This window comes from Nocardioides sp. NPDC127514, from assembly GCF_040302125.1.
Classification (GTDB): Bacteria; Actinomycetota; Actinomycetes; order Propionibacteriales; family Nocardioidaceae; genus Nocardioides.
The window spans coordinates 225,866-282,896 of record NZ_JBEORF010000001.1; the positions used below are offsets into that span (position 1 = coordinate 225,866).

At 69.6% G+C, this 57,031-nt stretch carries 51 protein-coding genes (2 of these 51 cut by a window edge); 11 read left to right on the forward strand and 40 right to left on the reverse strand.

The window, feature by feature from the left end; all coding sequences use genetic code 11:
• The 6 genes in view from ABTX24_RS01120 to ABTX24_RS01145 are tightly spaced (at most 39 nt apart) and all read right to left on the reverse strand, a layout consistent with a single transcriptional unit that may run on beyond the window.
• Positions 1-1,564: the 5' portion of a peptidoglycan DD-metalloendopeptidase family protein gene (locus ABTX24_RS01120; protein WP_350836816.1), read on the reverse strand. The gene continues 380 nt to the left of window position 1, outside the view; 1,564 of the gene's 1,944 nt are visible here — the first part of the coding sequence; it begins with the start codon at positions 1,562-1,564; its stop codon lies beyond the left edge, outside the window.
• A gap of 5 nt (positions 1,565-1,569) precedes the next feature.
• A complete protein-coding gene (locus ABTX24_RS01125; RefSeq protein ID WP_350836818.1) occupies positions 1,570-2,100 on the reverse strand; it encodes a hypothetical protein in 531 nt (176 codons plus the stop codon).
• Positions 2,100-4,232 (reverse strand): hypothetical protein, encoded by a 2,133-nt coding sequence (locus ABTX24_RS01130; RefSeq protein ID WP_350836820.1) that lies wholly within the window; start codon positions 4,230-4,232, stop codon positions 2,100-2,102. Before ABTX24_RS01130 ends, ABTX24_RS01125 begins: the two co-directional genes overlap by 1 nt.
• Positions 4,232-6,955 (reverse strand): ATP-binding protein, encoded by a 2,724-nt coding sequence (locus ABTX24_RS01135; RefSeq protein WP_350836822.1) that lies wholly within the window; start codon positions 6,953-6,955, stop codon positions 4,232-4,234. The genes ABTX24_RS01130 and ABTX24_RS01135 overlap by 1 nt, the downstream gene beginning before the upstream one ends.
• Entirely contained in the window at positions 6,952-8,199 is a 1,248-nt protein-coding gene (locus tag ABTX24_RS01140) for a hypothetical protein (protein WP_350836824.1), read from the reverse strand. Before ABTX24_RS01140 ends, ABTX24_RS01135 begins: the two co-directional genes overlap by 4 nt.
• A 39-nt stretch (positions 8,200-8,238) precedes the next feature.
• The gene (locus ABTX24_RS01145) at positions 8,239-8,499 is read right to left on the reverse strand and encodes a hypothetical protein (RefSeq protein WP_350713473.1); all 261 of its coding nucleotides are present in this window, start codon (positions 8,497-8,499) and stop codon (positions 8,239-8,241) included.
• A 468-nt stretch (positions 8,500-8,967) separates the two neighbouring features.
• Between ABTX24_RS01145 and ABTX24_RS01150 the strand changes: the two genes are divergently transcribed.
• From ABTX24_RS01150 to ABTX24_RS01160, 3 genes are all read left to right on the forward strand, one after another.
• Positions 8,968-9,141, forward strand: coding sequence for a hypothetical protein (locus ABTX24_RS01150; RefSeq protein ID WP_160025706.1), 174 nt, complete (start codon positions 8,968-8,970; stop codon positions 9,139-9,141).
• Positions 9,142-9,302: 161 nt separating this feature from the next.
• The gene (locus tag ABTX24_RS01155) at positions 9,303-10,568 is read left to right on the forward strand and encodes an MFS transporter (RefSeq protein ID WP_350836826.1); all 1,266 of its coding nucleotides are present in this window, start codon (positions 9,303-9,305) and stop codon (positions 10,566-10,568) included.
• A gap of 216 nt (positions 10,569-10,784) precedes the next feature.
• The gene (locus ABTX24_RS01160; protein WP_350836828.1) at positions 10,785-11,795 is read left to right on the forward strand and encodes a type IV toxin-antitoxin system AbiEi family antitoxin domain-containing protein; all 1,011 of its coding nucleotides are present in this window, start codon (positions 10,785-10,787) and stop codon (positions 11,793-11,795) included.
• A 99-nt stretch (positions 11,796-11,894) separates the two neighbouring features.
• Here ABTX24_RS01160 and ABTX24_RS01165 read toward each other — a convergent pair whose 3' ends face one another.
• The 12 genes from ABTX24_RS01165 to hemL form a co-directional block, all read right to left on the reverse strand.
• Positions 11,895-12,770, reverse strand: coding sequence for a 1,4-dihydroxy-2-naphthoate polyprenyltransferase (locus ABTX24_RS01165; protein ID WP_350713475.1), 876 nt, complete (start codon positions 12,768-12,770; stop codon positions 11,895-11,897).
• 127 nt (positions 12,771-12,897) lie between these two features.
• The gene (gene mmsB, locus ABTX24_RS01170) at positions 12,898-14,184 is read right to left on the reverse strand and encodes a multiple monosaccharide ABC transporter permease (RefSeq protein WP_160025709.1); all 1,287 of its coding nucleotides are present in this window, start codon (positions 14,182-14,184) and stop codon (positions 12,898-12,900) included.
• A 6-nt stretch (positions 14,185-14,190) separates the two neighbouring features.
• Positions 14,191-15,723: a multiple monosaccharide ABC transporter ATP-binding protein gene (gene mmsA / locus ABTX24_RS01175; protein ID WP_160025710.1), complete on the reverse strand. Its 1,533-nt coding sequence runs from the start codon at positions 15,721-15,723 to the stop codon at positions 14,191-14,193.
• An 80-nt stretch (positions 15,724-15,803) separates the two neighbouring features.
• Positions 15,804-16,871, reverse strand: a complete 1,068-nt coding sequence (chvE, locus tag ABTX24_RS01180; protein ID WP_350836830.1) for a multiple monosaccharide ABC transporter substrate-binding protein — start codon at positions 16,869-16,871, stop codon at positions 15,804-15,806.
• Positions 16,872-17,129: 258 nt separating this feature from the next.
• Positions 17,130-17,750, reverse strand: a complete 621-nt coding sequence (locus ABTX24_RS01185; RefSeq protein ID WP_160025712.1) for a maltokinase N-terminal cap-like domain-containing protein — start codon at positions 17,748-17,750, stop codon at positions 17,130-17,132.
• A gap of 17 nt (positions 17,751-17,767) precedes the next feature.
• Positions 17,768-18,076 carry a DUF4229 domain-containing protein gene (locus ABTX24_RS01190; RefSeq protein WP_160025713.1) on the reverse strand — a complete coding sequence of 103 codons (309 nt, stop codon included), beginning with the start codon at positions 18,074-18,076 and terminating at the stop codon, positions 17,768-17,770.
• On the reverse strand, positions 18,073-19,074 hold the full coding sequence (gene ccsB / locus ABTX24_RS01195; protein WP_160025714.1) for a c-type cytochrome biogenesis protein CcsB: 1,002 nt from the start codon (positions 19,072-19,074) through the stop codon (positions 18,073-18,075). The genes ABTX24_RS01190 and ccsB overlap by 4 nt, the downstream gene beginning before the upstream one ends.
• Positions 19,071-20,675 (reverse strand): cytochrome c biogenesis protein ResB, encoded by a 1,605-nt coding sequence (gene resB, locus ABTX24_RS01200; protein WP_350836832.1) that lies wholly within the window; start codon positions 20,673-20,675, stop codon positions 19,071-19,073. Before resB ends, ccsB begins: the two co-directional genes overlap by 4 nt.
• Positions 20,672-21,430 (reverse strand): cytochrome c biogenesis CcdA family protein, encoded by a 759-nt coding sequence (locus tag ABTX24_RS01205; protein ID WP_160025716.1) that lies wholly within the window; start codon positions 21,428-21,430, stop codon positions 20,672-20,674. The genes resB and ABTX24_RS01205 overlap by 4 nt, the downstream gene beginning before the upstream one ends.
• Positions 21,427-21,990: a TlpA family protein disulfide reductase gene (locus tag ABTX24_RS01210; RefSeq protein WP_350836834.1), complete on the reverse strand. Its 564-nt coding sequence runs from the start codon at positions 21,988-21,990 to the stop codon at positions 21,427-21,429. Before ABTX24_RS01210 ends, ABTX24_RS01205 begins: the two co-directional genes overlap by 4 nt.
• Positions 21,991-22,024: 34 nt before the next feature.
• Positions 22,025-22,702, reverse strand: coding sequence for a histidine phosphatase family protein (locus tag ABTX24_RS01215; RefSeq protein WP_350836836.1), 678 nt, complete (start codon positions 22,700-22,702; stop codon positions 22,025-22,027).
• Positions 22,699-24,024, reverse strand: coding sequence for a glutamate-1-semialdehyde 2,1-aminomutase (hemL, locus tag ABTX24_RS01220; RefSeq protein ID WP_160025719.1), 1,326 nt, complete (start codon positions 24,022-24,024; stop codon positions 22,699-22,701). Before hemL ends, ABTX24_RS01215 begins: the two co-directional genes overlap by 4 nt.
• 167 nt (positions 24,025-24,191) lie before the next feature.
• On the opposite strand from hemL, the gene ABTX24_RS01225 reads away from it, so the two are divergent.
• Positions 24,192-24,788 (forward strand): TetR/AcrR family transcriptional regulator, encoded by a 597-nt coding sequence (locus ABTX24_RS01225; RefSeq protein ID WP_160025720.1) that lies wholly within the window; start codon positions 24,192-24,194, stop codon positions 24,786-24,788.
• Between the two features lie 78 nt (positions 24,789-24,866).
• Positions 24,867-26,903, forward strand: coding sequence for a discoidin domain-containing protein (locus ABTX24_RS01230; RefSeq protein WP_350836838.1), 2,037 nt, complete (start codon positions 24,867-24,869; stop codon positions 26,901-26,903).
• Here ABTX24_RS01230 and ABTX24_RS01235 read toward each other — a convergent pair.
• The 3 genes from ABTX24_RS01235 to ABTX24_RS01245 are packed head-to-tail and all read right to left on the reverse strand — an operon-like array spanning position 26,891 to position 30,909.
• Positions 26,891-28,288: a GH1 family beta-glucosidase gene (locus ABTX24_RS01235; protein WP_160025722.1), complete on the reverse strand. Its 1,398-nt coding sequence runs from the start codon at positions 28,286-28,288 to the stop codon at positions 26,891-26,893. The two genes, ABTX24_RS01230 and ABTX24_RS01235, sit on opposite strands and share 13 nt — an antisense overlap.
• 10 nt (positions 28,289-28,298) lie before the next feature.
• Positions 28,299-29,546, reverse strand: coding sequence for an MFS transporter (locus ABTX24_RS01240; RefSeq protein WP_350836840.1), 1,248 nt, complete (start codon positions 29,544-29,546; stop codon positions 28,299-28,301).
• Complete coding sequence (locus tag ABTX24_RS01245) at positions 29,533-30,909, reverse strand: GH1 family beta-glucosidase (protein WP_350836842.1); 1,377 nt, start codon at positions 30,907-30,909, stop codon at positions 29,533-29,535. The genes ABTX24_RS01240 and ABTX24_RS01245 overlap by 14 nt, the downstream gene beginning before the upstream one ends.
• A 69-nt stretch (positions 30,910-30,978) precedes the next feature.
• On the opposite strand from ABTX24_RS01245, the gene ABTX24_RS01250 reads away from it, so the two are divergent.
• Positions 30,979-31,602 (forward strand): TetR/AcrR family transcriptional regulator, encoded by a 624-nt coding sequence (locus ABTX24_RS01250; protein WP_350836844.1) that lies wholly within the window; start codon positions 30,979-30,981, stop codon positions 31,600-31,602.
• Here the strand turns inward: ABTX24_RS01250 and ABTX24_RS01255 are convergent.
• The gene (locus tag ABTX24_RS01255) at positions 31,582-32,781 is read right to left on the reverse strand and encodes an MFS transporter (protein ID WP_350836846.1); all 1,200 of its coding nucleotides are present in this window, start codon (positions 32,779-32,781) and stop codon (positions 31,582-31,584) included. The two genes, ABTX24_RS01250 and ABTX24_RS01255, sit on opposite strands and share 21 nt — an antisense overlap.
• Positions 32,778-33,986 carry an amino acid deaminase/aldolase gene (locus ABTX24_RS01260; protein WP_350836848.1) on the reverse strand — a complete coding sequence of 403 codons (1,209 nt, stop codon included), beginning with the start codon at positions 33,984-33,986 and terminating at the stop codon, positions 32,778-32,780. The genes ABTX24_RS01255 and ABTX24_RS01260 overlap by 4 nt, the downstream gene beginning before the upstream one ends.
• A 109-nt stretch (positions 33,987-34,095) precedes the next feature.
• On the opposite strand from ABTX24_RS01260, the gene ABTX24_RS01265 reads away from it, so the two are divergent.
• A complete protein-coding gene (locus ABTX24_RS01265; RefSeq protein WP_350836850.1) occupies positions 34,096-35,430 on the forward strand; it encodes a D-arabinono-1,4-lactone oxidase in 1,335 nt (444 codons plus the stop codon).
• Between the two features lie 18 nt (positions 35,431-35,448).
• Here the strand turns inward: ABTX24_RS01265 and ABTX24_RS01270 are convergent, their stop codons facing one another.
• The 7 genes from ABTX24_RS01270 to ABTX24_RS01300 are packed head-to-tail and all read right to left on the reverse strand — an operon-like array spanning position 35,449 to position 42,992.
• Positions 35,449-35,928 (reverse strand): SRPBCC family protein, encoded by a 480-nt coding sequence (locus tag ABTX24_RS01270; protein WP_350836852.1) that lies wholly within the window; start codon positions 35,926-35,928, stop codon positions 35,449-35,451.
• Entirely contained in the window at positions 35,925-37,316 is a 1,392-nt protein-coding gene (locus ABTX24_RS01275; protein ID WP_350836854.1) for a flavin monoamine oxidase family protein, read from the reverse strand. The genes ABTX24_RS01270 and ABTX24_RS01275 overlap by 4 nt, the downstream gene beginning before the upstream one ends.
• A 3-nt stretch (positions 37,317-37,319) precedes the next feature.
• The gene (locus ABTX24_RS01280; RefSeq protein WP_350836856.1) at positions 37,320-38,264 is read right to left on the reverse strand and encodes a carbohydrate kinase family protein; all 945 of its coding nucleotides are present in this window, start codon (positions 38,262-38,264) and stop codon (positions 37,320-37,322) included.
• Complete coding sequence (locus ABTX24_RS01285; RefSeq protein WP_350836858.1) at positions 38,261-38,917, reverse strand: class II aldolase/adducin family protein; 657 nt, start codon at positions 38,915-38,917, stop codon at positions 38,261-38,263. The genes ABTX24_RS01280 and ABTX24_RS01285 overlap by 4 nt, the downstream gene beginning before the upstream one ends.
• Entirely contained in the window at positions 38,914-39,966 is a 1,053-nt protein-coding gene (locus ABTX24_RS01290; RefSeq protein ID WP_350836860.1) for an SGNH/GDSL hydrolase family protein, read from the reverse strand. Before ABTX24_RS01290 ends, ABTX24_RS01285 begins: the two co-directional genes overlap by 4 nt.
• A 9-nt stretch (positions 39,967-39,975) precedes the next feature.
• Positions 39,976-40,917: a sphingomyelin phosphodiesterase gene (sph, locus tag ABTX24_RS01295; RefSeq protein ID WP_350836862.1), complete on the reverse strand. Its 942-nt coding sequence runs from the start codon at positions 40,915-40,917 to the stop codon at positions 39,976-39,978.
• Positions 40,914-42,992, reverse strand: a complete 2,079-nt coding sequence (locus ABTX24_RS01300) for a neutral/alkaline ceramidase (protein WP_350836864.1) — start codon at positions 42,990-42,992, stop codon at positions 40,914-40,916. Before ABTX24_RS01300 ends, sph begins: the two co-directional genes overlap by 4 nt.
• A 316-nt stretch (positions 42,993-43,308) precedes the next feature.
• Here ABTX24_RS01300 and ABTX24_RS01305 point away from each other — a divergent pair, with 316 nt between their 5' ends.
• A complete protein-coding gene (locus ABTX24_RS01305; protein ID WP_350836866.1) occupies positions 43,309-44,577 on the forward strand; it encodes a lytic transglycosylase domain-containing protein in 1,269 nt (422 codons plus the stop codon).
• Positions 44,578-44,633: 56 nt separating this feature from the next.
• Here the strand turns inward: ABTX24_RS01305 and ABTX24_RS01310 are convergent, their stop codons facing one another.
• The 7 genes from ABTX24_RS01310 to ABTX24_RS01340 all read right to left on the reverse strand — a co-directional run bounded on the left by ABTX24_RS01310 (position 44,634) and on the right by ABTX24_RS01340 (position 51,620).
• A complete protein-coding gene (locus ABTX24_RS01310) occupies positions 44,634-45,353 on the reverse strand; it encodes a TetR/AcrR family transcriptional regulator (protein ID WP_160025736.1) in 720 nt (239 codons plus the stop codon).
• A gap of 66 nt (positions 45,354-45,419) precedes the next feature.
• Entirely contained in the window at positions 45,420-46,403 is a 984-nt protein-coding gene (gene hemB / locus ABTX24_RS01315) for a porphobilinogen synthase (RefSeq protein WP_160025737.1), read from the reverse strand.
• A gap of 89 nt (positions 46,404-46,492) precedes the next feature.
• A complete protein-coding gene (locus tag ABTX24_RS01320) occupies positions 46,493-48,178 on the reverse strand; it encodes a bifunctional uroporphyrinogen-III C-methyltransferase/uroporphyrinogen-III synthase (RefSeq protein WP_350713503.1) in 1,686 nt (561 codons plus the stop codon).
• Positions 48,175-49,188: a hydroxymethylbilane synthase gene (gene hemC / locus ABTX24_RS01325; RefSeq protein WP_350836868.1), complete on the reverse strand. Its 1,014-nt coding sequence runs from the start codon at positions 49,186-49,188 to the stop codon at positions 48,175-48,177. The genes ABTX24_RS01320 and hemC overlap by 4 nt, the downstream gene beginning before the upstream one ends.
• A complete protein-coding gene (locus ABTX24_RS01330) occupies positions 49,185-50,480 on the reverse strand; it encodes a glutamyl-tRNA reductase (protein WP_350836870.1) in 1,296 nt (431 codons plus the stop codon). Before ABTX24_RS01330 ends, hemC begins: the two co-directional genes overlap by 4 nt.
• Positions 50,477-51,202: a redox-sensing transcriptional repressor Rex gene (locus ABTX24_RS01335; protein WP_160025741.1), complete on the reverse strand. Its 726-nt coding sequence runs from the start codon at positions 51,200-51,202 to the stop codon at positions 50,477-50,479. The genes ABTX24_RS01330 and ABTX24_RS01335 overlap by 4 nt, the downstream gene beginning before the upstream one ends.
• Before the next feature lie 178 nt (positions 51,203-51,380).
• Complete coding sequence (locus ABTX24_RS01340) at positions 51,381-51,620, reverse strand: glutaredoxin family protein (protein WP_160025742.1); 240 nt, start codon at positions 51,618-51,620, stop codon at positions 51,381-51,383.
• A gap of 57 nt (positions 51,621-51,677) precedes the next feature.
• Between ABTX24_RS01340 and ABTX24_RS01345 the strand changes: the two genes are divergently transcribed.
• From ABTX24_RS01345 to ABTX24_RS01355, 3 genes are all read left to right on the forward strand, one after another.
• Complete coding sequence (locus tag ABTX24_RS01345) at positions 51,678-52,577, forward strand: HAD family hydrolase (RefSeq protein WP_160025743.1); 900 nt, start codon at positions 51,678-51,680, stop codon at positions 52,575-52,577.
• A 158-nt stretch (positions 52,578-52,735) separates the two neighbouring features.
• Positions 52,736-53,518, forward strand: a complete 783-nt coding sequence (locus ABTX24_RS01350) for a sigma-70 family RNA polymerase sigma factor (protein WP_350665890.1) — start codon at positions 52,736-52,738, stop codon at positions 53,516-53,518.
• Between the two features lie 142 nt (positions 53,519-53,660).
• Positions 53,661-54,851, forward strand: a complete 1,191-nt coding sequence (locus ABTX24_RS01355; protein WP_160025745.1) for a DUF5667 domain-containing protein — start codon at positions 53,661-53,663, stop codon at positions 54,849-54,851.
• A gap of 99 nt (positions 54,852-54,950) precedes the next feature.
• Here the strand turns inward: ABTX24_RS01355 and ABTX24_RS01360 are convergent, their stop codons facing one another.
• The 3 genes in view from ABTX24_RS01360 to ABTX24_RS01370 are tightly spaced (at most 14 nt apart) and all read right to left on the reverse strand, a layout consistent with a single transcriptional unit that may run on beyond the window.
• Entirely contained in the window at positions 54,951-55,907 is a 957-nt protein-coding gene (locus ABTX24_RS01360; protein ID WP_160025746.1) for a lysophospholipid acyltransferase family protein, read from the reverse strand.
• The gene (locus ABTX24_RS01365) at positions 55,900-56,919 is read right to left on the reverse strand and encodes an NAD-dependent epimerase/dehydratase family protein (protein WP_350836873.1); all 1,020 of its coding nucleotides are present in this window, start codon (positions 56,917-56,919) and stop codon (positions 55,900-55,902) included. The genes ABTX24_RS01360 and ABTX24_RS01365 overlap by 8 nt, the downstream gene beginning before the upstream one ends.
• 14 nt (positions 56,920-56,933) lie before the next feature.
• A protein-coding gene (locus tag ABTX24_RS01370; RefSeq protein ID WP_008356322.1) for a 30S ribosomal protein bS22 crosses the window boundary here: on the reverse strand, positions 56,934-57,031 show its 3' portion. Its footprint extends 4 nt past the window's final position; the window shows 98 of its 102 coding nt (coding positions 5-102); its start codon lies off the right edge, out of view; it ends in the stop codon at positions 56,934-56,936.

Sequence of the window (57,031 nt, forward strand, 5' to 3'; positions counted from 1 at the left end):
TGTGGGTCGAGATCACCGAGATGCGCCCGGAGCCGTCGCTGCTGGCGAGGACCACCCAGGTGGCGTACCTGTTGTCGTTCTTGACGCCGGTGACCGGCTTGGTGAGCTGGACGGTGCCCTTGTCGACCGCGACCCAGCGGTCGGTACGCCACATGACGACCGGACTGAGAGCCTGGCTCCGGGTGCCGTACTCGTCCGCCGAGGCGCGATAGGTGCCGTAGCCGCGCACCGAGAGGTCGGAGACCGACCGTGACTGGGCCTCGTTCAGGGAGACGAAGTCGGGTCCGTGCTTCATGACCTCGGCCAGGTCGGAGCGGTACCTCGAGCTGGACATCGAGACCTTGATGTTGGCCTGCGCCAGGCGCACCTGCGGGCCGGAGACGGCGGCCGGGGAGGCGCCGACCTGCCCCGCACCGGGCAGCCCGGCGACCTGCTTGGTCGTCTCGAGGGTCTTGCCGATGTTCTTGTCCAGCCAGGCCGCCGGGTCCACCTGGTCCTGCAGGTAGCCGCCGCCGTGCGGGTGCACCTCGAAGTGGAGGTGGCAGCCGGTCGAGTTGCCCTCGCTGCCGACCTGCCCGATGACCTGGCCGGCCTTCACCGTCTGCCCCGCGGCCACCGAGAGCGACTGCATGTGGCCGTACCACGTGGTCAGGTTGCCGGGCGCCGTCTGCACCTTCACCAGCCAGCGTCCCGACCAGCCCCAGCTGCCGCCCGACTCGATCACGATGGTGCCGCCGTGGGCCGCCTGCACGGGCGTGCCGCACGGCGAGGAGTAGTCGTTGCCGGTGTGCATGTTGGCCCAGTTGGAGCCGGAGTTGCCGTAGTTGTCGTTGTCTACCGCGAGGCCGGCCTGGATGGGACGTACGACGCTGGTGCTGATCCCGGCCATGCCGATCGTGCAGGCCACGTCGGTCGCGGTGGCCGTCAGGTCGGCGGCCGAGACCCCGTCGGCGAGCGCGGCGACGAGGGCTCGCGCCTCGTCCTCGTGCTGGGCGTACGCCAGCGGGAACGCCGAGCGCTGCACCGCCTGCGCCGCCGCGGTGACCTGCATCTTGCGCCAGCCCGGGATGTCCAGGAGCCCGGTGTTGCCGGTGTGGGTGGCCACGCCGTAGAACGCCTGGGCGGACTTGACCGGGTTCGTGATGTCCGCGACCGACCCCCAACCGGAGACCGGGCGCTGCTGGAAGAGACCCTGCGAGTCGCGGTCGCCGTAGTTCAGGTTGCGCAGGGTGCTCTCCTGCATCGCGGTCGCGAGCGCGATCACCCATCCGTAGGCGGGCACACCGGACTGCTTGCCGACCGCCACGATGGTCCGGGCGTTCTGGATCTGCTCGGTGTTGAACCCGGCGATGCTGCCCTCCGGGATCTCACCGTCCGGCCCGAGGTTGCCGGCCTGGATCGCGTTGGTCCCGCCGATACAGCCCGACTCGGCCTGGTCCTGGGTGCTCTGCTCGGTGCTCGCCAGGCCACCGATGAGGATCACCAAGGCACCCGTGACCACCAGGACGAGCGTGGCCGCCCCGGCCACGATCCCCCAGATCAGACGCGCCTTGAAGATCCACATCGGTCTCATCCCCCCGGAAGAATGTTCGCGACGTACCAGACGTTGTCGACCAGCGTCAGGTAGACGATGACCTTGGGGCCATCCGTGGTGACCTCGACGCGTGCCTCACCGTCGGTCTGCTCGAGCACCTTCGCGGGGCCGACCACCTTGGTCGCCGGCACGGTCGCCGGGTCGGTGGTGCCCAGGGCCTGGGCCAGCGACTCGTCGGGGCGGGCGGCGTTGATCCCGGCCCACCATTCGTCGGTGGTCAGGTCGGGACGGGCCCAGGCGGCGACGAACTTGGTCGCCAAAGGTGTCGGGTCCGGGACGGGGGCCGGCGAGCCGGTCGCGGAGGCGCTCTGCTGCGCCGACGCGGAACCCCGCTCGGGCTGGGCGGCCGGCTCGGCGTCGGGAGCGTCGCTCCACTGGGCGATGAGCCAGATGACGAAGACGATGCCGACAACCACCGAGAAGAACCGGAACGGCGACCTCATGGGCCACCTCAGCACCGGCGCGATGACCTCCCACAGCACACCACGCGTCGTTGTCGACCGCACTACCGGGCTCCTCCTTCAGACCAGCTCGGACCGTTGTCGACGGGCACCGAGCGGTTCCCGTTCGGTGAGTAGATGACGAAGACCGCGTTGCCGTCGGCGTCGTAGTCCACGTTGGCCTCCGCCACCGGCGACTGTCGCGGTGGCTCCGGCTCGCGGTCGGCGTAGGCGCCTGCGGTGTAGTCCACCGGGCTCGGCGCCTCGGGACGGTCGTTGTTGTAGACCTGCCCGGCGGCGAACCCAGGGCGGGACTCGTCGCGGAAGGACGGCTCGTCGCGCTCGACGGAGCGCGAGTCGAACCACTGGCCGGCCACCCGCTCGCCTTCCTCGCCGCTCATCGAGGACCCCAGGGCGTACGTCGGTGTGGCGCTCGCGCTCGCCGCGGCGCCCAGCGCTCCGGCGGCCGACACCGGAGCCTGGTTGGGCACCTGCTCGGCGACCAACGTCGGTCGCCTGCCGGTCAGCTCGTGTCCGGGCATGTAGACACCGCCGGGGCTCGAGACCGATCCGGTGCCTGCCGGGCCACCGCCGGGGACGGGCGGACGGTCGGCGTTCGCGTCGCTGACACCGGCCTCGGCGCCCGCCCGGGTGCCGACGTACGAGGAGAGCATCGAGGTGAGCCGGCCCATGCCCGGCAGTGGGATCCCGTAGGCGGCCGGTCGGGTCAGGCGCCAGGCCAGCACGGTCAGCACCGCGATCAGCCCCAGCTTCAGCACGAACCACATCGTCGAGGTCAAGATCGCCGAGTCCAGCCGCAGCAGCAACAACGCGACCAGGAAGTAGATCGGGCCCATCACCAACGGACCCACCACCCGCTTCAGCATCGCCACCGCCGCGTCCCGGGTGTGGTCCAACATGAACAACACCCCCGCCGCCGGCGCGAACGGCACGATCAACCGGATCAACGCGAACGACAACAAGATCGCCAGCCCGGCCACCAGCAGGAACCCACACACCACCACGACCACGGCCAGGTTCACCAACGCCGTGGTCGCCCGCTGCGACCAGTGCTCACCCTTGAAGTACTCATACGCCACCGGATCGGACTTCTTGACCGCCTCGGCGTGCTCCTTGAAGGCGTCCTGCTTGGCCTCCAAGACCTTCTTGCCCTCGCCGTTGGGATCCTTGCGATAGGTGTCGTACTCCTGCCAGGAGAAGTGCGTGGACCGGAACACCCGCGGCCCGTACGTCTTCGCGGTAGCCGAGTCCGGGTCGCCGAAGGCGCCGGCCAGCCAGGTGCGGTACTGCGTCGACCGCACCACCTCGTCCATCTGGCCGTCCACGGCCTCGACCGCATCGGTCTCACCGAACTTGTCGTCGTTGACCCCGGGCACCGTACGACCGTCGTTGAACCCGGTCGCGATCATCCCCGTCGCCGACCGGACCCCGTCATCGACCAGCTTGGTCGACTCCACCGGATACTGGATCAGCCACGAGGTCACCACCAGCACGCCCAGCGCCCAACCCGCCGCCGTGACCGCCCGCGCGAACCGGCCATCACGCGCCCGGATCATCACCGTCGCCGCCACCAGCAACAACACCACGCTCACCCACGGCGCCCACACCCCGTTGGTGACCGCCTCCGAGGCCGCCACGATCGGGTCGTCCAACGCCTTGAGGAAGGAGTTCTCACCGATCACCGCGTTCAACAACGCATGCGACCAGTTCGGCAGGATCCCCGAGATCTCCAACATGATGTTGCCGATCGAGGTCCCCGCCCCCGCCACGAACTGCCCCGTGCACCCGTTGTCGTAGGTCCACCACTGCGGCGTGGTCCCGTAGGCCGACTCCAGCGAGACCTCGTCCTTGTTGCGGAACGGATCCAGCTCGTCGTTGATCTCCTTCGGATCGTTCAGCTGCGTCCCCGCCTTCGACGCCGCCCCCAACGCCGTCATCCGCACGATGAAGCTGCCATCCCCGTAAGGAGAGGCCGGCATCGGCGCGTCCAGGTTGTTGCACGCGTCGCTCACACCCGAGAGGCCACCCGTCGGATCGAACGGGATCGGGATGTCGATCCCCTTCGGCCCCGCTGCCGCCGCCGGCCCGGCGACGGACAGCAGAGCAACCACGAGTACGACGAGGGCAGCCGCCCTACGGCGCAGGGGTGTCCTGTGGTGAGCGGAGCGCGGCTGCATCAGCCGATCCCATCCCCGGAAAGCTCAGACGTGGCGAGATCGACCGGCTCGCCGCCGATGGCTCGACTGACGCGGCGGGTGGGGTCGGCGGTGGTGTTGAGCGCCTCCTGCAGACCCGGGTGATGGTTGAGGGTGACCTTGATGATCTCCATACCGCCGTGACCGGTGTCGCCACCGAGGCCGTCGCGGTAGATGAACTCGCGGTAGCCGAGCTGCTCGTCGCCGCGCCTGGTGCGCGGCGAGAGCCGCGCCAGGATCGCCTCGTAGCCGAGCCCCTCGGGCTTGCCGAGCAGCTTGAGCGCGTCACGCTGGGCGCTCTCGTCCTGCGTACGTCCCACGAAGGCCGCCCCGACGAAGTTGTTGATGTCGGAGCCCAGGATCGCGGAGGCGTTCTGGGTCGAGACCAGCGCGGCACAGTTGTTCTTGCGGGAGTCGCTGGAGAGCTTGTGGACGAGGGCACGACCGGTGCCGCCGGAGGCCTGGGTGACCTCGTGGGCCTCGTCGAGCGCGAACAGCTTCCGCTCGTTGGGGTCGCTGCGGTAGATCAGGTGCAGCGCGGACCAGGCGGCGAGCGTCATGATCGGGCGCGCCATCTGCTCCTCGGCGCTCCACTCCTCGCGCGGCACGTGCTCCGGCGGGGTGTTGAGTCCCTTGAGGTTGTAGAAGGTGAACGGCGTGCCCTTCAGCTCCTCGTCGGACTGGAGGAAGTCGTTGCCGAAGAAGAGGCGGCCGAGCTCACGCTCGCGGGCGGCGGCGAGCTCGCGGCCGATCTCGTGGTCGCCACCGTCGCCCTCGAAGAGCATCTTCACGATCGTCGAGGTGTCGGCGCCGCGGTCGGCCTGCGCCTCCATGACACGGGCGCGGATGCGCTTGAGCACCTCTTCGTTGTTGGCCAGTCCGACCGGGAGGCAGGAGCGGAGCACCGAGACGGTCAGGTCGCGGCGCTGCTGCACGGCGGCCGACCGCTCCCGGTGGAGCCGCTCGGCGAACTCGTGGTCCGACATCGCCTCGGCCCGGATCAGCTCCGGGTTGGGGTCGGGGACGACGGCGTACGGCGACAGGCTTCCCGGGCGGCCGCCGAGGACGTCCACGCTGCGGGCGCGTGCTGGCACCTGCTGGCCGTTGAAGATGCCGCCGCCGATCTCGGGCAGCGTCATCAGCCGCTGCAGTCGGCCGGCCGGGTCCATGGCGACGCCGTGGATGCCGGACAGGATCGACATGTAGATGACGACGCCCATCAGGGTCGACTTTCCGGAACCGGGCGTGCCGACCAGCGGGATCAGGCCGGCCTGCTCCATGACCTCGGTGAGGTACCACGGGTCCATCAGCACGGCCCGGGACGCCATCGCTGAGGTCTCGCCGAGGTAGAACCCTCGCTTGTCACCGACCTCGGCGGTGACCGCCGGCAGCCCGGCGGCGACCTTGAGCACCGGGAACTTCCGGGCATGCGCGGTCGAGGCGAGCGGCTCGCCCGGGACGAACTCGCGAGCCAGGTGATACTGCCCCAGCTGGCGGGTGATCTTGATCTGGGGCCGATAGAGGTCGACCACCTTCTGCGCCTTGTCGAGCGCCTCCGCCTCGCTGCGGCCGGTGACGGCGATCCGGTACCAGCCCCTGGTCCGGGTGGACAGGCCCGTGAACTCCGAGCGCATCTCGTCCTCGACGTCGGCGGCCCGGCCGGCCTGACGGGAGAGCTGCTTGGGAGGCCGCTTGCCGTGGTCCTCGGACCAGTGGCTGACCTGGCCGTCGATGCGGCGGGTCAGCGACGCCATCTCGCGGGAGACGTCCTCCGGCGAGCGGGGCTCGACCCGGAACGACCACTCCACCGGGAAGCCGAGGGCGTCCGTCTTCGCCATCCACGGCGCGTGGGTCTCCGGGACCTCGATGTCACCGATCCGGGAGACCGTCAGCACGCACACGTGGCTGGTCTCCTGGCGGCCACCGATGCTGCTGGTGACCTGCACGGTCGGTGCCAGCGGCTCTGCCGACCAGGCGACCGACTCGAACCACTCGGCCATGTCGTCGGTGTCGAGGAAGTTCTGCTGGGCCTCGCCCGGCTCGGGCACCGGGATCTTGGCGCCCAGGGAGAGCGAACGGGCGATCATCCACTCCATGTCGTGACCGACCGCCGGCCGCGCCGAGAAGCCCGGGCGCGACATCACGCGGTTGACCGTGTCGAGGCGCTCGCTGATCGCAGCCATCTCGCGCTCGGCGGCGCCGGCGGAGAACTTCGCCAGCGTCCGCACCGTCGCGTCGCGACGGCCGAGGTCGACGCCGTAGTAGACGAGCTTGTCGGCCTGGCTGTGGGCGGCCATGTGGGCCTGGTTGCGCGCCATCATCTCCTCGAACCCGGGCTGCGGGTCGGGAGCGTTGGCGAACGCGGCGTGCGCCCAGTGACGTACGGGATAGGGGCGGGTGGTGACCCGGCCGTGGACCGTGTTGCCGACCAGGTCGGCCAGCTGGCTCGCCTGGTCGGTGATCAGGGCCTCGAGGTCGGAGTGGGCGCGGAACGACCAGGTCTGAGGCTCGGCGAGGTACCAGGCGATGATGCGGTCGCTGGTGAAGGTCAGGTGACCACGCACCTCCTCCAGCGCCCACTTGTCGCCTCTGGGCTCACGGACGCCCTTCGAGTCGTCGCCGCCCCGGCCGAAGACGCTCTTGCGTCCCGGCTTGGGCTTCTCGAAGCCAGGCCCGTAGGCCCGCTCCGTTCGCGGCCGCCTCATGCGGTTCCTCCGTCGTTGGGTGCGTCGTCGCCGTCGAGGCGCTTGCGGTAGTCGTCCACACTCTGCGGGCGCCCGTCAGGCACCACCCGCTCGTCCTGATTGTCCCTGGGACGGGTACCTCCCGAGGGCGCATCGTCGAAGTCGTCCCATTGGTCGGCGTCGTCCCACTCGTCGACGTCGTCGAACAGTGGCTCCGGTGCGATCACCACTGCCGGCCTGACCGCGTGCGAGAGCGGCAGCCGAGCGGCCTTGGGTGCCGGCTCAGGCGCAGGCTCCGGTTCGGACTTCGGTTCGGTCGTCGGGGCAGGCTGTTGGGCCGCCGGGGCCGTCGCAGGCGGTGGCGGAGGAGGTGGTGGGGGTGGCGCAGTGCGCGGTGCAGACTGCGCCGGGGGCGGAGGCGGCGGTGCAGCGGAGGTCTCAGCAGCCGGAGCCGGGGGCGCGGGCGGAGCGGGCGGAGCGGCCTGAGTCTTCGGCTCGGTCGGCTCGGGGGACGGCTGCGGGCGCGACACGGGCTGCTCCGGCTCCTGCCGGGCCTGCCATGGCGCACCGCCCTTCCACGGAACGTCGCGGGGCTCACGCGGCGAGGAGGACGGCCGGCTCGACCAGCCACCCTTCGCCGGACGTACGCCGGTGGCGTGCTGCTGCCTCGCAGGCTGAGCCTCGGGCTGGACCGAGAGGTGTGCCGGGAGCGGCTCCTCGACGACCTTCGCCTCGATCACCGGCCGCACGGGCGCGGCCTTGCCGCGCACCGGTTGGGTCTGGACGCGGGTCTGGACGCTCGGGGTCGAGGCGACGACCGTCGCCTCCAGCAACCTCGGCGAGGGTGTGGCGCCCGGCTGCTGCGCGAACCGCCGGCCGGGCCGTCGCATGGCCTTCGCCCAGCCGCCACGAGGGCTCGTGGCGTGCCGGAAGGCGACCGCCGCGCCGCCTGCGTACTGGGCGCTGGTCTCCACGCGCGGCGTGGTCAGCTCGTGCCAGAAGGTCATCAGCCAGGCGCCGGCCGAGCTCTCCGAGCTGATGTAGTCGGAGGCCTTCATCGAGAGGTAGGAGGCGCCGATCAGCCACAGCCCCATGCTGAGCAGCGTCACCGGCATGCCGAGCTTGCGCAGCAGCACAAGCGTCAATGGTGCGATCACCAGAAAGAGGAAGATGGTGCGATAACGCATCTCCCCGATGTAGCGACGAGGGGGACCGAGATAGGTCTGGTCGACCTCGTACAGCTCGTCGTCGTCAGGCAGCCTCATCCCCGAGATCCCTCCCTGGGTTAGCTAACGGGACCGGGTTCACCCCTTGAAGAGACCAGCCATCCACTGACCGAGGTCCGTGGCGTTGTTGCCCACGGCCAGGCCGAGGACGCCGAGACCGATGATCAGGCCACCGACGATCGTGACGGCCTTCGAGATGTTGCCGCTGCGGGCAGCCCACAGGACCGTGACGCCCAAGATGAGGACGACCAGCGTGATGATGTTGTCGGTGATCCACTCTGCCAAGCCGCCGGTGCCATACTCGGCGGCTTGTGTCTGAATCAACTGGTGCGGTGCCATTGTTCTGCTCCCTTTCCCGAGGTGAGGTGTGGTTGCCGGATCCGTCCGGAAGTATTCGGTTGTCCCGGCCGGCGCAGCCCCATGCGGCACCGGTGGGTGGGGGCGCCTTGCCCCTCCCGCGGGCTGACGCAAACTCCCGGGCATCGGCATTCTGGACAAACGCCACCGCCATGTGAGACGAGCGTAGTCGCCAGACCGCCGTAGCGCACCTCGTTCCACCTGACGACACGTGCACACCGCGCGCGTACCAGCACTCGATGGACCGCGTCACCCGGACGTCATGCCGCCCACCGGACCGCTGCGCACGACACTGTCCCGCTCAGCGGTCTCCTTCGCCGTATTCTTGCGAGGGGAGGCTAACTTCGGGGAATCTATATCCCGGAGCAACCTCGCGAGTTTCGCGCGCTTGCGTCCGGATTCGCGAATTCACTCCACATTCAATCGGATTTCTCGGGAGGACGAGCTCACATGGACAAGAAGAAGATCTTCATCGTCATCGGCGCCCTGTTCGTCGGGTTCTGGCTGTTCACCGATCCGCAAGGGCTGACCAGCACGATCTCCGCAATCGCCGGCGGCATCTGGGGCGTCACCACCGACGTCTTCGGCGGCGTGATCGGCACGATCGAGGGCTCCACCCGCTGACCTCGGCCGCAACCTACGCCGACGCACGGGCGTCGGCGCGATGGACTCCTTTTTCCTCGCTGCCCGGTTTGGGGACCGTTCAGCACAGAAAACTGTTTGACGTCGAACCAGGCGATGACAAGACTGCGCTTGTCTCGATGTCAAGATAGTTTGGAGTCGTCTTGTCCCCTCACTTCATCCGGTTGAGGGACAAGGTCCTCTCAGACGACCCGCTCATCCGGGCGATGTCGTACCAGTCGGTGCTCTCTGCGTTCGCCGAAGGCACCTTTCTCACCGGTTCGGCGGTCTTCTTCACCCAGATCGTCGGCCTCTCCGCCGCACAGGTCGGCCTCGGTCTCACGATCGCGGGCGCTGCAACCTTCTTGTTCGCCGTCCCCCTGGGCCGACTCGCGGATCGTCTCGGCACCCGGTTCAGCTGGATCGCCGGTGCCGTCCTCCAGGCGCTGCTGTTCGGCGCCTGGGTGCTGGTCGGCAACTTCGCCGCGTACGTCGCCGTCGAGGTGCTCCTCGCGCTCGCGTCCTCCTGGCAGAAGTCGGGCCGTGACGCCTACCGGATCTCGGTCTTCCCCGCAGCGACCCGGGTCCGCTCGTTCGCCTACATGCGTGCTGCCCGCAACGTCGGCTACACGCTCGGCGCGCTGGCCAGCGGTCTCGCCCTGGCCGCCGACTCGAACACCCTGATCAAGGCCATCCCGGTGCTGACCGCCGTGGTGCTGCTGGTCAACGCCTACTGGATCTCGCGCCTCCCCCGCCTCGCCGCCGCTGCCTCGCCCGGTGACCTGAAGCCGGACGTACGCGACCGCCTCGGCGCCCTGCGCAACCGCGCGTTCCTCGCGACGACCTTCTTCGACGGCGTGCTGGGCACCCATCAGGTCCTGCTCAATGTCGTCATCCCGCTGTGGCTGGTCCAGGAGACCGACGCCCCACGCGTACTGCTGGCGTGGCTGTTCGGCACCAACACCGTCATGGCCGTCGGGCTGCAGGTCATCGCCGCCCGTGGCGTCACCGACGTGACGACCTCCCTCAAGGCCCAGCGCCGCGGCGCACTCTGCTTCCTGGCCTCCTGCGCGATCATCGCGGTCACCCACGACACCGTCGGCCTGATCACGATCGCCCTCGTCTGGATCGGCCACGTGACCGTCACCGGCGCCGAGCTCTTCCAGTCCGCCGGCGAGTGGGGCCTCATCGCCGACCTCTCCGACCCGGAGCACCGTGGCGACTACCAGGGTGCCGCCCAGGTCGGCTACACCCTCGGCACCGTCTGGGCCCCTGCGGCGTACACCTTCCTGGCCATGGAGCTCGGCCACCTCGGCTGGGCCATCATCGCCGGGATCATCGTCATCGCCGCGATCGGCGTCCACCCCTCCGCCCGCGCCGCCGAGCGCTACCTCGCCCGACAGACCCAGCCCGTCCCCGCGCCGGCGTAGCGCCTTCGCGGTCGGGGCAGTTCCGGTGTAACACGTCGTTCGTAGTACTGCTCGCCCTATCAGAACGACCGGATAGTGCTACGAACAGCGTGTTACACCCGCGCCCGAGCCGCCACGGGGCCACCAACCATCCACAGGCCCAGGCCGTGCCGGAGTTATCCACAGCGCAGCTCTGAGGGGTCGGTAGGTGTCGGCGCGAGACCACAGGCTAGGCCTATGAACCCGCGCATCCAGGCGATCATGGCGGCCAATCATGGCCTCATCACCCGCGACCAGGCGCTCACCGCCGGCCTCGATCTCAACGCGATCCATCGATACCTCGAGAGCGACACGTGGACCGTGGTCCGCCGCGGGGTCTATGCCGAACGGACGTACGTCGAGAGCATCACCCTGCCCACAGAAAAGCGACGCCTTCGCGACCGGGCCGCCTGCGCGGCGATCACGGTTCCGTTCGTACGTAGCCATGAAACGGCGGCCCTCGAGCTCGAGATGGGCATCCTGCTACCCACGAAGCCTCAGACGCACGTCACTCGCCAACCTGTGGTCGGCACCCACAACAAGTGGGGCGTGAAGCATCACCTGGCGCCCTACTCGGACGATCAGGTGACTCGAGCGAACGGGTTCGACGTGCTCGGTCCTGCCCGGACGGCGATCGACATCGCTCGGGAGCACGGCCGGCCGTACGGGGTTGTGGCCGTCGACTCCGCCAGGCGGATGGGGGCGTCCGTCGACGAGCTCTGGGAGGTTCTCGACCACATGAGGCATTGGCCCAACCGCCGTCTGGCGCGGGAGGCCATCGAGCTCTCGTATGCGGGGGCTGAGTCGGTCGGCGAGTCCCTTACCCGCGACGTACTCGAAGAGATCGGGCTGACCGGGATCGAGACCCAGTTCGAGATCACGGACGGCGTACGCACCGCCAGGTTCGACCTCCGGGTGGGCCGTCACCTCTTCGAGTTCGACGGCCGGAGCAAGTACATACCCGCCGCAGCTGGCGGTCTGGCACTCCGATCGGTCGACGACATCCTGGCCGACGAGAAGACCAGGCAGGACTGGGCCCACGGCTTCCATCTCGGCATGTCACGAGTGGAGTGGGACGATCTCTTCGGCCGCAACCGCACCTATCTGAAGGATCGCCTGCGCCGGGAGTACCTGACCACATGCCGAGCCTTCGGCACCGATATCTCCGACCTGGAGCGATTCCGAGTACGTCGCTCGAAGGCGGCGTGAGGCCGGCCACCACTCGTGTAACACGTCGTTCGTAGTACTACTCGCCCTATCAGAACGACCGGATAGTGCTACGAACAGCGTGTTACACACGCCCGGCGCTCAGACGAAAAGCAGAGGTACGCCGACGAGCAGGCCCCACACCAGCGTGGCCAGCCCGGTCTGCTGGAGGACGGGGATGAGGCGCGGGCCGAGGTTGGCGCGGTCGAGGACGGTGCGTACGCCCTGGGCGGCGACGGCGACGAACCCGAGACCGAGCAGCGCCCACCAAGACGTCGTCAGGGCCACGAGCACGACCGAGACTGCGGCGACGGCCACGAGGGCGACGTAGAGCCAGCGGGTGCGCGCGTCGCCGAGGCGTACGGCGAGGGTGATCTTCCCCGACTCGGTGTCGCCGGGGATGTCGCGGAGGTTGTTGGCGACGAGGAGGGCGGAGGTGATCGCGCCGATCCCCACGCCGGCCCACCACGCGCCCCACTCCCAGGTCTGCGTCTGGACGAAGGTGGTGCCGATGACCGCGACGAGTCCGAAGAAGACGAAGACCATGACCTCGCCGAGGCCGGCGTAGCCGTACGGGTGGGAGCCGCCGGTGTAGTACCAGGCAGCGATCATGCAGACCAGGCCCACAACCACCAGCCACCAAGCGGACGTCACCGCCAGCACCAGGCCGGCGACCGCGGCGATCCCGAACGCGATGAACGCGGCCCGCTTGACCGCGGCCGGTGTCGCGAGGCCGGAGCCGGTCAGCCGCAGCGGGCCCACGCGCTCGTCGTCGGTCCCTCGGATCCCGTCGGAGTAGTCGTTGGCGTAGTTGACCGCGACCTGCAGCGCCAGCGCGACCACGAGAGCGAGCAGCGCCTTCCACCAGACCAACCCACCGGCGTACGCAGCCACTCCGGTGCCGGCGATGACCGGCGCGAGCGCCGCGGGGAGGGTGCGAGGACGGGCTCCCTGGAGCCACTGAGCGGTGTTTGCCACCCTGCTATTCAACACCGGTGGCTCGTTGCAGGTGTCGCGGGGAGGTGACCCCACGCCGCCCACGAAAACCCAGCGACCCCTGCCCGGGGGGAGGCAGGGGTCGCGGGGTGGGGGTGTGGGGGATGGATCAGGTCTTCGGAGGGTCGTTGGAGTCGACGCTCAGCTCGGCCTCCATGGCCTCGATCTCCTCGGCCAGCTTGTCGGGCGGCGGAGCGCTGGGCTCGGCAGCCTCGGCACCGGCACCGCCGGAGCCGGCCGTACGGCGCTTGTTCCACACGTCGAAGGCGACGGCGAGCAGGAGCACGAGGCCCTTGATGGCCTGCTGCCAGTCGATGGAGACACCGAGCAGCGACATGCCGTTGTTGAGGACACCCATCACGAGACCACCGATGATCGCGCCGACGACGGTGCCGACACCACCGGTGACGGCCGCGCCACCGATGAAGGCGGCGGCGATCGCGTCGAGCTCGAAGTTGACGCCGGCCTTCGGGTTGGCCGCGGTCAGGCGGGCGGTCGTGACCAGGCCCGCGAGACCCGACAGCAGCCCCATGTTCATCATGACCAGGAAGTCGACACGCTTGGTGTTGACACCGGACATCGTGGCCGCGTCGACGTTGCCGCCGATCGCGTAGACGTGCCGGCCGAAGACGGTCTTGTTCATGATGAACGTGTAGACCACGATCAGCCCGGCCAGGATCAGCCCGACGATCGGCAGCCCGCGCGCGTCGGCGAGCAGGTAGGCGAAGTACATGATCACGATCGTCAGCAGCGCCAGCTTCACCACGAAGAGCGGGAAGGGCAGGACGTCGAAGTTGTACGCCATCTGGGCGTTGCGTCGACGCACCTCGAGGAAGATCAGGACACCGACGGCGGCCACCGCGATGAGGAGCGTCAGGTTGTGGAACCCGGTGTCCGGCCCGATCTCGGGCAGGAAGCCGTTGCCGATGGCCTTGAACTGCTCGGGCAGACCGCCGACGGTCGCGCCCTTGAGCACGACCAGCGTCAGACCGCGGAAGAGCAGCATCGAGGCCAGCGTGACGATGAACGCCGGGATCCCGACGTACGCCACCCAGAACCCGTGCCAGGCACCGATGGCAGTGCCGATCAGCAGGCCGAGGAAGACGGCGACCCACCACGGGAAGTCGTACTGGGTCATCATGATCGCCGCGGCGGCGCCCACGAAGGCGGCCACGGAGCCGACCGAGAGGTCGATGTGACGCGCCACGATCACGATCACCATGCCGATGGCGAGGATCAGGATCTGGGCGTTCTGGACCACCAGGTTGGAGACGTTGAGCGGCTTGAGCAGCACGCCCTCGGTCGAGATCTGGAAGAGGATGACGATCGCCGCCAGAGCGATGATCATCCCGTACTGGCGGACGTTCCCGCGCAGCGTGTTGAGCAGGGCATTCATCGGGGGTTACTTCCTCGCGTCCGCGGTCATGTAGCGCATCAGGGACTCCTGGGTGGCCTCTGAGCGGTCGAACTCATGGGTGATCACGCCCTCGGCGAGCGTGTAGATGCGATCACACAGTCCGAGCAGCTCGGGCAGCTCGGAGGAGATCACCAGTACGCCGCGACCGCTGCGGGCGAGCTCCTGGATGATCCCGTAGATCTCGTACTTGGCGCCGACGTCGATGCCTCGGGTCGGCTCGTCGAGGATCAGCAGCTTCGGGTCGGTGTACATCCACTTGGACAGCACCACCTTCTGCTGGTTGCCGCCGGAGAGCTTGCCGACCCCGGCGGTGATCGAGGGCGCCTTGATGTTGAGGTTCTTGCGGTAGCCCTCGGCGACCACGACCTCCTTGTGCTCGTCGACGACGAGCCCGGAGCGCAGCTTCTTCAGCGCCGCCGCGGTGACCGAGGTCTTGATGTCGTCGATGAGGTTGAGCCCCAGGCCCTTGCGGTCCTCACTGACGTACGCGATGCCGGCATCGATCGCCTGGGTGACCGTGTTGAGCTGCAGCTCCTCGCCGTCCAGCACCAGCGAGCCGGAGGTCCGGGAGCCGTAGGAGCGTCCGAAGATCGACCGCGCGAGCTCCGTACGTCCCGCGCCCATCATCCCCGCGATCCCGACGATCTCGCCGGCCCGCACGGACAGGTTGGCCTGGCGGATGACCTCACGGTGGCTGTCCTGCGGATGCATGACGGTCCAGTCGCGCACCTCGAAGAGGACGTCCCCGATGGAGGGGGTGTGATCGGGGAAGCGGTTCTCGAGGTCGCGGCCGACCATCCCGCGGATGATCCGGTCCTCGTCGACGCCACCGCTGGCGACGGACAGGGTCTCGATGCTCTGGCCGTCACGGATGATGGTTATCTCGTCGGCGATCTGCTCGATCTCGTTCAGCTTGTGGCTGATCATGATCGAGGTGATCCCCTTCTCCTTCAGCCCCTCCAGGAGCGCGAGGAGGTGCTGGGAGTCGTCGTCGTTGAGGGCGGCCGTCGGCTCGTCGAGGATGAGCAGCTTGACCTCCTTCGAGAGCGCCTTGGCGATCTCGACCAGCTGCTGCTTGCCGATGCCGAGGTTCTTCACCGGCGTCAGCGGGTTCTCCCGCAGGCCGACCCGCGCGAGCAGGTCGATCGCCTCGCGGTTGGCGCGGCCCCAGTCGATGATGCCGCGCTTGGCGGTCTCGTTGCCGAGGAAGATGTTCTCCGCGATCGAGAGCTCGGGGATGAGAGCGAGCTCCTGGTGGATGATCACGATGCCGGCGGCTTCGCTCTGCCGGATGTTGGCGAACTTCGCGGTCTCGCCCTCGAAGACGATGTCGCCGCTGTAGGTGCCGTGGGGGTAGACCCCGCTGAGCACCTTCATCAGGGTGCTCTTGCCGGCGCCGTTCTCACCGCAGATCGCGTGGATTTCACCGCGGTTGACGACGAGGTTGACGTCGGCGAGCGCCTTGACGCCGGGGAACTCCTTGGTGATGCCGCGCATCTCCAGGATCGGTGAGGTCATGTGGTGGTTCCTGCTATCTGGCCAGGTGACGGCGTGGGCCCGGTCCGGAGGGACCCGGGCCCACGCCGCGTACGTGGGCGCTACTTGATCTCGTCGGCGGTGTAGTACTCGGAGTCGACGAGCACCTTGGTGACGTCGTCCTTGGTGACCACGACCGGGTCGAGGAGGTAGGACGGAACGACCTTCTCGCCGTTGTCGTAGGTCTCGGTGTCGTTGACCTCGGGCTCCTCGCCCGCACCGACGGCGACGATCATGTCGACGGTCACCTTGGCGAGCTCGCGGGTGTCCTTGAAGATCGTGGAGTACTGCTCACCGGCGTTGATCGACTTCACCGACTGCACCTCGGCGTCCTGACCGGTCACGACCGGGAGGTCGGCGGTGGTGTAGCCGTTGCCCTTGAGCGCGGCGATGATGCCGAGCGAGAGGCCGTCGTAGGGCGAGAGCACGCCCTGGACCTTCTTGGAGGCGTACGTCTTGGTGAGGATGTCCTCCATGCGCTTCTGCGCGGTGGCGGGGTCCCAGCGCAGGATCGCGGCCTGCTTGAAGTCCGTCTGACCGGAGGGGATGACGATCTCGCCGGACTTGATCAGCGGCTCGAGCACCGACATGGCGCCGTCCCAGAAGAAGGTGGCGTTGTTGTCGTCCGGGGAACCACCGAAGAGCTCGACGTTGTAGGGGCCCTCGCCCTTGGCCTTCAGTCCGTCGACGAGCGAGGTGGCCTGCTGCACGCCGACCTGGAAGTTGTCGAAGGTCGAGTAGTAGTCGACGGCCTCGGTGTCGCGGATGAGGCGGTCGTAGCTGATCACCGGGATGTCCTGGGACTCAGCGGTCTCGAGGACCTCGCCGAGCGCGGTGCCGTCGATGGCCGCGACCACCAGGACGTCGACGCCCTTGGTGACCATGTTCTCGACCTGGGAGACCTGGGTCGGGATGTCGTCCTCGGCGTACTGCAGGTCGACCTTGTAGCCCTCGGCCTCGAGCTGCTTCTTGATGTTGTTGCCGTCTGCGATCCAGCGCTCCGAGGACTTGGTCGGCATGGCCACACCGACGGTGCCCTTGTCGCCATCGCCGCCGTCGCTGCCGCTGCCGCATGCCGCCAGCCCGAGCGCAAGCGCCGCCGCGGTGATCGTGGTGAGTACCTTGCGCACTTACCTGCTCCATTTCATCTACGGCCACGTCGGTAGGCCGACGCGCCGCTATCGGGGGGTCTCGAAAACCGGCGCACGGACCGGCTCCCAGGTGAGCCACATCACAGATGTGAGCGCTCACATTGGGACAGGCTGCCTCTTCATGTCCGAATGCGTCAAGTGCAGGACGAGGATGTTTCCGACTCGTGACTTACGGGAGGCCCCGTTGATCATCTGCGCTACACAGCGGACTCACAGACAAGCCCGGAGGCCGTCCCGTCACAGGTGACGTACGCCGACCAGCGCCCCGGCGCCGTCCGGCCAGGTGACCTGGATCGACTCCGCGCCGTCGGCGTCGGAGCCGTCGACGACCCGCTTCACGACGATCGCGAAGCTGCCCGCGTCCACGCGGGTGTCGGCACCGTGGGAGCGGATGGTGACGCCGTCGAAGTGCGGCACCGCGTTGCGCGACCACGAGCCGGTGCCGGTCGCGGTGACGACGCTCTCGCGTCGATCCACCAGGCGTCCCCGGTCGTAGACGTCCATCGGCTCCTGGGTCGCGCCGGTGAGCGCGGCCGTCAGCAGGGCCCGGACCGCCACCGCGTCGGCGGTGGCGTCGTAGACGTAGCGCGTGCCCAGCGCCGAGTGCTCGGTGGTCGCCATCAGGAAGTCCTCGGCGCCGTCGAGGGGCGCCTCGCGGTAGGAGACCGGCAGGTGGACGACGGACTCGCCGACCTCGAGGAGCACGCACTCGATCCCGACCCGTCCGGCCGGGTCGTCGAACCGGTAGGAGCCGATCGTGCCGGTCAGGTCACCCTCGCACCACGTCCGGCTGGCGAGCCAGGCGCCGAAGATCTCTTTCTTCGACGGGGTGAGCGTGGCCTTGTGAACGATCGACATGACCGTTATCTACCAGTTCAGGACACCTTGTGGCTATCGCCTTCGCCGTTCGAGGTGGTGTCGGTCTCGGAGTCGATCTCGGCGTCCTCCTTGGCGCGAGCGGCCTCGACCGCCTTCGCGGCCCGGGCCTCGACCTTCTCGGCGAAGGCCCGCCGCTGCGGGTCGAGCACGAAGAAGGAGAGCACGCCGCTGATCACGAACGCCAGGATCACCGAGAAGAAGATGTCGACCTCGCCCGCGACGAGCGACCAGATGCCCGCGACGATGCCGAAGGTGGCGACCAGCGACAGCAGCCGCAGGCCGGTGTAGATCCAGAACTCTTTCATCGTGAGGCTCCCTCGGTGAGCTCGACGACCGCCGGGGCTGCGGGCGCAGCGTACGAATGCTGCGAGGTCGAGGAGAAGTAGTTGATGCCGATGAAGTTGAACCACAGCGTGGCCAGCCCGATCAGCGCGACGATCGCAGCCTTCTTGCCCTTCCACCCGGCGGTCGCGCGGGCGTGCAGGTAGCCGGCGTAGACGACCCAGGTGATGAACGCCCAGACCTCCTTGGGGTCCCAGTTCCAGTAGGAGCCCCAGGCCTCGTGTGCCCAGATCGGTCCGGAGATCAGCACGCCGAAGGTCCACACCGGGAACGCGAAGGCGTGGATCCGGTAGGAGACCCGGTCGAGGTTGTCGAGGTCGGGCACCCGCGCCAGCAGAGCTGCGTCGGGGAAGCGCGCCTTGAGGAGGTACGCCGCCGAGGCGATGCCGCCCAGCGTGAACCCGCCGGTGGCGATGATGGCCGCGATGACGTGGATGACGAGCCAGTAGGAGTTGAGCGCCTCGGTCAGCGGCGCGACCGGCTCGTAGAGCCCGACCACGGCCAGCATCAGCACCACGACGGTGAAGCCGAGCACCCACGGCGCCATCCAGGACAGCTTGAGCCGCCGATACAGAACGACGTACGCGGCGGCCACCACGAACGAGCCGGAGATCGTGAACTCGTACATGTTGCCCCACGGCACCCGGTTGGGGTCGGCGGCCATCCCACGGCCGACCAGCGCCAGCAGGTGGCACACCACCGCGATCGCGGTCAGCAGCAGGCTGAGGCGTCCGAAGAGGGCGGCGCGCTGCTCGCGTACGGCGGCGGCGGGGTTCTCCGGGGCATCGGTCTCGTCGGCCGGGGCACCGGCCCCGACGAGCTCCTTCTCCGCGACCGCGGCCCGGGCGCGCGACTGCCAGGCCGACCACTCGACCAGCGCGCAGAGCAGCGCCAGGAAGTAGACGACGCCGGCGGCCGTGATGGCCTGGTTGCTGAGTACGCCCCAGGTGTGGTCAGTCATCGGTTCTCCTCCTGTGTTCGCGCGCCTCGTAAGGTCTCCGCAAGGCCGGTGACGACGGCTGCGGTGTCTCCACCGCCGGAGCGGTCGAGGGCGGCGATCTCGACCAGTGTGCGCCCATCGACTCGGCGGGCGCGAACCCACACCCGTCGCGGGCGGATGAAGAGGGACCCGAGCAGCCCCACGAGGGCGAGAGAGACGCCGAGGAGCGCCCACTCCTTGCCGGGCGACTTCGAAATCTGCACCCGGTTCCACTGCTGGACGTCGTCGAAGGAGATCGACCCCAGTCCGTCGGGGAGCTCGGCCGTCTCCCCGAGGCGCAGGTTGAACGCCTTGCCGGTCTCGTCGGGCGACATCATGTTGGCCTTGGAGGTGTCGAGCGCGTAGACCGACTGGGGCCCGGCGTCGAGGTTGAGGTCGCCTCGGAAGCCCTGCAGCGAGAGCATCGCGTGCGACCCGTCCCCGATGTCGCCCATCAGGTTGACCGGCTCACCGTCGACCGTGCCCTCGAACGGGTAGAACAGCCCCTGGAAGCCGAGCTCCTCGGGCGAGGCGTACGGCGCCTTCACGACGCCGAAGGAGAGCAGGTTCTGGCTCTGCGGGAGGAAGATCGTGGGGCCGGAGTAGGCCACGTCGCCGTTGCCGTCGCGCACGGTGATCACCGGCGCGTAGCCGTGGGCGAGCAGGAAGACGTCGGTGCCGCCGATGGTCAGCGGGTGGTTGACCCTGAGGTCATAGCTCTTCTCCTCGCTCGACCCCGTGGTGTAGCGGATCTTCGAGTTGAACCCGCGCGCGGTCCCGGCGCCCGCGCCGGTGCTCAGCCACTCGGCCTTGAAGTCGTCGATCTTGAAGGAGAAGTCGTCGAGGTCCTCCGGGGCGAAGAGCGAGCCGGGCTTGAAGTCGTCGTACTGCGACAGCTCGTTGGCGAAGCCGTACTCCTCCCCCACCAGCACGATCACGCCGCCCTTGTAGCCGAACAGGCTCCCGGTCGCGAACGCGACCAGCACGATGATCAGCGACATGTGGAAGATCAGGTTGCCGGCCTCGCGCAGATAGCCCTTCTCGGCGGAGACGGACTGCTCCCCGGTGGTCGAGCTTGTCGAGACCTCCTTGCGGATGCGGTAGCCGCGCAGCTGCTTCCGCGCCGCGGCGAGCACCTCGGCGGGCTCCTCGTCGGTGACGTACGTCGTGGAGTCGGGCAGCCGGGTCAGCTTGGCCGGCGTCGCCGGCGGCTCGGCCCGCATCGCCCGCGCGTAGACGAGGCACCGCGGGATGATGCAGCCGACCAGCGAGACCATCAGCAGCAGGTAGATCGCCGCGAACCACGGCGTCGAGTAGACGTTGAAGAGCCCGAGCTTCTCGTAGATCGGCGTCAGCGTCGTGTGCGCCTCGCGCCACTGGTCGGCCTTGAGCGAGTCGACCCCGTCCTGCGGGATCAGCGACCCCGGGACGGCCGCGAGCGCGAGGAGCAGCAGCAGGATCAGTGCCGTACGCATCGAGGTCAGCTGGCGCCAGCCCCAGCGGGCCAGCTCGCGGGCGTTCAGCTCGCCCGGGCGGCGTACGGAATCTTTCTTCTCCTGGTCGGGAGCCGAGGTGGTGCTCACAGTGCGATGCCCTCCCAACGCTGGACGAGCTGGACCTGCAGCCACTGGACACCGTTGTCCCACCAGCCGGTGAGCATGGCGACGCCGATCAGGATCATCAGTACGCCGCCGATGATCGTGATCGCGCGGGTGTGCCGGCGGAACCAGGTGAGCGCGACGGTGGCCTTGCGCCACATCACCGCGACCAGGATGAACGGGATGCCGAGCCCGAGCGCGTAGACGGCGAGCAGCAGGCCACCGCGGGCGGCGGTGCCCTGGTCCCAGGCGAGGCCCGCGATGACGCCCAGCGTCGGTCCGGTGCACGGGGTCCAGGCCAGCCCGAAGAGGAAGCCGAGCAGCGGCGCCGCGGCCAGGCCGACCGCCGGGACCTTGTGGAACTTCAGGTCGCGCTGCAGCAGCGGGATGAAGCCCATGAACGCGATCCCCATGATGATCGAGAGCACGCCGAGGACCTTGGTGCCGGTCTGCTGGAACTCGAGCAGCTTGTAGGCGATCCCGCCCACGGTGATGCCCATCAGGACGAAGACCACCGAGAACCCGGCGACGAAGAGCAGGGCGCCCGCGAGCATGCGGCCGCGGCGTACGTCACCGGAGGCGAGGTCGGCGCCGGACAGGCCGGTGGCGTAGGAGAGGTAGCCCGGGAGCATCGGCAGCGTGCACGGCGAGACGAACGAGAGGAACCCGGCCAGCAGCGCGACCGGGATGGCCAGCATCAGCGAACCGCTCCCGGCGGTGCTCGCGAACCAGTCCGTCATGCGGAGCCCTCTTCTGACTTCCCCGCCGCGGAGATCAGCTCGTCGAGCGTACGTGCCGAGGGGATCTCGCCGCGGATCAGCGCCGCCACGCGCCCCTCGGTGTCGAGGATCGCGGTGGCCGGGATGGCGCGCGGCGCCAGCGAGCCCTTCAGCGCGAGGACGGCGGCGCCGTCGGGCGAGTAGACCGAGGGGTACTCCACGCCGTAGTGCCGCTCGAAGGCCAGCCCCTGCGCGGCCGAGGCGTCGCGGGTGTTGAGCCCCACGAAGGCGACCTCGTCGCCCAGCTCCTCGTAGGCCGCCTGGAGCATCGGCATCTCCTTGCGGCACGGCGCGCAGCCGGTCCACCACACGTTGAGCACCGTGACCTTGCCCCGGGTGTCGGCTAGGTCGAAGGGCTTGCCCTCAAGGGTCTCGCCGGTGAGCTCGACCGGCTCCCCGCGATCGGCGACCGGGATCTCCTGGGTGCGGCCGTCACCGGAGATGTAGCCGGCCTCGTTCGTGCCGGTCTGCCCGCAGGCAGCGAGCATCACCACCAGTGGGAGAGCGAGCAGCCAACGCATGCCCCTGAGCCTGCCTAACAAAACTGAGAGACTTCTAATCTTCCGAGTCGCCGGCCGAGAACGGCGCGTACTTGTCCTTCGCGGGCAGCATGTCGCCGGCCGGCTCGCCGTAGGAGAGCGCGACGAACTCGTCGTCGACGAAGTGCAGCGAGGTCAGCGAGCACAGCGCGCACTGGCGGCGGCGCGGGTCGTGCAGGAAGCTGCGGCCCTCGATGTGGAGCCGGGTGGTCCAGATCGGCAGCTGGTGGGAGACGATGACCGCCTCGTGCCCCTTCGCCTGGTCCCGGGCGTCGTGGATCGCGGCCATCATCCTGGCCACGATCTCCAGGTAGGGCTCGCCCCACGACGGCTTGAGCGGGTTGAGCAGCTTCGGCCAGACCTTGGGATCCTTCAGCGGCCCCATGCCGTCCTTGAAGCTCTTGCCGACGAAGAGATTCTCCGACTCGAGCACCCGCTCGTCGAGCGAGATGTCGACGCCGAGCGCCTTCGCCAGTGGCCCGGCGGTCTGCTGAGCACGCTCGAGCGGGCTGGAGATGACGTGGGTGATGTCCTGCCCGCCGATCCGGTCGGCGACCCGCTCGGCCATCCGCAGGCCGAGCTCGGAGAGGTTGAACCCGGGCCGGCGCCCGTAGAGGATCCCCTCCGGGTTGTGCACCTCACCGTGGCGCAGCAGGTGGACCGTGGTCTCGATGCCATTTCCCTGGGACGTCATGCCTTCACCTTTACAGCAGCCTCGGCGGCGTACGGAATCGCCTCCGTGATCTGGGAGATCGCCCGCTCGTCGTGGGCGGAGGAGAGGAACCAGGCCTCGTAGGCGCTCGGCGGCAGGTAGACGCCCTGGTCGAGCATGGCGTGGAAGAAGGCCTTGTACGCCGCCTCGTCGGTGGTCTTGGCCTCGTCGAAGTTGCGCACCGGCTTGTCCGTGAAGAAGACCGAGAACATCGTGCCGGTCGACTGGATCACGTGCGGGAGACCGACCTTGGTGAAGCTCTCCTCGATCGCCGCCTTCACGACGTCGGCGGCCCTGGTGATGTGGTCGTAGACCTCGTCGGTGGCCAGCCGCAGCGTGGTCAGGCCGGCGGTCGTCGCGACCGGGTTCCCGGAGAGCGTGCCGGCCTGGTAGACCGGCCCGTCGGGGCTGAGCGATCCCATCACGTCGGCGCGGCCGCCGAAGGCCGCCGCCGGGAAGCCGCCACCCATCACCTTGCCGAAGGTGACCAGGTCGGGCGTCCAGCCCTCGGGCTTGCCGTCCAGACCCCACTGCCCCTGCTTGCTGGCCCGGAACCCGGTCATCACCTCGTCGGAGATGAACAGGGCGCCGTTCCTCGTGCAGGTCTCGCTCAGGAACTGGTTGAACCCGGGCTCCGGCGGCACGATGCCCATGTTGCCGGGCGAGGCCTCGGTGATCAGGCAGGCCACCCGGCCGGCGTACTCCTCGAACGCCGCGGTGACCGCGGCTCGGTCGTTGTACGGCAGCACGACGGTGAGCTCGGTGCTGCTCTCCGGTACGCCCGGGGTGCCGGGGATCGCGTGGGTGACCAGCCCGGAGCCGGCGCTGGCGAGCAGCGAGTCCACATGGCCGTGGTAGTTGCCGGCGAACTTCAGGATCACGTCGCGCCCGGTGAACCCGCGTGCCAGCCGGATGGCCGACATCGTCGCCTCGGTGCCGCTGCTCACGAACCGCACCTTCTCGACCGGTGCCCGCTCGACGATCGCCTCGGCCAGCTCGACCTCCGGGGTGGTCGGGGTCCCGTAGGACGTACCCCGGGTGACGGCCTCCAGGACCGCGGCCTGGACCTCCGGATGGGCGTGGCCCAGGAGCATCGGGCCCCAGGAGCAGATCAGGTCGACGTACTCGTTCCCGTCGACGTCGGTCAGCCACGCCCCCTTCGCCTCCCGGATGAAGCGCGGCGTCCCGCCCACCGCGTTGAAGGCGCGCACGGGCGAGTTCACGCCGCCCGGCGTCACGGCCTTCGCGCGGGCGAAGAGCGCTTCGGATGCCGCTGCGGACAGGGGTGCGATGTCGTGAGGCACCGCAGCATTGTTCCCCAGACCACGTCGAATCCCCATTTCTCCGCCCCGGCGCGGCACGGCGCAGCGGCGGATCCGCACGTCGGTCTCCGACGACAACCCGGATCCTGGTCATTCGTCTTGGTCACCTACGCTGGCGACATGGGCTTCCTACTGACGAGAGACCGCTGATGGCGCGCGTCTCAGCCGACGTACGCCGCGAACGCCTGGTCGAGGCCGCGATCCGGGTGATGGTCCGTGACGGCGTCGCCAAGACCACGACACGCTCGATCGTGGCGGAGGCCGACATGCCGCTCGGGGCCTTCCACTACTGCTTCCGCTCCAAGCAGGAGCTCCTGGAGAACGTCATCGAGGCGATCACCGGGCACACGCTCCAGCTGGCCCTGGTGGAGATGCGCGGGGAGGAGTCGTTCGAGGAGAAGCTCCAGGCGGCGCTCAGGGCGTACTGGCAGCACGTCATCGCCAACCCCGACGAGCACCAGGTGACCTACGAGCTGACGCAGTACGCCCTTCGTCAGCCGGGCCTGGCCACGGTCGCGCGCCGTCAGTACGAGACCTACCTCGAGGCCAACACCCAGGTCCTCACCGTCCTCGCCGAGTCCACCGGGGTGACGTGGGACCAGCCGATCCCCATGCTGGCGAGATACCTCACCGCCAACATCGACGGCCTCACCCTGCTGTTCCTCAACGAGGGTGACGCCGAGGCCGCCGGGGCCGCGCTCGACTTCGCCGCGGCGCACGTCGCATCGATGGCCAGATCAGCGTAGTCACCGGCATCTGGACCGTTGACCCGGTCATGCGTCCAACTCTAGGATGCGGCGTACGTCACGCACCCTGGAGGCACTGTGAACGCCGTCCGCTCGCTGCTCTGTCTCGTCCTCATCGGCTTCGTGGCGTTCGCCCCGCCAGGCTGGTCGTCGCCGCCGGACCGGTGGTGGGAGCCTGCCGACCGGCCGGTGCCCGACTCCCAGGTCAACGTCACCGGCAAGCCGTTCACCGGCACCGACGCCACGGGTGACGTACGCGGCTTCGCCGACGTCCACAACCACCTGATGACCAACGAGGCGTTCGGGGGCGAACTGGTCTGTGGCAAGCCGTTCTCCGACGCCGGGGTCGCCGACGCCCTCGAGGACTGCGCGGCGCACTACCCCGACGGCTCCGGCGCGCTGCTCGAGAACCTGACCGGCGCGGAGCCGGACGGCAAGCACGACCCGGTGGGCTGGCCGACCTTCAAGGACTGGCCCTCGTACCGCACGATGTCGCACCAGCAGAACTACTACGCCTGGCTGGAGCGGTCGTGGCGAGCCGGGCAGCGGGTCCTGGTCACCGACCTGACCAGCAACGGCGTGATCTGCTCGATCAACCCCAACCGTGACCGCGGCTGCAACGAGATGGAGTCGATCCGCCTTCAGGCGGAGAAGACCTACGACCTGCAGGACTTCGTCGACAGAATGTACGGCGGCGAGGGCAAGGGCTGGTTCCGGATCGTCACCGATCCCGCCCAGGCCAAGCAGGTCATCGAGGACGGCAAGCTCGCCGTGATCCTCGGCGTGGAGACCTCCGAGCCGTTCGGCTGCAAGCAGGTGCTCGACGTCCCGCAGTGCAGCAAGGCGGGTATCGACCAGGGCCTCGACGAGCTGCACGCCCTCGGCGTACGCAGCATGTTCCTGTGCCACAAGTTCGACAACGCGCTCTGCGGCGTGCGCTTCGACTCGGGCACGACCGGGACGATCATCAACGTCGGCCAGTTCCTCTCGACGGGCACCTTCTGGCAGACCGAGAAGTGCCGCGGGCCGCAGCACGACAACCCGATCGGCAACGCATCCGTCCCCGAGATCGAGGAGAAGCTGCCCGCGGGCACCGAGGTGCCGACGTACGACGGCGACGCGCAGTGCAACACCCGCGGCCTCTCCCGACTCGGCGAGTACGCGATGCGCGGGATGATGCAGCGCGGCATGCTCGTCGAGCTCGACCACATGAGCGTGAAGGCCACCGGCCGCGCGCTCGACATCCTCGAGTCGGCCGACTACCCCGGCGTCATCTCCAGCCACAGCTGGGCCGACCTCGGCTGGGCCGAACGCGTCTACGGGCTCGGCGGCTTCATCGGTGAGTACATGTTCGGGCCCGAGGAGTTCATCGGTGCCGCCGGACGGACCGAGGCGCTGCGCACCGAGTACGACAAGGGCCTCGGCATCGGCACCGACTTCAACGGCCTCGGCTCCCACCCCGCTCCCCTGGGTGCCGACGGACCCAGCCCGGTGACCTATCCGTTCCGCAGTGTCGACGGCGGGTCGATGATCGACCGGCAGGTCACCGGCGAACGGGTCTGGGACGTGAACACCGACGGCGGAGCCCACGTCGGCCTGGTCCCGGACTGGATCGAGCAGATCCGCCGCCTCGGCGGCACGGAGGCCGTCCAGGACCTGATGGGCGGAGCCCAGTCCTACCTCGACACCTGGGTTGCCGCATCCGGCTACACGCCGCCGGGCAACCTCGCGGCCGGATCGCGCGCCACGGCGAGCTCGTCGGAGTGGAGCGCCTTCACCAGCTTCGCCCCGGGCCGCGCCATCGACGGCGACACCGGCACCCGCTGGGCCAGCGACTGGAGCGACGACCAGTGGCTCGGCCTCGACCTGCGCAGCGAACGGACCGTGGGCCGTGTGGTCGCCGACTGGGAGAGCGCCCACGCGGCGGCGTGGAAGGTCGAGGTCTCCTCGGACGGCACGACGTGGCGCACGGTGTGGTCGACCGACACCGGGAAGGGCGGGGTCGAGACGGCGACCTTCGAGCCGACCACCGCTCGCTACGTACGCATCCACGGCGTCAGCCGCGCCACCCGCTACGGCTACTCCCTGTGGGAGGTCGGCGTCTACGACCGCTGACCCGCCCGGGCGGCGATCAGCTCCTGGTACCAGCGGAACGAGTCCTTGGGAGTACGCCGCAGGGTGTCGTAGTCGACGTGCACGAGCCCGAAGCGCTCGGCGTACCCCTCCGCCCACTCGAAGTTGTCGAGCAGCGACCAGGCGAAGTAGCCGCGTACGTCCACACCCGCGGCGATCGCGTCGGCAACAGCCCACAGGTGCGCGTCGTGGTAGTCGATCCGGGGCTGGTCGTGCACTCCGCCGTCGGCGGCGACGGTGTCGTGGAAGGAGCATCCGCTCTCGGTGACGTAGACCGGCGGGAGCGCGTCGGCGTACCGCTCGTGGAACCGGGTCAGGATCTCGGTGAGCCCGTCGGGGACGATCGCCCACCCGAAGTCGGTGGTCGGTACGCCGACGAGCTGGCGCGGCTCGAACGGAAGCCCCTCCGGCATGATCGCGCCTTCGAGCGCCGGGCCGTGGTCGCCACCGGATCCGGGGGCGCCGACCAGCACCGGCTGGTAGTAGTTGATGCCGTACCAGTCGAGCGGCGCCGAGATCACCTTCAGGTCCTCCGCCACAGGTCCCGGCATCATCGAGGTGATCAGCTCGTCGGGGTACTCGCCGCGCAGGATCGGGTCGGAGAACAGCCAGTTGGTCAGCGTGCCGAACATCTCCGCCGCCTCCCGGTCCTCGGCCGAGTCCGAGGCCGGCCGGGCGGGCTGGTGGTTGGACGCGATGCCGATGTTGCTCGCTCCGGCCTCCCGCAGCGCGGAGACGGACAGGCCGTGGCCGAGCAGCAGGTGATGGGCCACCGGCAGCGCGTCGAAGCCGAGCGCCTGGCCGGGGGCGTGGGTGCCGAGCGCGTGCCCGAACATGGTGACCACGACCGGCTCGTTCAGCGGCATCCACATCGAGACCCGGTCACCGAGACGCTCGCCGACGATCGCGGCGTACTCGGCGAGACGGAGCGAGGTGTCGCGATTGAGCCAGCCGCCGGCGTCCTGCAGAGCCTGCGGCAGGTCCCAGTGGTAGAGCGTCGCGGCCGGCTTGATACCCGCCTCCAGCAGCCCGTCGACGAGCCGGTCGTAGAAGGCCAGCCCCTCGGCGTTGGCCGGCCCGGAGCCGGTCGGCTGGATCCGCGGCCAGGCGATCGAGAACCGGTAGGCGTCCACGCCGAGGTCCTTCATCAGCGCGATGTCCTCGGCGTACCGGTGGTAGTGGTCGCACGCGACCGCCCCGGTGTCGCCGTTCTTGATCCGGCCCGGCTCTGCGCAGAACGTGTCCCAGATCGACGACCCGCGGCCGCCCTCCTCGACGGCACCTTCGATCTGGTACGACGCGGTGGAGACGCCGTAGACGAAGTCGGTGGGGAGCTGCAGGCTGGGCAGATCAGGGTGGGTGGTCACGAGTTGTCTCCTATCGAACGGACTTGATCCGGTAGACCAGGACGGCGCCGGTCAGCGTCACTCCGGCGGCGACGGCGTACAGGGTGGAGTAGCCGCCGAGCACGCTCACGATCGGCGCAGCCACGACGGGGGCGAGCACCTGCGGCAGCGAGTTGGCGATGTTGACGACGCCGAGGTCCTTGCCGCGGTCGATCGCCTCGGGAAGTACGTCGATCATCAGCGCGAGGTCGACCGAGGTGAACACGCCCATGCCGAGACCGAGGACGGCCACGCCGATGATCGCGGCCGTCCAGGAGTGGAAGCCGGCCAACGACAGGGTGCCGGCTGCCATCACGACGCCGGCGACGGTCACGAAGATCCGGCGGCGGTCGAACCGGTCCGAGAGCCATCCGCCGGCGACGACCGTGACCAGCAGAGCGAGGGAGTTGACCGCCGAGAGCAGGAAGACGCCGGCTTCGGGGTTCTCGTGGTGAACCGCGTCGTCGAGGTAGAAGAGCAGGTAGACCAGCCCGATCGCGAACCCGAGGTTCATCAGGAAGCGGGTGAGCCACGCCCAGGCGAAGTCGGGGTGCAGGCGAGGGCTGATCCAGAAGCCGCGGAGGAACGTTCCCCACGAGAAGGATGGCCGGTCGGCGGGGTCGAGGACCAGGTCGCGGCGCATCGCGACGTACGGCGCACTCGCGATCACCAGGAAGACCGCGCACGCGAGGTAGCCACCGACGATCCCACCCGCAGCGGCCGCGAGCCCGGCTCCGACGACGGCGCCGACGGTCTGGGCGAGGCCGAGGAAGCCGCCGATGGTGCCGCGCTGCTGGTGCGGCGCATGGTCGGGTACGGCGGCGGTGATCGCGGCGAAGTTCGCGTTGAGGGCGATCTGGGCCAGGCACCATCCGATGGCCACCACGACGAGGTTCGGCGCGAAGGCCAGCAGCACCAGGCTGGCCACGCCGCCACAGATGCCGAGGACCGTCCACGGCAGGCGGCGGCCGAAGCGCGACGTCGTCCGGTCCGAGAGCGCGCCGAAGACCGGGTTGGCGACCGTCGAGCAGAGCGCGCCGATGCCGACGACCCAGGCGAGCGCGGCCTCCTTGTCGTCACCGACGAACCGCTCCGCCTGCATCCCGAGCAGGGTCAGGATCGGGCCGAACCATGCGGTGAACAGTCCGACGTTGGCCAGCGAGATCGCGGCCACCCATGACATGGGGGCCGGCTCGGCCGGCTCGTCCAGCGCCGACAGAGTGAGCTCAGAGCTGGTCACGTTGGGCGCCGATCAGCTGCTGATACCAGGAGTAGGAGTCCTTCGGCGTACGCACCAGGGTGTCGTAGTCGACGTGGACGAGGCCGAAGCGCTGGGTGAAGCCCTGAGTCCACTCGAAGGTGTCGGTCGGCGACCAGACCCAGTAGCCGCGGACGTCCGCGCCCTCCTCGATCGCCTGGTGCACGGCGCGCACGTGCGCGTCGAGGTAGTCGATCCGGCCGTCGTCGTGGACCCTGCCGTCCGGACCGGGTTCCTCGGTGCCGGGCTGCTGGGAGGTGCCGTTCTCGGTGACGATCAGTGGCGGCAGGCTCTCGCCGTACCGCTCGGTCAGCGTCAGCAGGATCTCGCGCAGGCCGTCGGGGCTGATCTCGCCGCCGAGCCCGGTCTTGGGCCCGTCGACCTCGACCGCCCGGAACGGCATCTCCGTCGGGATCTCGTGCTCCTGGATCACCGACGGCTCACCGGTCGGGGCGGCGACTCGCTGCGGGCTGTAGTAGTTGACGCCGTAGAAGTCGAGCGGGGCCGAGATGACCTCGAGGTCTTCGGCGACCGGACCGGGCATCCCCTCGGCATACCCCTCAGGGTAGCGTCCGAGGAGGATCGGGTCGCCCCAGATCCAGTCGGTGAGGTCGGCGCTGAACGCGGCGGCGGCGAGGTCCTCCGGACTGTCGGAGGCGGGCCAGGTCGGTGCGTGCGGGTTGGCGGTGCCGACGCTGCGGCCACCGGCCGCACGAATCGCCTGGACGCTCAGCCCATGGGCGAGCAGCTGGTGGTGGACGGTCGGCAGCGACTCGAAGAGCAGCTCCTGCCCAGGGGCGAAGCCGCCGATCGCGTAGCCGAGCAACGAGAGCACCACCGGCTCGTTGAGCGGGATCCAGTACGCCGCGCGGTCGGCCAGCCGGTCAGCCACGACCGCGGCGTACTCGCCGAAGCGGAGCGCGGTGTCTCGGTTCATCCAGCCGCCGGCCTCCTCGATCGGCAGCGGGGTGTCCCAGTGGTAGAGGGTCGGCGCCGGCCTGAGGCCGGCCGCCAGCATCTCGTCGACGACCCGGTCGTAGAAGTCCAGGCCCTTCGCGTTGACCTCGCCCGACCCGGTCGGCAGGATCCGCGGCCAGGCGATCGAGAACCGGTAGACGTCGGCGCCGAGGTCGCGTACCAGCGCGATGTCCTCGGGGTAGCGGTCGTAGAAGCCGGCACTGGTCGCCGGCGTCGATCGGTCGGCGATCCGCCCGGGCTGCTCGCAGAACACGTCCCACGTGGACCGTCCCCGCCCGTCGGCGTCGAGCGCGCCCTCGGTCTGGTACGCCGAGGCGCCGACACCCCACTCGAAGCCGGGAGGGAATCGGGGCAGCGGCCGGGTCATGGCTCAGACGATAACGCCAATACCGAATGGCCGCTAGGTTTTCGCGTTGGCCCACCTAGACTGCGGAGCATGTCCAGCCGAGCCCGTGGTCCTTACGCCAAGTCCGCCGAGCAGCGGCGCCGGATCCTCGACGTGGCGCAGGACGTGTTCGGGCGCCGAGGCAGCCACGGAGCGTCGCTGCGGGAGATCGCCGACCTGGCCGGCCTGAGCCAGGCCGGGGTGCTGCATCACTTCGGCTCCAAGACGGGCCTGCTGATGGCCGTGCTGGAGGAGCGTGACCAGGCCTCGCGCCAACAGGCGGACACCGGCGCCACCTGGGACGAGCAGGCCCAGGTGGCGCGGAGCATGTTCGAGCGGGCCATCGCCGACCGCGGGCTGACCCAGCTGTTCACCACCGTCACCGCCGAGTCGATCGTCCCGAGCCACCCGGCCCACGACTTCACCGTGGCCCGCTACCGGCGTACCGTCGCCGAGTTCACCGCAGCGCTGACCGAGGCCGCACCGGCCGAGCCCGAGCCGGCCGCGGCACCCGCTACGGACCTGGAGGGCGTCGCGCGCCTGGTGATGGCGGCCATGGACGGCCTGCAGCTGCAGCACCTGCTCGACCCGGACGCGAACGTGCTCGGAGCCTTCGACATCCTGCTCGAGGCGCTACCTCTCCTCGCCCCGCCGTCACCCGGCCCGGCGGACTGACCGGCGTGGGGCGAATCGGGATGCCATCAGGAACAGGACCGGGCTGAGCAGCAGCGGCAGCACGAACATCGCGCGGTGGCTGACCTGCTCGGCGACAGTGGCGATGGCGACGGCGGCCACGAGGTAGCCGACGTAGTTGGACACGTTGACCCGGGCGACGGCCTGACCGCCACCGTCGGCGTCGAGGTGGCCGGCCGCGACGAAGGACAGCGGCGGGATCATCGCCAGGCCGGCGCCGAGCAGGCCGAAGCCCACGATCGCGACCCACACCGATGGCGCGGCGACGACCAGCGCCATCGAGACGATCGCGACGAGCCCGCTGATGCGCACGGTCCGCACCGGCCCGATGCGGCGTACGACCGTGTCACCGACCAGCCGGGTGAGCAGCAGCACGGCCTGGTACGCCGTGAACGCCAGGGCCGCCGCGCTCTGCGTCGACGACAGCCCGTCGACCAGGTAGATGCCACCCCAGGCTGAGATCGACGAGTCGAGGAACCACATCACGAAGGTGGGTACGGCGAGCAGCAGGACCGGCAGCCACGGCACCTGCGGTGCGTGCGGTGCGTGCGGCGCGTGGTCACCGGCGTCGACACGGCCGTCGATGGGGTCGACCACCAGCAGGCCGCCCAGCAGCGCGGCGTTGAGCGCGAGCCCGACCGCGCAGACGATCGCGAACGACAGCAGGAGCGACCAGCCCAGCTCCAGGGTCAGCGCCGCGTAGCCGCCGCCGATGACCGCGCCGAGGCTCCACATACCGTGGAAGCCGACCATGATGCTGCGGCCGTAGAGGTCCTCGATGCCGACGCCCTGCATGTTCATGGCGGCGTCGATCTGGCCGACGAAGAGCCCGTACGCACACACCGCGACGACCAGGCCCGCAACGCTGTCCGGGAGGGAGACCAGCAGCGTCGCCACCGATGCGCCGACCAGCGCGGCCCTGAGGACCCGGGCGCTGCCGAAGCGTGCGGCGGCGTACCCGGTGATGACGCTGCCGACGGCCGACGCGATCGCCACGCCACCCAGCAGCAGGAGCACCTGGTAGTCGCTGAGGTCGTGCTCGGCCTTGATCGTGGGCAGCCGGGTGATCAGGGACGCGAAGGTGAATCCCTGGATCCCGAAGGCCGCGAAACAGGCCCGGCGGGCCGCCCGTGGCGGCGCGGGGGTCACGGTCGTGGTCACAGGAACGTCCTTCCTTCTCCTCGGTAGGTCGGGACGGCGTCGACGACGCTGCCGCCGTCGACGAGCACCAGCTCGTCGACGTGCTCGCAGAGCTCGCCGGCCTTGGTGTGCCGGAACCACACCCGGTCGCCGATCCCGAGCCGGGCGGCCGCAGCACCGGTCAGCGGCGTCTGCACCTCGCCCGCTCCCTCGGACGGCACCAGACGCAGGCCGCGGGGCCACACCGGGATCGGGAGCCGGTCCTTGCCGGCGGCCCCGGAGGCGATCCAGCCACCGCCGAGAACCGTCGCGTGGCGCGGTGAGGGGCGGCGTACGACCGACAGGACGAAGTACGCCGCGGGCTGGGGGTGGAAGCGGGTGTAGTGGTCGAACTGGTGCGGAGCGAGCAGCCCCGACCCGGCCGCCACCTCGGTCACGGCGTCCTCGGCGACGGTCGTCTCGATGCTGCCGGTGCCGCCGCCGTTGACGAACTCCATCGGCGCCACGCGGCGCACAGCGGCCACGGCGGCGGCCCGTCGTTCCGCCAGCTCGTCGACGGACCTCCGCTGCAGCGCCCGGACGACGTGCTTGGACAGGCCCGGCTGGTTGTCGCCCATCCCCGCGATCTGGCCTTCGTACGCCATCACGCCGACGAGCTCGCAGCGCGGGTGCGCCACGACGGCCCGGGCGAGCGCGGCCGCCTGGTCGGGCGCGTGCACGGGCGAGCGCCGGGCGCCGAGGTGCACTCGGCCGGAGGCCAGGCGGAGCGAGGCGTCGAGCTCGATGCAGATCCGGATCCGCGGACCACTGGCGCCGGCCGCGGCGGCGATCAGCTCCAGATGCTCGACGCTGTCGATCATCAAAGTCACTCGCGAGGCCAGCAGGTCGTCGGCGGCGAGCCGCCGGATGGCGGCCGTGTCCGCGGTCGGGTAGCCGACCACGACGTCCTCGACCTCACGCGCGAGCCAGAGAGCCTCGGGCAGGGTGTAGGCGAGCACGCCCTGGAAGCCCGGCATCGCCAGGGTGCTCCGCATCAGGGCACGGCAGCGCACGGACTTGCTCGCGACGCGGATCGGTGTGCCGCCGGCACGGCGAACCAGGTCGGCCGCGTTGGTGCGCAGCGCGGCCACGTCCACCACGGCATACGGCGTGGGGAGGTCGGCGGTGGCGGCTTCGAGGTCGTCGAAGGAGGCACGTACGCGCGTCGGGACGGTGAGATCCAGCATTCGTCGAGCATGGACCGACCACCGAATTAGGTCAAGTGTCCAAGACTATTGACCTTTGCTGTGACCTGGGTCATCCTGAGGCCCGACTGCCCACAGAAGGGACCCACCCATGAGCACTCGATGGCGCAACTGGTCCGGTACCGAAGAGGTGACCCCGGCACGCGTGGCCACGCCCGCGACGACCGATGAGGTCGCAGCCGAGGTGAAGGCTGCCGTCGCCGACGGCCTGACCGTGCGCGCCATCGGATCCGGGCACTCCTTCACCGGCGCGGCCGTCGCGCCCGGGCTGCAGCTCCGGCCGGACCGGCTGGACGGCGTGCTCGCCGTCGACGCGGACTCGGGCCTGGTCACCGTCGGGGCCGGCCTCCCACTGCACCGGCTCAACCCGATCCTCGCCCAGCACGGTCTGGCGATGGAGATCCTCGGCGACATCGACCGGCAGACGGTCGCCGGCGCGGTCTCGACCGGCACCCACGGCAGCGGCGAGAGGTTTCGGAGCATCTCCAACCAGATCCGCGCGCTCGAGCTGGTGCTCGCCGACGGCTCGGTCGTGACGTGCTCACGCGAGGAGCGGCCGGAGCTCTTCGAGGCCGCACGGGTGTCGATCGGATCCCTCGGCGTCATCACCACGGTCACCCTCCAGTGCGTGCCGCTCTACGCCCTGCGCGCGGTCGACGCGCCGATGCCGCTCGACGAGACCCTCGACGGGCTCGACGAGCTGGTGGCCGGCAACGACCACTTCGAGTTCTTCTGGTTCCCGCACACCACCACCGCGCTGACACGCCGTTTCGAGCGGCTTCCGGGCGATGTGGAGCTCAACCCGATGAGCACGCTCGCCCGGACGATCGACGACAAGATCGTCACCAACATCGGCTTCGAGGCGCTGCTGCGCCTCGGCACCCGATTCCCCGGCCTGGTGCCCGGGATCACCCGGTTCGTGACCCGCGCGGTGTCGTCCCGGGACTTCACCGACCTGGCCCCGAACGTGTTCGCGTCCCACCGCGACGTGCGCTTCCGCGAGGGTGAGTACGCCGTCCCGCGGGCCGCGGTCGCAGACGTGCTCCGCGAGCTCCGGCAGTGGGTCGACACCCATGACGAGAAGGTGTCGTTCCCGCTCGAGGTCCGCTTCGTGAGGAGCGACGACATCTGGCTCTCGCCGGCGTACGACCGCGACGTCGCGTACGTCGCCTTCCACCAGTACCACCGGATGCCCCACGAGCGCTGGTTCTCCGTCTGCGAGGACATCCTCGGCGCCGCCGACGGGCGTCCGCACTGGGGCAAGATGCACCGGCTCACCGCGGCCGACCTCGCCGAGCGATACCCGCGATTCGGCGACTTCACCGCGCTACGCGACGAGCTCGACCCGACCGGCGTCTTCGCCAATCCGTACCTCGACCGGGTCCTCGGCCTCACCAAGCACCAAGCGTCGCCGATCCGGCACTGATCCCTGACGCTCGGGCGATCAGTCCGCACCCTCGGCGACGATCAGGTCCTCCAGGTTGCGCATCGACTGCTGGAACGCCTTCCGCAACCCGGGCCGGGTGACCTTGTCGATCACCGCGCCGAGCGGGCCGAGACCGACGCGGTAACGGACGGCGTACGTCATCTCGGTGCCGGCACCGTCGACACCGTCGACAGCGACCGGCCGGAACCGGAAGACGTTGGTCATCTCGTGCAGCGGCGCGAAGCCCTCACCGGTGTCGATGCGGGTCGTCAGCGGCTCGATCTCCCGGACCGTCCAGGTCGACCGCGTGGACAGCGGTCCGATGGTGCGGTTGCGTTCAGCGTAGGTGCGGCCGACCTCGGCCTCGCCGTGGTGGTCGGTCACCTCGAAGACGCCGTCCACCCACTCGGCGTACCGGTTCGTCGCCGACACCACCTGCCAGACCCGCTCCACCGGGACGGCCAGCACAGCGGTCTCGCTCAGCTCGGTCATGCTCATCTCTCAGTTCCTTCCAGTACGTCGATCACGGCGGCCGCGGCGTCGCGGCCGGAGCGGACGGCACCGTCCATGTAGCCGTTCCAGTAGTCGGCGTGCTCCGCGCCGGCCCAGTGCACGAGCCCGAAGGGCCGGTCCCGCCAGGCGCCGAGCGCGGTGAGCACGCCGGGCGCCAGGACTGAGGTCGGCCCGCCCCGGGTCCACTCCTCGCTCGACCAGTCCTGCTCGAAGTAGTCGCGCGGGCGCAGGGCCTCCCGCCCGACTGCCCGCGCGAAGGTGCGCAGCACGGCGGCCCGGCGTTCGCGGGGCGGCCGGTGGGCCAGCGACCGCCAGGCGCGGCCACCGAGGAACCCCATCAGCACACCGGGTCCGCCGCTCGGCGGGGTGTTGTCGAACATCGAGCAGATCGCGGAGTCGGGCGAGCGGAACGTGGCCTGGCCGGAGAGCCCGTCCGCGCGCCAGAACGGCTCGTCGTACACCGCCTCGCACTTCATCAGGTTGCCCATCGGCATCCGGTCGAAGAGGGCCGCCTGCGGCGCGGGCAGCAACGGCGACCACGAGATCTTGCCGGCGAGCGGGGGCGGGACGGCCACGATCGCGTGCCCGGCCTGCCACACCCCCGCGTCGGTACGCAGCTTCACGGTGCGGCCGTTCTGCTCGATCGCGCGCACCGGAGCGTTCGGCACCACCCGGTCCCCGAGCTGCTCGGCCATCGCCAGCGAGACCGCCTGCGAGCCGCCGACGAAGCGATCCTGCTGGGCTCCGCCCTCCACCCCGATCCCCCGGGTGATCGAGCCGGGGTTGTCCTCGTCGCCCATGCCGGCGACGTAGTGGAGGCTGAACAGGGCCGAGGCGTCCGCCGCGGTGCCGCCGTAGGCCGAGCCGAAGAAGATGTTGACCAGGTCGACGCCGGCAGCGCTGACCGTGCTGTCGCGGATCCACGAGTCGAAGGTGACCGCGTCCAGCCGGGCGGCGTTGCGTGCCCGCCATGGGGCGCCCAACGGGACCCGCCGGGCGAGCCGGTCGATACGAGCCATCGTCACCGCGACGTCCGCCAGGGCCGTCGGGTCCGGAGGTACGTCGCCTGCGTAGCGCTTGGCGCGGCCGCCGCGGACGTAGACCGCCTCGCCCTCGGTGTACGCCGGGAAGGTCTTGACGTCGAGCTCGGCGGCCAGCGCGAGGATGTGGTTCTGGGTCGGCCCGACGAACTGACCGCCGGCCTCCACGACCTGGCCGTCGCCGAGGTCGTGGTTGAGGGTGCGACCGCCCACCCGGTCGCGCGCCTCGAGCACGACGACGCTGCGGCCCGCGGCCACCAGGGCACGAGCGGCGGTCAGGCCGGCCAGGCCGGCGCCGACGATCGCCACGTCGACCCGAGCTGGGCGCGGCACTGCTCAGACCTCCTTGAGCGCCGCGTCGGCGGCGAATCTCTCGACCGAGGCGAGGTCGAAGCTGCCGAAGTCGGAGCCGAGCCCGCCGGCGACCTGGGCGGCGGTCGCGCAGCCGAGTGCGGCCGCCTCGGCGGGCGTCCGGCCCAGCGCGAGACCCCGGATGTAGCCCGCCGAGAACGCGTCGCCGCAACCGGTGGTGTCCACGACCTCGATGTCGTACGCCGGCACCCGGACCGTCTCGTCCGCGGTCACCACGACCGCGCCCTGGGCACCTGCCGTCACGGCCACGCAGCCGGCGCCGGCCTCGACCAGCGCGCGGCAGGCCGCCTCCAGGTCGGCTGCACCGGTCCAGCCGAGGGCCTGCTCGTCGTTGACCAGCAGGTGGTCGACATAGGGGAACGCGGGCGCGATCCACTCGAACATGCCCGGATCGCCGGGAGCGAGCGAGTCGAGCGACGTGGTCACGCCGTTGTCGCGCGCATGGGCGAGGATCTTCGCGGCCGCGTCGCCGCCCATGAACTCCGGCCCGCCGAGGTGCAGGTGGTCCGCCGCGGCGATCACGTCCAGCGGCGCGTCGTCGGCACCGTAGGCGCCGTTGGCGCCGATCACGTGGAACGCGGGTCGCGACCCGTCGGGGCGGATCGGGAGCACGCTCGCGGAGGTCTGGTGGTCCTCGCGGCGTACCAGATGGTCGGTGTCCACGCCGTCGCGGCGCAGCAGCGAGAGCAGCTGGTCACCGACCGCGTCGGTCCCGATGGCGCCCGCGCTGACCACGGTCGCGCCGAGCTTGGAGAGCACCAGCGCGGTGCCACCAGCGGGGCCGGCCGCGGTGACCCGGATCTCGTCGACCAGCTGGCCGGCCTGTCCTTCGGGGATCGACTCGACGTGGCGTACCAGTGTGTCGAGCACGTGGGCGCCGAGGGTGACGACGGTGGGGGAAGTGGTCACGAGTTCTCCTGTGATGAGGGGCGGGTGGTGCCGTAGCTGCGGGTCAGGGCGGCATGGATCACCGCGGCCTGCTGGTCTTCGTCGAGGACGCGCGGGGTGCCGATGGCGGCGGCTCGCCAGTAGACGGTGCAGCCCCACTCCAGGAGCAGGGCCAGTTCGACCGCCTTGGCCAGGTCGGCCGCATGAGTGATCGCCCCGTGGTTGGCCATGAGCGCGCCGCCGCGGCCCTCGAGAGCCTCGATGACCAGCTCGGCGAGCTCCGGCGTGCCGAAGGTCGCGTACGGAGCCACGCGGACCGTGCCGCCAAGCGCCAGCAGACCGTAGTGAACGCACGGCAGCTCGGTCAGGACGCACGACAGTGCGGTGGCCATCTGAGCGTGCGTGTGGACGATCGCGCCCGTCTCCCGGCGTCGGTAGAGCCCGAGGTGAAGGTCGACCTCGGAGGTCGGCGCGAGCTCACCCGCGACGACCCGCCCGTCGAGGTCGAGGACGGTCACCTGGTCGGCGGTCATCGTGGCGAACGACGCCCCGGTCGCGGTGATCGCGACCAGGTCACCGGCGCGGACGCTGACGTTGCCCGCCGTACCGATGACGAGCCCTTCGGCAGCCAACGCCCGGCAGGCATCGGCGACCGCCTCCCGCTCCGGCGTCATCGCGCCCCTACCGGAGCGTCGTCGGTCGGGAGCACGGCGTCCGGGTGCTCGCGGAGCCAGCGCTGCTGCTCGCGGTCGCCCCGTGCGTTGTCAGGCCGCGTCTTCGGCGCGGTCGTCCCGGCCACCGACTGCTCGCCGAGCGCATCCAGCACGATCGTGCTGATGGCGCGCATTCCGGCGCCGTTGGGGTGGAAGGCAGCGGCGGCGAAGAGGTCGGTCGAGTCACCACGGACCCACGCGGCATCACCGGCACAGGCGTCGTGACCGAGAGCGGGCCCGTAGGTGTCGACGTACGTCGCGCCCTCGTCGGTCGCGGCGCGCTTCATGACCGCGTTGAGCTTGCGGTTGAGGGAGTCGGCCCAGGCGTAGTCGCCATCTGCGAACGGGACCACGTCCGGGCAGTAGCCGGTCGGCGGCAGCAGTCTCGGGTAGCCGACGAGGACGACCTTCGCGCCGGGAGCGCGCTCCTTGATCAGGGCCACCGAGCGCTTCAGGTTGCGGCCGGTGTTGTCGAGCGCGGCCGAGAGCGTGTCGATCCCGCCGACCGTGTAGTGGTCCCGGCACGGCGTACCCGTGGGGTCCTGGTCACGGAAGTCGCCGCAGCCGATGAGCGAGCCGAAGACGCCGTAGTCGTTGCCGCCCATCCCGAGCGTGACCAGGTCGGTGTCGAGGGTGATGGCGTCGAGCTGGGGCGACTGGCTCGCCAGGTTGAGCTCGGGCGTCGGCGTCGGCTGCGGCAGGGTGAGGTTGCTCGTGTCCGCCGAGGAGCAGCTGACGTCGCGGAAGGCACCCGGCTCGTAGTAGAGGCCGAGATCGGTGGCCAGCCACGCCGGGTAGTTGTTGTTGGAGCGGAAGCACCAGGTGCTGTTCCACGGGATCAGCGGGCCGGCGGTGTAGGAGTCACCGAGGGCGACGTACTTCTGGTACGCCGGTGCGGCGCTCGGGGTGCGTGCCGGATCGGCGACGGCGGGTGCCGCAGTGGCGCCGAGCACGGCGCCCGCGGTCAGAGTCGCTGCGATGACGCTCCGCAGTCGGGGTGTGACGTTCATCGGAGCTCCTCAGCTGCCTGCGACGGGATAGTGGTCGGAGTAGTCGGTGTAGGTCGTCCCGGCGTACGCCCAGGGCGGCGAGGTGGGCGTGAGCACCGTGTTGGTCCACGTCTGCGGACGTACGTGGCCGCGGCGATGCAGCACGTAGTCGAGGTGCTCCTGCCCGCCCGTGGCGAGCGGGTTCGTCGTCGGGTCCCAGCTGAAGGGGTGCCCGGCGTACGACGTCGGGGCGACGGTGTCGGTGGCCGCAAGCAGGTCGGCGTACTCGGACGAGGCCTTGTCGACGTTGAGGTCGCCGGTCACGATGACCTGTTCGTCGGCCGGGATCGCCAGGCCGTCCAGGAAGTCGTCGATCGCCGCGAACTGCTCGGCGCGGACGGCGGCCCCGCCACCGAAGCAGAGCGGATCCTCCGCCTGGACGTGGGTGCCGACGACGTGGACGGGAGTGCCGTCGACATCCAGCCGCACGTAGACGAAGCCCTTGTTGGAGAGCGCGTCGGCGCCGCACCCGCCGCTGTAGACGTACTGGATCTTGTGGGTGATCGGCCACTTGCTCAGGATCGTCACGCCGCCGTCCTCGGGGGTCAGCCAGGAGTAGGCGCCGAGCGTCTCGTCCCAGCCCGACCTCGAGCGCCCGAGCACCGGCGTCTGGTGGGGATACTGCGCTGCGAGCCGGCTCTTGAGGGTCTCCGAGGGACCGTTGTCGAAGGCCTCGTCGAAGACCACCACGTCATGGCCCTTCACGTAGTCGGCCTTCGCGATCAGCTCGGCCCGGGTGGCGTTGGCCTTGCCACCGATGATCGGCGGCAACATCTGCACGTTGTGCGTGAGCACTCGCACGCGCGGCGTGGCGGGCGCGGCGTCGGGCGCGGCCGTGGCAGTCCCCGGGAGCGCGAGCCCCGACGCCGCCAGCAGAGCGACGCCCACCACCCGACCGGCGACCCGGCTCACGAGGTGACCCCGAAGACGGGCGAGGTGCCGGTGAACGGCGAGACGGTCCCGAGCAGGTTGCGCGCATCGCCGAAATAGCGGATGCGGTAGCTCCCTGACGCGGTGCCGGGTGGGACGTCCCAGGTGATCGTCACCTTGGAGGCCGCGATGCCGTCGCGCGCCCAGCGGAACTTCGTCGACCAGTCGCCGTCGTCGGCGACGCGCTGCCAGGTCGTACCCACCTTGCGCTCGACGGCCAGGTAGCTGCCACCGAGATGGAGGTCGTTGTTGGGGTGCGCCCCGGCGAAGACCACGCTGACCTGCTGGCCGGGGCGGTAGATCGAGCCCGGCGCAGTCAGCACGTCGCCGAACCGCCGGCCGATCTGCGGCGCATCGACGAGCACGGCGCCGCTGGGCGACGGCATCTGCCAGACGCTGCGGTCGGCCTCCTTCGCCCCCTGTGGTACGTCGACCCCGGCGCGCATCGCCGTACCGAGGTCGGAGGCCACCTGCATGAACGCCGGCAGCTCATAGCGACCGAACAGGGTGCTCGCACCCTCGTACTCCTTGGAGTCGTACTCCTCCGGCGTCGTCAGGTAGTGCGCGTAGGCGTTGGCGTAGCCCTGGACCAGGACGTTCTCGAGATCGGTGTCGACGGCCTCGGCGACGGCCCGCCGGATCCGCAGACCCGACACCACGGTGACCTCTGCCGGCATCCCGACCAGGTAGAAGTCGCCGATCCTCATCAGCTGCACCGGGAGCTTCTGCTGCACCAGGTCGAGGTCGCCGACGGGGAGCAGCACCTCCTTGGGCGCCTGGCAGGCCTTCAGCTCGGGCGACGCGGTGTAGAGCGCATCGGCGATCAGTCCGACCAGGGGGTTGCCGCCGTCCTTGCCCTCCTTGAAGATCGGCAGTCCGCCACCGCCGTCCTCGGTGCTGCCGGCGGCGAAGGAGGCGCCGAGCGCGGCCGAGCAGGTGGTGTGCGGCTTGCCGTCGGGGGTGAACTCCGGCCGTACGGCGACCTCGGAGAAGTCGACGTACACGATGCGCGAGTCGATGCCGCCCTCGAGCGAGCGCTTGTCGGACCCGAGTCCTTCGCGGGCCGCGTCGAGCATCCGGGTGCCGATGATGCGGGTGTTCTCGAACTCGTCCCTGGTCGGGCCGTCAGTCGGCTGGAGGTTGAGGTTGGGCGACATGTCGCCGGCGTTGGACTGAGCGAACGACGCCACGAAGTCGGGGGCGGTGTCGTCGATGTAGTCGACGCCGCGCACCTGCCGCTCCCAGGCGTACTCCGCGTAGCCCTTGTTGTCGGGGCTGATCAGCGTGTTGTTCGTCGACATGCTCGTGGCGTGGACGGGGAACCAGTTGATGACCCCGTCGAGACTGGTCGACCCGTCGGGAGCCTTGCGGCGTACCTGAAGCGTGGTGCTGCGGGTGTCGGCCCCGTTGGGGAAGTACGCCTTGTCGGCCTCCGGGTTGCGGTCGAACGCCTGCTTGGAGCGGTTGACGTTGGCGTTGGTGATCTGGCTGGTCGACAGGCCGAGGTCCGCGGGCGCGAGATCGGCGTCGGCGCGTGCGATCGCGGCGACGATGCCGTCGACGAGCGCCCGGAAGGTCTTCTCGTGGTAGCCGAGCGTCGTGATGTTGTAGAGATTGTGGTGCGAGAACCCGCCCGGTCCGGCGTGGGTGTGGGTCGCGGTGAGCATGACGTTGCGCTCGCCGTAACGGTCGCCGTACCGCTGCTCGAGCTTGGTGAGGACGGCGTCGCGCACGCCCTGGAAGATCATCCCGACGTCGGCCACGACGTGGACCACGCTCTCACCGCTCGCCGCGTCGGCGATCACGAACGCGCGGGCGCGCTGACGCATGTGGATGCCGGTGGTGCTCTGCGCGAGGTCGGCGTATCCCATCATGCCGTTCTCCCCCGGCTCGCCGGTGACGTCGGCGAGCCCACGGCCGACGAGGTACGCCGACTCGGGCGCGGCACTCGCACTGTTCATCGCCGATCCGGGCGAGGGCCCGAACAGCAGTCCGGTGGCGACGACTGAGGCGACGAGCAGGCGGACACACATCGTGGTTGAACGCTGGTGGCGCATTCGATCGGATCCTCTCGAGGAGTTCCACCCGGCCCTCCCGTGGCCCGGGCAGTGTGATGAGGATTACCTTTTTCATCCGCTCGGTCAATCGTCCTGGACACTTGACCCACATATTGGGACCGAAATATTTCGGAGACGGGTTCGGCGTCATGAACTGGAGCTTTCATCCGTCTCACAGGCGTCTCGTTTAGTGGAACGCTATGTTCACGTAAAACGTGACGCGCGTAACTTTGACGTGAGACGGTTCGTTTGAACGTTGCATGAGGGAGCACGACCTCCGTACGTTTTCAGTGCGGTGATCACCAGGGGAGATTCGATGTCCGCTTCGCGCTACAGCCGCCTTCAGAAGGCGACCGCGCTCGTTCCGCTCGCGCTGCTGAGCGCGGCCTGGACGGTCAACGTCACCGGTCTGACGCAGTCGAGTGCCACCGCATCAGGGCCGAGATACGACGACGCGTTCAGCCTGCCCGACGGGACGTCGGTCCCGGCCGAGGCGATCGAGGCGCCGGCCAGCGTGTCGGCCTCGACCAACGGGGGCGACAAGTCGCTGCCCGGAACGGCCAGCGCCGCCGGGATCCCGTCCGCCGCACTCGCCGCCTATCAGCGCGCGGCCACCGTCATCAACGCCGCGGACCCCGCCTGCAAGATCGACTGGCCGCTGATCGCCGCGATCGGGCGGGTCGAGTCCAACCACGGTCGCGCCAACGACAACCGGCTCAGCGCCGAGGGCGTCTCCACGCCCGGCATCTACGGGGTGCCGCTCAACGGCAAGGGCAACGTCTCCCAGATCACCGACACCGACGGTGGACAGTACGACGGCGACACCAGCTACGACCGCGCGGTCGGCCCGATGCAGTTCATCCCCTCCACCTGGGCGATGGTCGGCGTGGACGCCGACGGCGACGGCAAGCGCAACCCCCAAGACATCAACGACGCCGCCCTCGCCTCCGCCGTCTACCTCTGCTCCGGCGACGACGACCTCTCCACCGACCAGGGCGCGCGGGCAGCGGTCTTCCGCTACAACCACAGCCAGTCGTACGTCACGACCGTGCTCGGTGTCGCCGAGGCCTACCGCTCCGGCGACTTCACCTCGATCCCGAACAGCACGGTCCCGGTCGACTACGCGATCCCGCGGATGGATGCTCCCAAGTCTTCGAAGCAGAAGGACCGTGAGTTCCGGGCAGGCGGCCAGCAGGCCGGCCCGCGCGGCGGCTCCTCGCAGTCTCCCTCCAGCCCCTCCAGCGAGGCTCCTTCCGGGGAGACTCCCGGCGGGAGCACCGGTGGAGGCACCGGCGGTGGTGGCGGTGGTGCCACCGAAGGTCCTGCGGAGACGGTGACCAAGCCGCTCGAGGAGACTGTCGAGACGATCGTCGCCACGCCCTCTCAGATTCTGTCCGCGTGCCAGCGTGAGCTGGCGAAGTACCCGCTCCTGAGCGCGAGCCAGTCCGGCCAGGCGCTGACCCAGTGCGTGAACGCCATGGCCGGCAAGACGATCGAGCAGGTCAACGCAACCATCGGCAACGTGCTCACGCTGATCCTCAAGGGCATCCTCGGTGGCCTGTTCGGTGCGCTCACCGGCAACTGAGCCGACATGAGAAGGGCCCCGCCGGATGGCGGGGCCCTTCTCATGTCCGGAGCGTCTCAGGCGGCGGGCTCGTCGTCCTCGTACTCGGTGACGAAGGCGCGCCCGAGCTCGCGGACGGCATCCAGCGAGGACGCGTCGGCGAGCAAGGAGCTGAGGTGGTAGTCGGCGACCGACTCGGCCAAAACGTCGGGGCTCGCCATAGCCTTCTCGTCGTCGCGCCGGCCGTGCCAGAGCCGGTGCTGGGCACCTTCGTTGAGCGAGAGCAGCATCAGCGCGGTGGCGGCGGGGTCGGTCTGACGCAGCTCACCGCTGTCGACGCCCAGCTCGAGGAGCTGGGCGGCCGCGTCACGCAGCTTGTCGCCGTCCTCCTCGAAGCCCGCGAAGACCTGCGGCTGCGCCAGGGCGGCCACCTCCAGCTCGTAGAAGTCGAGCGGGGCGGTGCACAGCTGGCGAACGTCGGTGTAGAGGAAGGCGTAGAGCCGCGGAGCAGCCGGGCCGTCCTCCTCGAGAAGCTTCTCCGCGAGCGTGAGCGACTCGCGGTTCTTCTCCATCAAGGCGGAGAGGATCTCTTCCTTGGATTTGTAGTAGTAGTACATCGAGGACTGGCGCAGTCCGACGCACTCGGCGATCTGGCTGATCGTCGTCGCCGCGACCCCTTGAGCGGTGAAGAGGCGGGATGCCTCTTTGAGAATCTCTTCCCGCGGGTTCGCCGAATTCCGTCCACTGTTGCGCGGCCGACCGGTGCGCTTTGTGCTGCCCAACTCTCGATTGGTCACAGGCTCGAGTCTACTCTCAGGATATGTTCCACGTCACAGAGGTGCTCGGCTGATCAAGCGAGAACGTCAGCCTCGCAGCCAGCCAGCTGCTTCGGTGGCCCAGTAGGTCAGAATGACGTCCGCGCCCGCCCTCTTGAAGGCGGTGAGTGTCTCCAGGATCGCCGGTTCGCGGTCGATCCAGCCGTTCGCGGCGGCGGCTTCCAACATCGAGTACTCCCCGGAGATGTTGTAGGCAGCCACCGGAACATCGACAGACTCACGCACTCGCTGCAGGACGTCGAGATACGGGAGCCCGGGCTTGACCATCACGATATCGGCACCCTCGGCGACGTCAAGGAGCGCCTCGCGGACACCCTCCAGCGCATTCGCGGGATCCTGCTGGTAGGTGCGCCGGTCGCCCTCGAGCGCGGATTCGACGGCCTCGCGGAAGGGACCGAAGAAGGCCGAGGCGTACTTAGCGGAGTAGGCGAGGATCGAGACGTCGGTGTAGCCGGCGCCGTCGAGAGCTGCGCGGGTCACCGCGACCTGGCCGTCCATCATCCCGGACGGGCCGACCATGTGGACGCCGGCCTCGGCGTGGGCGATCGCCATCTGGGCGTAGATCTCGAGGGTGGCGTCGTTGTCGACCGAGCCGTCCTCGGCGAGCACGCCGCAGTGGCCGTGGTCGGTGAACTCGTCCAGGCACAGGTCGCTCATCACGGTGAGCGCGTCGCCGACCTCGGAGACGACGTCGGCGATGGCGACGTTGAGGATGCCGTCCGGGTCCAGCGCGCCCGAGCCCATGGCGTCCTTGGTCTCCGGGACACCGAAGAGCATGATGCCGCCGATGCCGGCGGACGCGGCCTCGGCCGCGGCCTTCCGCAGCGACTCCCGGCTGTGCTGGACCACGCCGGGCATGGTCGAGAGCGGGACGGGCTCATCGATCCCCTCGCGCACGAACGCGGGCAGGACCAGGTTGGCGGGACGTACGGCCGTCTCCGCGACCATCCGGCGCATGATCGGCGTGCGGCGCAGCCGGCGGGGACGGATCACGGGCTTCTCGATGCTCATCAGATCTCCAGACTACGCCGAGTCGGCTCATCTTGACCGGAGGAGCGAAGCGGGGGAGGTCAAGATGAGCCGACTCGGCATTCAAATGATCAGGACGTACGCGAGCGGCGTCGCGAGGCGGGGCGTCGGTCGGACGGCTTGGTGACCGGCAGGCCCTGCTCGACCAGCGAGGCACGACGCGCGGCACCGAAGGCGGCGAGCGCCTCGGTGAGCGCCTCGATCGACGGCTCGGGCGACATCACGTCGACCCGCAGGCCGTGCTCCTCGGCGGTCTTGGCGGTGGCCGGACCGATCGCCGCGATCACCGTGGACGTGTGCGGCTTGCCCGCGATGCCGACCAGGTTGCGGACCGTGGACGAGGAGGTGAAGACCACCGCGTCGAACTTGCCCGTCTTGATCGCGTCGCGGGTCGGCGCGGGCGGCGGGGCCGCCCGGACGGTGCGGTAGGCGGTCACGTCGTCGCACTCCCAGCCGAGGTCGACCAGGCCGGCGATGAGGTTCTCGGTGGCGATGTCGGCGCGCGGGAGGAAGACCCGGTTGATCGGGTCGAGGTCCTCGTCGTACTCCGGCCACACCTCGAGCAGACCGGCGGCCGACTGGTTGTCGGTGTTCGGCACAAGGTCGGGGCGCAGACCCCAGGCCTCGAGCGCCTGCCCGGTCTTCTCGCCGACGGCGGCGATCTTCAGACCGGAGAAGGCGCGGCAGTCCAGGCCGTACTCGTCGAACTTCTCGCGTACGGCGCGCACCGCGTTGATGGAGGTGAAGGCGATCCAGTTGTAACGGCCCTCGACCAGACCGCGTACGGCCTTGTCCATCTGCTGCGGGTTGCGCGGCGGCTCGACGGAGATCGTCGGCACCTCCTCGGGCACGGCGCCGAAGCCCTTCAGCTTCAGCGACAGCGCAGGCGCCTGCTCCTTGGTGCGGGGCACCAGCACGCGCCAGCCGAACAGCGGCTTCGTCTCGAACCACGAGAGCGTCTCACGCAAGTTGACCACCTTGCCGATCACCACGATCGCCGGCGGCGCCATCCGTGCGGCACGAGCGTCGACAGCGATGTTCTCCAGCGTCGACTCTACCGTCGACTGCTCGGTCGTGGTGCCGACGCGGGTGATCGCGACCGGGGTCTTGGCCGGGCGGCCCGCCGCGACGAGCTCCTTGGCGATGTCACCGATCATGCCGACACCGGAGAGGAGAACCAGGGTGCGGTTGTCGGCGTACTGGCTCCAGTCGATCTTCTCGTTGCAGGTGACGACGGCGACCTCTTGGTGGTCCTTGGTCGTCAGCGGGATGCCGGCGTAAGCGGGAACGGCCGACACGGACGAGACGCCGGGGACGATCTCGAAGCCGATGCCCGCCTTGGCGCAGGACTGCGCCTCCTCGGGGCCGGAGGCGTAGAGGAAGGGGTCGCCGGTCATCAGGCGCACGACGCGCTTGCCCAGCTTCGCCTGCTTGACGACGGCCTTGGCACGGGCGGCGTTGGCCAGGGGCTGGCCGTCGACGCCGAACCCGCCGTCGATGAACTCGGGTCCGACCGGTTCCGGGGCCTCGTCACCCTCGGCGGGCTCGACCGGCTCGGGGATGCCGAGTACGCCGCGCACCATCGAAGCGTGCTCGGGGGCCTCGGTCACGACAACATCGGCCTGCTTCAACAGGTCGATCGCCCGTACCGTCAGCAGCTCAGGGTCACCAGGACCGCTGCCGACGAAGGACACCCAGCCCAGTGGGGTGGCCGAGCTGTGCTCGGCCGTCTGCTCGGTGGTCTTTGCTCGGGTCATGCGTTGTGCACCTTGTCCTGCTCGGGAGCGGTCTGGGGGGAACCGCCCGTGTCCATGACAGCCTGTCCGGGGTCAGTGGTGGGGTCGTCGGTCAGGTCTGCTGCACCCTCGGCGAGCATCTCCTCGGCGAGCCGGCGCCCGACGCCTGCGGCGTCGTCGAGCGGCCCGGATGCGGAGAGTCGGATCGAGAGCGAGCCATCGAGTGAGAGCGCGACTGCCCGCACCCACAGCTCTGGTCCTTCCTCACCCTCAACCACGTCGGCGAGGGTCCCGATGGGCGCGGCACAGCCACCTTCGAGGGTGGCGAGCACCGCGCGTTCCGCCTCGACAGCCGCTCGGGTGGACGAGTCGTCGAGGGAAGCCAGAATCTTGCGTACGTCGGCATCGGCGTCGCCTGCGCGGCACTCGACCGCCAGGGCCCCCTGACCAGGAGCGGGCAGCACCTGGATCGGGTCGAGGACCTCGGTGACCTCGTCGAGCCGGTCGATGCGGGCCAGGCCGGCACGCGCGAGCACGACCGCGTCGAACTCGCCCGAGCGGACCTTGCCGATGCGGGTGTCCACGTTGCCGCGGATGCCGGCCAGCTCCAGGCCGAGGCCGAGGGCCTTGATCTGGGCGACGCGTCGCGGCGAGCCGGTGCCGACCCGCGAGCCCGGCGGGAGCTCACCGAGGGTCAGGCCGTCGCGTGCGACGATCACGTCGCGCGGGTCCTCGCGCGGCAGGATCGCGACCAGCTCGACGCCGTCCTCGGGGTAGGTCGGCAGGTCCTTGAGGGAGTGGACCGCGAGGTCGATCTCCTTGGCGTGGAGCGCGTCACGCAGCGCGCTGACGAAGACGCCCGTCGAGTTCGCGCTGGTCAGCGGGGTGTTCGCCGCCTGGGTGCGGTCGCCGTCGGAGACGATCTCGACCAGCTCGACGATGTGGCCCTGGGCGCGGAGCATCTCCGCGACGAGGGTCGACTGGGTGACGGCGAGCTGGGAACGGCGGGTGCCGAGACGAAGAGTTCTCATGAGTGGTCTCCTGGGACGTCGGCCCGGGTCACCGCGGAGACGGCCTCGGGGTCGAGCGCGAAGAGCTCGGCGAGCGCAGCGGCGTAGGACACCGCGCCGGTCTCGTTGGCGAGCTCCTTGACCCGGACGGTCGGTTCGTGGAGCAGCTTGTCGGCCACGCGGCGTACGGTCCGGAGGACCTCGGCACGAGTCACCTCGTCGAGGCCCGGCAGCTTGTTGTCGAGGCGCTCCATCTCGGCGGCGACGACACCGGTGGCCATGCTCCGCAGCGCGACCACCGTCGGGGTCACCGCGGACTGGCGACGAGCGCTCAGGAACGCCGCGACCTCCTGGGTGACGATGTCGCGGACCGCGAGCACCTCCTTGCCGGCGGGCGACGCGTGCAGCTCGTCGGCGAGGGCGGCCAGGTCGATCAGGGTGGCGCCTGGGAGCGACCCCGCGGCAGGGTCGATGTCGTGGGGCAGGGCCAGGTCGATCAGCGCGATCGGGCGGCTGCTGCGGTCACCGACCATGTCCGCCGGGACGAGCAGACCGCTGGCGCCCGCGCAGGTGATCACGATGTCGGCGGCCGCGATCTCGTCGGCCAGCGCGTCGAGCGAGGCGGAACGCGCGGAGTACTCCCGGGCGAGGCGCTCGGCGTTGGCCGTGGTGCGGTTGACCACGACCACGTCGGCGGCCCCCAGCCGGGAGACGGTCGCGGTGGCCAGCCCGGCCATCGCGCCGGCGCCGACGACGGCGACCCGCTTGCCGCGTACGTCACCCACGGCTCGCGCGGCGCGGTCCAGCGACGCGGTGACCAGCGACGGGGCGGCCTGGTCGATGTCGGTCTCGGCGCGCGAGCGCTTGCCGACCCGCAGCGCCTGCTGGAACAGGCTGTTGAGCGCCGGTCCGACCGTGCCCATCTCCTGGCCGAGCTGCAGGGCCGCGCGGGCCTGCCCGAGGATCTGGCCCTCGCCCACGGCCATCGAGTCGAGCCCGGCAGCCACCTTGAACAGGTGGGAGACGGCACCGTCGTCGTAGTGGACGTACAGGTGCGGCAGCATCGTCTCGAGCGTCTGACCGGCGCCCTCGATGATGCGGCGGGAGAGCTCCTCGACGGACCCGTGGAAGCGCTCGACCTCGGTGTAGATCTCGAGACGGTTGCAGGTCGCGATGACCGCTGCCTCGCTGACATGTTCACAACCGGCCACGTCGGTGAGGAGCTTCTGCAGGCCGTCCGCGTCCACCGCCGCCGCCTCGAGCAGCGAGACCGGCGCAGAGTTATGTGAGATGCCGACAACAAGGACACTCATGCGGTGATCCCTTCCTCGGAACCATTGTCCACCGTCTCGTCAGCTTCTGCAGCCTTGCGCGACTCGTGATACGCGAGGATCTGCAGCTCGATCGAGAGATCGACCTTGCGTACGTCGACACCCGGCGGCACGTTCAGGACGGCGGGCGCGAAGTTGAGGATGCTGCTGATGCCGGCCGCGACCATCGCGTCGGCGACGTCCTGGGCAGCGGTCGCCGGCACGGAGATGACGCCGATCGAGACCTGCTCGGCCGCGACGATCTCGGCCAGGTCGGAGAAGGGCCGGACCTCGAGCCCGGCGACCGTACGGCCCTGCATCGGCGCGGCCGCGTCCAGGAGCGCGACGGTGCGGAACCCGCGGCTGCTGAAGCCGGAGAAGTTGGCGAGCGCCTGACCCAGGTTTCCGATACCGACGATGATGACCGGCCAGTCGTGGGTGACGCCGATCTCGCGGGCGATCTGGTAGCTCAGGTAGTCGACGTCGTAGCCGACCCCACGGGTGCCGTAGGAGCCCAGGTAGGAGAGGTCCTTGCGCAGCTTGGCCGAGTTCACCCCGGCGGCCGTCGCGAGCTCCTCGGAAGAGCAGGAGGCGATGTTGCGCTCGGCGAGCGAGGTCAGCGCCCGGAGGTAGACCGGAAGCCGGGCGACAGTCGCCTCGGGGATCTCCCGGTGGGGGTCCTGGGCACCGCTGCCCTCGCCCGTATTCGTACTCCGTGCCGTCACGCTCTGCTCTTTCAATGCCGGCGCCACAGACGGGGGCTTTTTAGCCCGGGATCGCCCTGCGGCTCAGCCACCATACGGAGTTTGTGACCGCGAGAACAAACTCGCAGAGCGTCGGCTAGCACACGTGTTTGCGGAGTTGGCAGAGGGGGGTTGTTCGCGGTAATGGGCCGATCGACAGTTATTCTGGGGAGCGCGCGAGCGCTGCCCTCAGCCGGTCCTCGGAGACACGCCAGAAGTCGTGCTGCTTCCCGTCGACGTACGTCACGGGCACCTCGTTCGTGAATCGCTCGCGCAGTTCCTCGTCGGCGTCGATGTCGACCTCGGTGTAGTCGTCCCCGACCACCTTCTCGAGGACCAGCCGGGCCTCGTCGCACAGATGGCAGCCCTGGCGGGAGTAAAAGGTCACACGCGGTTCCATCCGACCATCTTGACACCTGGGTCCCCTCACGGCGTCCGGACCACTACTGTTGGCGCAATGAGCAGCGCCAGCGACCGCCGCCGTGCCGAGCTGCGGCGAAAAGACCTCAAACGCCGCTCGGCTCTCGCCGGCGAGGCATCGGCTGCGGCCGCGGAGATCGAGGCCTGGCTCTACCCGGCGACCGGAGACCCGACGGCGGCAGCCTTCTTCGACGTGGACAACACGATCATGCAGGGCGCGACGATCTTCCATCTGGCCCGCGGCCTGCACCGGCGCAAGTTCTTCCGTACGCGGGACATCGCCTCGGCCGCGTACAAGCAGGCCTATTTCCGCGTGGCCGGTGTCGAGGACCCGGCCCACATGGAGTCGGCGCGGTCGTCGGCGCTGTCGTTCATCCGCGGCCATCGCGCCGAGGAGGTCGAGAGCCTGATGGAGGAGATCTTCGACGAGGGCATGGCCCACCGGATCTGGCCCGGCACCAGGGCCCTCGCGCAGACCCACATCGACCAGGGGCAGCGGGTGTGGCTGGTGACCGCGGCGCCCGTCGAGGCCGCGCGGGTCATCGCCCGGCGGCTCGGGCTCACCGGCGCGCTCGGGACGGTGGCGGCCACCGAGGACGGCGTCTACACCGGCGAACTGGTCGGCGAGATGCTCCACGGACCGGCCAAGGCGGAGGCGGTCAAGGCGATCGCCGCGCGCGAGGGCCTCGACCTCTCTCGCTGTGCCGCCTACTCGGACTCGTACAACGACCTGCCGATGCTCTCGCTGGTCGGGCATCCGTGCGCGATCAATCCGGATGCGCGCCTGCGCGCCCACGCGCGCGTGAAGGGCTGGCCGATCCGTGACTACCGCACCGGGCGCAAGGCCGCCCGGGCCGGCGTGGTGACCGCAGCGCTGGGCGGGGCGGCCACCGGGGCGATCGCGGTGGCGATCGCGCTCCGCGGACGGCGGGACTGATCGCGCCGTTGGCGACCTGTATGCAGTGCCGGGTATTCGCCGCTCTGTCAGGAAATTGCCAACACACGCCGAGGCAACTTCGGCTCGGGACCTGACATCGGGATGCCCTAACCCGTAAGGTTGGGCTCGCTCAGGGGGAGTCTTCGGGAGGGACCCACATGTCGCGCCGCGCCAATGACGTCCATCGTCGCTTGGATGCGCTGCGCGCTGCGGTCGAGCTCTTGATGAACGAGGGCTACGAACCCGCCTACGCCGGCGTCGCCGGTGCGTCCGGTCCGCTCGCCGAGCCCGAGCGTCGCGGCTCGGGCGGCACCCACGAGTCCAAGCCCCGCTCCGACAACGAGCCGGACGACGACGCCGAGCTCGCCACCTCCTCGGAGGAGAGCGAGGCCGACCGCACCCGGCTGATCGCGCTCGTCGAGCTCGCCCGCAAGGGTGACAAGGAGGCGTTCGGCCTCCTCTACGACCACTACCACGGCGCGGTCTACCGCTTCCTCTTCTACCGGACCCGCTCCACGCAGGTCGCCGAGGACCTGACCTCGGAGACGTTCTTCCGGGCGCTCCGCTCGATGACCGGCTTCCGCTGGCAGGGTAAGGACTTCGGCGCCTGGCTGATGACCATCGCGCGCAACCTGGCCACCGACCACTTCAAGGCGGGACGTACGCGCCTGGAGATGACCACCGAGGACATGGGTCAGCACGACTCGTCCTCGGACGGGCCGGAGAAGATCGTGATGGCCGGGATCACCAACGAGATGCTGCTCGGGGCTCTCTCCAAACTGCCCGACGAACAGCGCGACTGCATCATCATGCGTTTCCTCCAAGGGCTGTCAATCGCCGAGACAGCGGCTATCCTCGGGCGCAGCGACGGAGCCGTGAAACAGCTCCAGCTGCGCGGGATCCGCAATCTCGCCAAGCAGATGCCTGACGGGATCCGCTGATGACTGTGTTCCGCACCACCTTGAATGCTCGACCGGTTGCCGTAACCCGCGGCCGGGGCGACTCGTTGTCCGACATGGCAGCGCCTTGTGCGCAGCTGTTTCGACGAATCCCTGACAGCCGACACCGAGTAGGAACCCCCCGATGAGCCCGGCATTCCCGGCGCGAAAGCGTGCCGACGAGTTCGACCGAATGGTCGCGGCTGCTGCCGCGACGGATCGGCGTGCCTCGCAGTCTGCCGACGAGCTTCGTGATCTGGCCGTCTTCGCTTCGTCGCTCTCCACTCTCAGCGACTCCGCCGTCCCCAGTCGCGACTTCTCCGTCTCCCTGCGCGAGCGCCTGATGGCGGCCGCCGACACCGAACTCGTGCCCGCGCCGCGCACCGAGAAGACGGTCGAGCGCAAGCTCACCGTCGGCCCCGTGCGCAGGCCCCGCCGGCAGCGCAAGCTCGCCGTAGCCTTCGCCGCGATGGCGATCGTCGGCGGCACCGCTGGTGCCGCGGCCGCGTCCCAGACCGCCCTGCCCGGCGACTCGCTCTACCCGGTCAAGCGTGCCGTGGAGAACGTCTCCGCCGGCTTCACCGTCAGCACCCAGGCCCGTGGCATCCGGATCCTCGAGGACGCCGGCACCCGCCTGCGCGAGGCCAAGTCGCTGGTCGCCGACGCGCCGATGACCGACTCCGAGCGGGTCACCACGACGCTCGAGACCTTCTCGCGTCAGGCTGCGCACGGCTCCGACCTGCTGATCAGCGACTTCGAGAAGTCTCAGGACAACGACTCGCTCGCCCAGCTGCGTACGTTCGCGGCCGATGGTGTCGAGGAGCTGGCCGAGCTGAGCCCGAAGGTGCCCGAGCGGGCCGAGCCGGCCGTCTCCGATGCCGCTCAGACTCTCGTGCTGATCGACCAGGCCGCCGCCCAGCTCTGCCCCACCTGCGAGGGTGGCATCACCGAGCTTCCCGCGACGCTGGTCTCCAGCCTCACCTCCGACATCGACGGGCTGCTTCCGGCCGACACCGTCGTCGAGGCCGAGGCGCTGCCGCCGCTCACCCAGGACGACAACGCTCTCGACCTGCCTTCCATCGACCCCGACAAGATCGGTCCCGGCTCGGTGACCGATCCCAAGGGCGAGAAGGACGACCCGGAGAAGCCCTCCGAGGAGCCGGAGGAGGACGGCAGCATCCTGCCGACTCCCACCACGCCCTCTGACGGCGATCCCTCCGAGGAGCCCGACACCGACCCCGGCACCGTGACGGACCCCGTCACCGGTCTGGTCACCGGCGTCACCGGCCTGGTCGGCGACGTGCTCGCCGGCGCCACCGGCCTCCTCACCCCGTAACCCGAGCCGAGGCGTCACTGGCGCTGGCCGAGTTGGCACAGGCGTGCCGTCTCGGCCGGCGCAGCTGACTTCTCGCCCGGCGGGGGTGACCTCTCGGGATCAGCCGAAGACGGAGGCGCGCTCGCCCAACAGGCGGTAGAGGGTCTGCTGGATCGTCTCGCGCACCTGGTCGGTGACGTTGAAGACCAGCATCGGGTCGTCGGCCTCCGAGGCGTCGTACGCATCGGTGCGGATCGGCTCGCCGAACTCGATCAGCCACTTCGACGGGAGCGGGATGAGGCCCAGCGGCCCGAGGAGCGGGAAGAACGGCGTGATCGGCAGGTAGGGCACGCCGATGACCTTGGCGAGGGCCGGGATGTTGCCGACCAGCGGGTAGATCTCCTCGGCGCCGACGACGGAGAGCGGAACGATCGGGACGCCGGTGCGCAGCGCGGAGGAGACGAAGCCGCCGCGGCCGAAGCGCTGGAGCTTGTAGCGCTCGCTGTAGGGCTTGCCGATGCCCTTGAAGCCCTCGGGCCACACGCCGACCAGCTCACCGTTGCGCAGCATCCGCTCGGCGTCCTCGCTGCACGCCAGCGTCGCGCCCGCCTTGCGGGCGATGTTGCCGACGATCGGCATCCGGAAGACCAGGTCGGCTCCGAGCGGGCGCAGGTTGCGACCGAGCGCGTCGTGGATCGAGACCATCGTCATCAGGCCGTCCATCGGGATGGTGCCCGAGTGGTTGGAGACGATCAGGGCGCCGCCGTCGGTCGGGATGTTCTCGATGCCGCGCACCTCGACCCGGAACCACTTCTCCTTGATCGGCCGCAGCACGGCCAGCATGAAGCGTTGGGTGAGCTCGCGGTCGAAGCCGTATTCGTCGACGGAGTATTCGCCGGAGATCCGGCGGCGCAGGAACACGATGAACCGGGCGAGCTGCTCCTCCCACTCGGTGCCGAAGACCTCCTTGGCGGCGCTCTCCAGAGCCGCGGCCCAGTCGGCCGCCGGGATCGCCCGCAGCGGGTGGCGCTCGCGGGCCGTGGTGCCGGTGAAACCCTGGGCGGGGGACTCAGTCACCGGGCGCTCCTGTCAGTCGGCTCTCCAAGGCGGCCAGCGCACGGTCGGCACGGTTCGCGGACGGCATCACGCTGTCCGCGAAGTCTACGACCGTGTCCTCGGTGGAGTATCGGGGTTCGAAGCCGAGCATGGACCGCATCCGGGTGGTGTCGACGCCGCGACCGTAGGTCAGCAGCGCCCGCAGCTCCGCGGGATACTCGCCGCCGCCGAACCTCGCCAGGCCGAACAGAGGCTCGGGGATCGGCACCGTGACCCGCTGCAGCCGGCGGGCGACCTGCGAATGGGTCAGCACGCCGTCGCCGGCGACGTTGAAGGTCCCGGGGACCCCGGTGCGTACGGCATGCTCGAGGACGCCGTAGAGGTCCTGCTCGTGGAGGAACTGAAGGCGCGGGTCGAAGCCGAGCACGTTGGGCACGACCGCACGCCGGAAGTGGGACGCGATCGGGCTGACCACGCTCGGCCCGAGGACGTTGGCACAGCGCAGCACCGTGACCGCGATGTCCGGGCGGCGACGGGCGAAGCCGCGTACGTAGGACTCGATGTCGGCCACGTCGCGGGCATAGCCGGAGGACGGGGTGCGCCGCGGCTCCATCGACTCGGTGAACATCGCCGGGTCGCGGCTGCTCGCCCCGTAGACCTGGGTCGTCGACTTCACCACGACCTGACGCAGTGACGGCGCGGTCTGACAGGCCGCGAGGAGCTGCATCGTCCCGATGACGTTGAGCTCCTTCATCGTCGAACGACCCCCGGTGGTGCCGGGGGTCGCGATGACGCTGAGGTGGACGACGGTGTCGACCTCCTCCTTGGCGATCACCTTGGCGATCACCGGGTTGCGGATGTCGGCTCGGACGAATCCGACCTTGCCGATGTCACCGCGAGGCGGTGCGACATCGACGCCGATCACCCGCTCGACGTTCGGGTGGCGGGCGGCAGCGCGCGCGAAACGGCGACCGAGGTCACGCGAGACCCCGGTGACCAGGAGGACCCGACCGGGCCCAGTGCGTTCCGCCACCTACGCCACGAACGTCACTTGCCGAGCTTGCGGCGCTGGACGCGAGTCTTCTTGAGCAGCTTGCGGTGCTTCTTCTTCGCCATGCGCTTGCGACGCTTCTTGATGACAGAAC

Excerpts from the sequence above, each read along its gene's own strand:
- ABTX24_RS01130 (WP_350836820.1), bottom strand. The coding sequence starts at position 4,232 with ATGCAGCCGCGCTCCGCTCACCACAGGACACCCCTGCGCCGTAGGGCG.
- ABTX24_RS01135 (WP_350836822.1), bottom strand. The coding sequence starts at position 6,955 with ATGAGGCGGCCGCGAACGGAGCGGGCCTACGGGCCTGGCTTCGAGAAG.
- ABTX24_RS01140 (WP_350836824.1), bottom strand. The coding sequence starts at position 8,199 with ATGAGGCTGCCTGACGACGACGAGCTGTACGAGGTCGACCAGACCTAT.
- ABTX24_RS01145 (WP_350713473.1), bottom strand. The coding sequence starts at position 8,499 with ATGGCACCGCACCAGTTGATTCAGACACAAGCCGCCGAGTATGGCACC.
- ABTX24_RS01150 (WP_160025706.1), top strand. The coding sequence starts at position 8,968 with ATGGACAAGAAGAAGATCTTCATCGTCATCGGCGCCCTGTTCGTCGGG.
- ABTX24_RS01160 (WP_350836828.1), top strand. The coding sequence starts at position 10,785 with ATGAACCCGCGCATCCAGGCGATCATGGCGGCCAATCATGGCCTCATC.
- mmsB (WP_160025709.1), bottom strand. The coding sequence starts at position 14,184 with ATGAATGCCCTGCTCAACACGCTGCGCGGGAACGTCCGCCAGTACGGG.
- mmsA (WP_160025710.1), bottom strand. The coding sequence starts at position 15,723 with ATGACCTCACCGATCCTGGAGATGCGCGGCATCACCAAGGAGTTCCCC.
- ABTX24_RS01185 (WP_160025712.1), bottom strand. The coding sequence starts at position 17,750 with ATGTCGATCGTTCACAAGGCCACGCTCACCCCGTCGAAGAAAGAGATC.
- ABTX24_RS01190 (WP_160025713.1), bottom strand. The coding sequence starts at position 18,076 with ATGAAAGAGTTCTGGATCTACACCGGCCTGCGGCTGCTGTCGCTGGTC.
- ccsB (WP_160025714.1), bottom strand. The coding sequence starts at position 19,074 with ATGACTGACCACACCTGGGGCGTACTCAGCAACCAGGCCATCACGGCC.
- ABTX24_RS01205 (WP_160025716.1), bottom strand. The coding sequence starts at position 21,430 with ATGACGGACTGGTTCGCGAGCACCGCCGGGAGCGGTTCGCTGATGCTG.
- ABTX24_RS01210 (WP_350836834.1), bottom strand. The coding sequence starts at position 21,990 with ATGCGTTGGCTGCTCGCTCTCCCACTGGTGGTGATGCTCGCTGCCTGC.
- ABTX24_RS01215 (WP_350836836.1), bottom strand. The coding sequence starts at position 22,702 with ATGACGTCCCAGGGAAATGGCATCGAGACCACGGTCCACCTGCTGCGC.
- ABTX24_RS01225 (WP_160025720.1), top strand. The coding sequence starts at position 24,192 with ATGGCGCGCGTCTCAGCCGACGTACGCCGCGAACGCCTGGTCGAGGCC.
- ABTX24_RS01245 (WP_350836842.1), bottom strand. The coding sequence starts at position 30,909 with ATGACCCGGCCGCTGCCCCGATTCCCTCCCGGCTTCGAGTGGGGTGTC.
- ABTX24_RS01250 (WP_350836844.1), top strand. The coding sequence starts at position 30,979 with ATGTCCAGCCGAGCCCGTGGTCCTTACGCCAAGTCCGCCGAGCAGCGG.
- ABTX24_RS01260 (WP_350836848.1), bottom strand. The coding sequence starts at position 33,986 with ATGCTGGATCTCACCGTCCCGACGCGCGTACGTGCCTCCTTCGACGAC.
- ABTX24_RS01265 (WP_350836850.1), top strand. The coding sequence starts at position 34,096 with ATGAGCACTCGATGGCGCAACTGGTCCGGTACCGAAGAGGTGACCCCG.
- ABTX24_RS01270 (WP_350836852.1), bottom strand. The coding sequence starts at position 35,928 with ATGAGCATGACCGAGCTGAGCGAGACCGCTGTGCTGGCCGTCCCGGTG.
- ABTX24_RS01285 (WP_350836858.1), bottom strand. The coding sequence starts at position 38,917 with ATGACGCCGGAGCGGGAGGCGGTCGCCGATGCCTGCCGGGCGTTGGCT.
- ABTX24_RS01290 (WP_350836860.1), bottom strand. The coding sequence starts at position 39,966 with ATGAACGTCACACCCCGACTGCGGAGCGTCATCGCAGCGACTCTGACC.
- ABTX24_RS01300 (WP_350836864.1), bottom strand. The coding sequence starts at position 42,992 with ATGCGCCACCAGCGTTCAACCACGATGTGTGTCCGCCTGCTCGTCGCC.
- ABTX24_RS01305 (WP_350836866.1), top strand. The coding sequence starts at position 43,309 with ATGTCCGCTTCGCGCTACAGCCGCCTTCAGAAGGCGACCGCGCTCGTT.
- hemB (WP_160025737.1), bottom strand. The coding sequence starts at position 46,403 with ATGAGCATCGAGAAGCCCGTGATCCGTCCCCGCCGGCTGCGCCGCACG.
- ABTX24_RS01320 (WP_350713503.1), bottom strand. The coding sequence starts at position 48,178 with ATGACCCGAGCAAAGACCACCGAGCAGACGGCCGAGCACAGCTCGGCC.
- hemC (WP_350836868.1), bottom strand. The coding sequence starts at position 49,188 with ATGAGAACTCTTCGTCTCGGCACCCGCCGTTCCCAGCTCGCCGTCACC.
- ABTX24_RS01330 (WP_350836870.1), bottom strand. The coding sequence starts at position 50,480 with ATGAGTGTCCTTGTTGTCGGCATCTCACATAACTCTGCGCCGGTCTCG.
- ABTX24_RS01340 (WP_160025742.1), bottom strand. The coding sequence starts at position 51,620 with ATGGAACCGCGTGTGACCTTTTACTCCCGCCAGGGCTGCCATCTGTGC.
- ABTX24_RS01345 (WP_160025743.1), top strand. The coding sequence starts at position 51,678 with ATGAGCAGCGCCAGCGACCGCCGCCGTGCCGAGCTGCGGCGAAAAGAC.
- ABTX24_RS01350 (WP_350665890.1), top strand. The coding sequence starts at position 52,736 with ATGTCGCGCCGCGCCAATGACGTCCATCGTCGCTTGGATGCGCTGCGC.
- ABTX24_RS01355 (WP_160025745.1), top strand. The coding sequence starts at position 53,661 with ATGAGCCCGGCATTCCCGGCGCGAAAGCGTGCCGACGAGTTCGACCGA.